Origin of the sequence: Catenovulum adriaticum, from assembly GCF_026725475.1 — a bacterium.
Lineage (GTDB): Bacteria > Pseudomonadota > Gammaproteobacteria > Enterobacterales > Alteromonadaceae > Catenovulum > Catenovulum adriaticum.
In genome coordinates this window covers 346,029-402,873 of the sequence record NZ_CP109965.1, presented here as the reverse complement: position 1 = coordinate 402,873, position 56,845 = coordinate 346,029, and the positions used below count along the sequence as shown (strand labels likewise).

At 38.6% G+C, this 56,845-nt stretch carries 62 protein-coding genes (2 of these 62 only partly in view); 31 read left to right on the top strand and 31 right to left on the bottom strand.

The features are described from left to right. Positions 1 to 1,544 carry the 3' portion of a fused response regulator/phosphatase gene (locus OLW01_RS01740; RefSeq protein ID WP_268074917.1) on the top strand. Its footprint begins 112 nt before the window's first position, so the window shows 1,544 of its 1,656 coding nt (coding positions 113-1,656); its start codon lies beyond the left edge, outside the window; the stop codon is at positions 1,542 to 1,544. Between the two features lie 270 nt (positions 1,545 to 1,814). On the opposite strand, the gene galU is transcribed toward OLW01_RS01740, so the two are convergent. Continuing rightward, positions 1,815 to 2,648 (bottom strand): UTP--glucose-1-phosphate uridylyltransferase GalU, encoded by an 834-nt coding sequence (gene galU, locus OLW01_RS01735; RefSeq protein ID WP_268074916.1) that lies wholly within the window; start codon positions 2,646 to 2,648, stop codon positions 1,815 to 1,817. A 323-nt stretch (positions 2,649 to 2,971) separates the two neighbouring features. On the opposite strand from galU, the gene OLW01_RS01730 reads away from it, so the two are divergent. From OLW01_RS01730 to OLW01_RS01695, 8 genes are all read left to right on the top strand, one after another. After that, positions 2,972 to 3,511, top strand: coding sequence for a cytochrome b (locus tag OLW01_RS01730; protein ID WP_268074915.1), 540 nt, complete (start codon positions 2,972 to 2,974; stop codon positions 3,509 to 3,511). 9 nt (positions 3,512 to 3,520) lie between these two features. After that, complete coding sequence (locus OLW01_RS01725; protein WP_268074914.1) at positions 3,521 to 4,108, top strand: YceI family protein; 588 nt, start codon at positions 3,521 to 3,523, stop codon at positions 4,106 to 4,108. An 805-nt stretch (positions 4,109 to 4,913) separates the two neighbouring features. Beyond that, entirely contained in the window at positions 4,914 to 5,366 is a 453-nt protein-coding gene (dksA, locus tag OLW01_RS01720) for an RNA polymerase-binding protein DksA (protein ID WP_268074913.1), read from the top strand. A gap of 113 nt (positions 5,367 to 5,479) precedes the next feature. Further along, positions 5,480 to 6,334: a tRNA glutamyl-Q(34) synthetase GluQRS gene (gene gluQRS / locus OLW01_RS01715; RefSeq protein ID WP_268074912.1), complete on the top strand. Its 855-nt coding sequence runs from the start codon at positions 5,480 to 5,482 to the stop codon at positions 6,332 to 6,334. Positions 6,335 to 6,480: 146 nt separating this feature from the next. After that, positions 6,481 to 7,803: a polynucleotide adenylyltransferase PcnB gene (pcnB, locus tag OLW01_RS01710; RefSeq protein WP_268074911.1), complete on the top strand. Its 1,323-nt coding sequence runs from the start codon at positions 6,481 to 6,483 to the stop codon at positions 7,801 to 7,803. Next, positions 7,800 to 8,321, top strand: a complete 522-nt coding sequence (gene folK, locus OLW01_RS01705) for a 2-amino-4-hydroxy-6-hydroxymethyldihydropteridine diphosphokinase (RefSeq protein WP_268074910.1) — start codon at positions 7,800 to 7,802, stop codon at positions 8,319 to 8,321. Before pcnB ends, folK begins: the two co-directional genes overlap by 4 nt. Positions 8,322 to 8,346: 25 nt before the next feature. Continuing rightward, complete coding sequence (panC, locus tag OLW01_RS01700; protein ID WP_268074909.1) at positions 8,347 to 9,198, top strand: pantoate--beta-alanine ligase; 852 nt, start codon at positions 8,347 to 8,349, stop codon at positions 9,196 to 9,198. Positions 9,199 to 9,249: 51 nt separating this feature from the next. Beyond that, positions 9,250 to 9,612 carry a VOC family protein gene (locus tag OLW01_RS01695; RefSeq protein ID WP_268074908.1) on the top strand — a complete coding sequence of 121 codons (363 nt, stop codon included), beginning with the start codon at positions 9,250 to 9,252 and terminating at the stop codon, positions 9,610 to 9,612. Positions 9,613 to 9,644: 32 nt separating this feature from the next. Here the strand turns inward: OLW01_RS01695 and OLW01_RS01690 are convergent, their stop codons facing one another. After that, positions 9,645 to 10,868, bottom strand: coding sequence for a glycosyltransferase (locus OLW01_RS01690; protein WP_268074907.1), 1,224 nt, complete (start codon positions 10,866 to 10,868; stop codon positions 9,645 to 9,647). A gap of 91 nt (positions 10,869 to 10,959) precedes the next feature. Here OLW01_RS01690 and tusA point away from each other — a divergent pair, with 91 nt between their 5' ends. Then, positions 10,960 to 11,205, top strand: a complete 246-nt coding sequence (gene tusA / locus OLW01_RS01685) for a sulfurtransferase TusA (protein ID WP_268074906.1) — start codon at positions 10,960 to 10,962, stop codon at positions 11,203 to 11,205. A 25-nt stretch (positions 11,206 to 11,230) separates the two neighbouring features. Here the strand turns inward: tusA and OLW01_RS01680 are convergent, their stop codons facing one another. The 6 genes from OLW01_RS01680 to gorA all read right to left on the bottom strand — a co-directional run bounded on the left by OLW01_RS01680 (position 11,231) and on the right by gorA (position 19,864). Beyond that, positions 11,231 to 11,614, bottom strand: a complete 384-nt coding sequence (locus tag OLW01_RS01680) for a DUF2750 domain-containing protein (RefSeq protein WP_268074905.1) — start codon at positions 11,612 to 11,614, stop codon at positions 11,231 to 11,233. 209 nt (positions 11,615 to 11,823) lie between these two features. Next, on the bottom strand, positions 11,824 to 12,123 hold the full coding sequence (locus OLW01_RS01675) for a capsular polysaccharide export protein, LipB/KpsS family (RefSeq protein WP_268074904.1): 300 nt from the start codon (positions 12,121 to 12,123) through the stop codon (positions 11,824 to 11,826). A gap of 56 nt (positions 12,124 to 12,179) precedes the next feature. Further along, a complete protein-coding gene (locus OLW01_RS01670) occupies positions 12,180 to 13,664 on the bottom strand; it encodes a tryptophan halogenase family protein (protein WP_268074903.1) in 1,485 nt (494 codons plus the stop codon). Between the two features lie 6 nt (positions 13,665 to 13,670). Beyond that, positions 13,671 to 15,155 (bottom strand): tryptophan halogenase family protein, encoded by a 1,485-nt coding sequence (locus OLW01_RS01665; protein WP_268074902.1) that lies wholly within the window; start codon positions 15,153 to 15,155, stop codon positions 13,671 to 13,673. A gap of 90 nt (positions 15,156 to 15,245) precedes the next feature. Further along, positions 15,246 to 18,077, bottom strand: coding sequence for a TonB-dependent receptor (locus OLW01_RS01660; RefSeq protein WP_268074901.1), 2,832 nt, complete (start codon positions 18,075 to 18,077; stop codon positions 15,246 to 15,248). A gap of 437 nt (positions 18,078 to 18,514) precedes the next feature. Continuing rightward, a complete protein-coding gene (gene gorA / locus OLW01_RS01655) occupies positions 18,515 to 19,864 on the bottom strand; it encodes a glutathione-disulfide reductase (RefSeq protein ID WP_268074900.1) in 1,350 nt (449 codons plus the stop codon). Between the two features lie 146 nt (positions 19,865 to 20,010). On the opposite strand from gorA, the gene OLW01_RS01650 reads away from it, so the two are divergent. Next, on the top strand, positions 20,011 to 20,376 hold the full coding sequence (locus tag OLW01_RS01650) for a histidine triad nucleotide-binding protein (protein WP_268074899.1): 366 nt from the start codon (positions 20,011 to 20,013) through the stop codon (positions 20,374 to 20,376). A gap of 58 nt (positions 20,377 to 20,434) precedes the next feature. Here OLW01_RS01650 and OLW01_RS01645 read toward each other — a convergent pair whose 3' ends face one another. From OLW01_RS01645 to zapE, 9 genes are all read right to left on the bottom strand, one after another. Further along, the gene (locus OLW01_RS01645) at positions 20,435 to 20,881 is read right to left on the bottom strand and encodes a ClpXP protease specificity-enhancing factor (protein WP_268076132.1); all 447 of its coding nucleotides are present in this window, start codon (positions 20,879 to 20,881) and stop codon (positions 20,435 to 20,437) included. A 21-nt stretch (positions 20,882 to 20,902) separates the two neighbouring features. Further along, entirely contained in the window at positions 20,903 to 21,535 is a 633-nt protein-coding gene (gene sspA / locus OLW01_RS01640; RefSeq protein WP_268074898.1) for a stringent starvation protein SspA, read from the bottom strand. Between the two features lie 161 nt (positions 21,536 to 21,696). Further along, on the bottom strand, positions 21,697 to 22,437 hold the full coding sequence (locus tag OLW01_RS01635; protein WP_268074897.1) for a cytochrome c1: 741 nt from the start codon (positions 22,435 to 22,437) through the stop codon (positions 21,697 to 21,699). Next, entirely contained in the window at positions 22,434 to 23,702 is a 1,269-nt protein-coding gene (locus OLW01_RS01630; RefSeq protein WP_268074896.1) for a cytochrome b, read from the bottom strand. The genes OLW01_RS01635 and OLW01_RS01630 overlap by 4 nt, the downstream gene beginning before the upstream one ends. A 2-nt stretch (positions 23,703 to 23,704) precedes the next feature. Further along, positions 23,705 to 24,295 carry a ubiquinol-cytochrome c reductase iron-sulfur subunit gene (gene petA / locus OLW01_RS01625; RefSeq protein ID WP_268074895.1) on the bottom strand — a complete coding sequence of 197 codons (591 nt, stop codon included), beginning with the start codon at positions 24,293 to 24,295 and terminating at the stop codon, positions 23,705 to 23,707. A gap of 381 nt (positions 24,296 to 24,676) precedes the next feature. Further along, entirely contained in the window at positions 24,677 to 25,069 is a 393-nt protein-coding gene (gene rpsI, locus OLW01_RS01620) for a 30S ribosomal protein S9 (RefSeq protein WP_268074894.1), read from the bottom strand. 15 nt (positions 25,070 to 25,084) lie between these two features. After that, positions 25,085 to 25,513, bottom strand: a complete 429-nt coding sequence (gene rplM / locus OLW01_RS01615) for a 50S ribosomal protein L13 (RefSeq protein ID WP_268074893.1) — start codon at positions 25,511 to 25,513, stop codon at positions 25,085 to 25,087. A gap of 295 nt (positions 25,514 to 25,808) precedes the next feature. Continuing rightward, the gene (locus tag OLW01_RS01610; protein WP_268074892.1) at positions 25,809 to 26,366 is read right to left on the bottom strand and encodes a BON domain-containing protein; all 558 of its coding nucleotides are present in this window, start codon (positions 26,364 to 26,366) and stop codon (positions 25,809 to 25,811) included. Positions 26,367 to 26,547: 181 nt separating this feature from the next. Then, positions 26,548 to 27,648: a cell division protein ZapE gene (gene zapE / locus OLW01_RS01605; protein WP_268074891.1), complete on the bottom strand. Its 1,101-nt coding sequence runs from the start codon at positions 27,646 to 27,648 to the stop codon at positions 26,548 to 26,550. 77 nt (positions 27,649 to 27,725) lie between these two features. Here zapE and OLW01_RS01600 point away from each other — a divergent pair, with 77 nt between their 5' ends. The 3 genes from OLW01_RS01600 (at position 27,726) to OLW01_RS01590 (ending at position 30,787) form a co-directional block, all read left to right on the top strand. After that, complete coding sequence (locus OLW01_RS01600; RefSeq protein WP_268074890.1) at positions 27,726 to 28,160, top strand: ZapG family protein; 435 nt, start codon at positions 27,726 to 27,728, stop codon at positions 28,158 to 28,160. A 118-nt stretch (positions 28,161 to 28,278) separates the two neighbouring features. Then, a complete protein-coding gene (locus OLW01_RS01595; RefSeq protein WP_268076131.1) occupies positions 28,279 to 29,607 on the top strand; it encodes a DegQ family serine endoprotease in 1,329 nt (442 codons plus the stop codon). A gap of 73 nt (positions 29,608 to 29,680) precedes the next feature. After that, a complete protein-coding gene (locus tag OLW01_RS01590; protein WP_268074889.1) occupies positions 29,681 to 30,787 on the top strand; it encodes a trypsin-like peptidase domain-containing protein in 1,107 nt (368 codons plus the stop codon). On the opposite strand, the gene murA is transcribed toward OLW01_RS01590, so the two are convergent. The 7 genes from murA to mlaF are packed head-to-tail and all read right to left on the bottom strand — an operon-like array spanning position 30,755 to position 35,328. Then, positions 30,755 to 32,017 (bottom strand): UDP-N-acetylglucosamine 1-carboxyvinyltransferase, encoded by a 1,263-nt coding sequence (gene murA, locus OLW01_RS01585; protein WP_268074888.1) that lies wholly within the window; start codon positions 32,015 to 32,017, stop codon positions 30,755 to 30,757. The genes OLW01_RS01590 and murA overlap by 33 nt on opposite strands. 21 nt (positions 32,018 to 32,038) lie before the next feature. Then, entirely contained in the window at positions 32,039 to 32,305 is a 267-nt protein-coding gene (locus tag OLW01_RS01580; RefSeq protein ID WP_268074887.1) for a BolA family protein, read from the bottom strand. Between the two features lies 1 nt (position 32,306). Further along, on the bottom strand, positions 32,307 to 32,600 hold the full coding sequence (locus OLW01_RS01575) for an STAS domain-containing protein (RefSeq protein WP_268074886.1): 294 nt from the start codon (positions 32,598 to 32,600) through the stop codon (positions 32,307 to 32,309). Then, entirely contained in the window at positions 32,593 to 33,258 is a 666-nt protein-coding gene (locus OLW01_RS01570; protein WP_268074885.1) for an MlaC/ttg2D family ABC transporter substrate-binding protein, read from the bottom strand. Before OLW01_RS01570 ends, OLW01_RS01575 begins: the two co-directional genes overlap by 8 nt. A gap of 12 nt (positions 33,259 to 33,270) precedes the next feature. Beyond that, entirely contained in the window at positions 33,271 to 33,738 is a 468-nt protein-coding gene (mlaD, locus tag OLW01_RS01565; RefSeq protein WP_268074884.1) for an outer membrane lipid asymmetry maintenance protein MlaD, read from the bottom strand. A gap of 4 nt (positions 33,739 to 33,742) precedes the next feature. Beyond that, positions 33,743 to 34,522: a lipid asymmetry maintenance ABC transporter permease subunit MlaE gene (gene mlaE, locus OLW01_RS01560; RefSeq protein ID WP_268076129.1), complete on the bottom strand. Its 780-nt coding sequence runs from the start codon at positions 34,520 to 34,522 to the stop codon at positions 33,743 to 33,745. Then, positions 34,522 to 35,328, bottom strand: coding sequence for a phospholipid ABC transporter ATP-binding protein MlaF (gene mlaF, locus OLW01_RS01555; protein ID WP_268074883.1), 807 nt, complete (start codon positions 35,326 to 35,328; stop codon positions 34,522 to 34,524). Before mlaF ends, mlaE begins: the two co-directional genes overlap by 1 nt. A gap of 308 nt (positions 35,329 to 35,636) precedes the next feature. On the opposite strand from mlaF, the gene OLW01_RS01550 reads away from it, so the two are divergent. The 12 genes from OLW01_RS01550 (at position 35,637) to mgtE (ending at position 44,861) form a co-directional block, all read left to right on the top strand. Beyond that, positions 35,637 to 36,611: a calcium/sodium antiporter gene (locus OLW01_RS01550; RefSeq protein WP_268074882.1), complete on the top strand. Its 975-nt coding sequence runs from the start codon at positions 35,637 to 35,639 to the stop codon at positions 36,609 to 36,611. Then, a complete protein-coding gene (locus OLW01_RS01545) occupies positions 36,611 to 37,594 on the top strand; it encodes a KpsF/GutQ family sugar-phosphate isomerase (protein WP_268074881.1) in 984 nt (327 codons plus the stop codon). The genes OLW01_RS01550 and OLW01_RS01545 overlap by 1 nt, the downstream gene beginning before the upstream one ends. A 29-nt stretch (positions 37,595 to 37,623) precedes the next feature. After that, the gene (gene kdsC / locus OLW01_RS01540; RefSeq protein ID WP_268074880.1) at positions 37,624 to 38,175 is read left to right on the top strand and encodes a 3-deoxy-manno-octulosonate-8-phosphatase KdsC; all 552 of its coding nucleotides are present in this window, start codon (positions 37,624 to 37,626) and stop codon (positions 38,173 to 38,175) included. Further along, positions 38,172 to 38,723 carry an LPS export ABC transporter periplasmic protein LptC gene (lptC, locus tag OLW01_RS01535; RefSeq protein ID WP_268074879.1) on the top strand — a complete coding sequence of 184 codons (552 nt, stop codon included), beginning with the start codon at positions 38,172 to 38,174 and terminating at the stop codon, positions 38,721 to 38,723. The genes kdsC and lptC overlap by 4 nt, the downstream gene beginning before the upstream one ends. Beyond that, a complete protein-coding gene (gene lptA / locus OLW01_RS01530) occupies positions 38,713 to 39,210 on the top strand; it encodes a lipopolysaccharide transport periplasmic protein LptA (RefSeq protein ID WP_268074878.1) in 498 nt (165 codons plus the stop codon). Before lptC ends, lptA begins: the two co-directional genes overlap by 11 nt. Next, the gene (lptB, locus tag OLW01_RS01525) at positions 39,210 to 39,935 is read left to right on the top strand and encodes an LPS export ABC transporter ATP-binding protein (protein WP_268074877.1); all 726 of its coding nucleotides are present in this window, start codon (positions 39,210 to 39,212) and stop codon (positions 39,933 to 39,935) included. Before lptA ends, lptB begins: the two co-directional genes overlap by 1 nt. Further along, complete coding sequence (locus tag OLW01_RS01520) at positions 39,935 to 41,443, top strand: RNA polymerase factor sigma-54 (RefSeq protein ID WP_268074876.1); 1,509 nt, start codon at positions 39,935 to 39,937, stop codon at positions 41,441 to 41,443. The genes lptB and OLW01_RS01520 overlap by 1 nt, the downstream gene beginning before the upstream one ends. Positions 41,444 to 41,467: 24 nt before the next feature. Then, the gene (hpf, locus tag OLW01_RS01515; protein ID WP_268074875.1) at positions 41,468 to 41,755 is read left to right on the top strand and encodes a ribosome hibernation promoting factor; all 288 of its coding nucleotides are present in this window, start codon (positions 41,468 to 41,470) and stop codon (positions 41,753 to 41,755) included. Beyond that, on the top strand, positions 41,755 to 42,201 hold the full coding sequence (gene ptsN, locus OLW01_RS01510; RefSeq protein ID WP_268074874.1) for a PTS IIA-like nitrogen regulatory protein PtsN: 447 nt from the start codon (positions 41,755 to 41,757) through the stop codon (positions 42,199 to 42,201). The genes hpf and ptsN overlap by 1 nt, the downstream gene beginning before the upstream one ends. Positions 42,202 to 42,206: 5 nt before the next feature. Then, positions 42,207 to 43,064: an RNase adapter RapZ gene (gene rapZ / locus OLW01_RS01505; protein WP_268074873.1), complete on the top strand. Its 858-nt coding sequence runs from the start codon at positions 42,207 to 42,209 to the stop codon at positions 43,062 to 43,064. A gap of 14 nt (positions 43,065 to 43,078) precedes the next feature. After that, positions 43,079 to 43,354: an HPr family phosphocarrier protein gene (locus tag OLW01_RS01500; RefSeq protein WP_268074872.1), complete on the top strand. Its 276-nt coding sequence runs from the start codon at positions 43,079 to 43,081 to the stop codon at positions 43,352 to 43,354. 148 nt (positions 43,355 to 43,502) lie between these two features. Next, complete coding sequence (gene mgtE, locus OLW01_RS01495; RefSeq protein WP_268074871.1) at positions 43,503 to 44,861, top strand: magnesium transporter; 1,359 nt, start codon at positions 43,503 to 43,505, stop codon at positions 44,859 to 44,861. Between the two features lie 57 nt (positions 44,862 to 44,918). On the opposite strand, the gene OLW01_RS01490 is transcribed toward mgtE, so the two are convergent. Together OLW01_RS01490 and pmbA are read right to left on the bottom strand one after the other, a co-directional pair. Continuing rightward, positions 44,919 to 45,311, bottom strand: a complete 393-nt coding sequence (locus tag OLW01_RS01490; protein ID WP_268074870.1) for a response regulator — start codon at positions 45,309 to 45,311, stop codon at positions 44,919 to 44,921. Between the two features lie 35 nt (positions 45,312 to 45,346). Then, positions 45,347 to 46,672: a metalloprotease PmbA gene (gene pmbA, locus OLW01_RS01485; RefSeq protein ID WP_268076127.1), complete on the bottom strand. Its 1,326-nt coding sequence runs from the start codon at positions 46,670 to 46,672 to the stop codon at positions 45,347 to 45,349. A gap of 412 nt (positions 46,673 to 47,084) precedes the next feature. On the opposite strand from pmbA, the gene yjgA reads away from it, so the two are divergent. After that, positions 47,085 to 47,618 (top strand): ribosome biogenesis factor YjgA, encoded by a 534-nt coding sequence (yjgA, locus tag OLW01_RS01480; RefSeq protein WP_268074869.1) that lies wholly within the window; start codon positions 47,085 to 47,087, stop codon positions 47,616 to 47,618. Positions 47,619 to 47,676: 58 nt separating this feature from the next. Here yjgA and OLW01_RS01475 read toward each other — a convergent pair whose 3' ends face one another. The 3 genes from OLW01_RS01475 to gpmM all read right to left on the bottom strand — a co-directional run bounded on the left by OLW01_RS01475 (position 47,677) and on the right by gpmM (position 52,931). Beyond that, a complete protein-coding gene (locus OLW01_RS01475; RefSeq protein ID WP_268074868.1) occupies positions 47,677 to 50,016 on the bottom strand; it encodes a Tex family protein in 2,340 nt (779 codons plus the stop codon). Between the two features lie 154 nt (positions 50,017 to 50,170). Continuing rightward, positions 50,171 to 51,286 (bottom strand): murein hydrolase activator EnvC family protein, encoded by a 1,116-nt coding sequence (locus tag OLW01_RS01470; RefSeq protein ID WP_268074867.1) that lies wholly within the window; start codon positions 51,284 to 51,286, stop codon positions 50,171 to 50,173. A gap of 97 nt (positions 51,287 to 51,383) precedes the next feature. Beyond that, positions 51,384 to 52,931 carry a 2,3-bisphosphoglycerate-independent phosphoglycerate mutase gene (gpmM, locus tag OLW01_RS01465; RefSeq protein WP_268074866.1) on the bottom strand — a complete coding sequence of 516 codons (1,548 nt, stop codon included), beginning with the start codon at positions 52,929 to 52,931 and terminating at the stop codon, positions 51,384 to 51,386. Positions 52,932 to 53,160: 229 nt separating this feature from the next. Between gpmM and OLW01_RS01460 the strand changes: the two genes are divergently transcribed. Genes OLW01_RS01460 through gpsA form a run of 4 tightly spaced genes read left to right on the top strand, consistent with a single transcriptional unit; the run spans position 53,161 to position 55,382 of the window. Then, positions 53,161 to 53,589, top strand: a complete 429-nt coding sequence (locus OLW01_RS01460; protein ID WP_268074865.1) for a rhodanese-like domain-containing protein — start codon at positions 53,161 to 53,163, stop codon at positions 53,587 to 53,589. Positions 53,590 to 53,596: 7 nt separating this feature from the next. Next, entirely contained in the window at positions 53,597 to 53,851 is a 255-nt protein-coding gene (gene grxC, locus OLW01_RS01455; protein WP_268074864.1) for a glutaredoxin 3, read from the top strand. 19 nt (positions 53,852 to 53,870) lie between these two features. Further along, positions 53,871 to 54,371, top strand: a complete 501-nt coding sequence (gene secB, locus OLW01_RS01450; protein ID WP_268074863.1) for a protein-export chaperone SecB — start codon at positions 53,871 to 53,873, stop codon at positions 54,369 to 54,371. Between the two features lie 3 nt (positions 54,372 to 54,374). Next, positions 54,375 to 55,382, top strand: a complete 1,008-nt coding sequence (gene gpsA / locus OLW01_RS01445) for an NAD(P)H-dependent glycerol-3-phosphate dehydrogenase (protein WP_268074862.1) — start codon at positions 54,375 to 54,377, stop codon at positions 55,380 to 55,382. Positions 55,383 to 55,505: 123 nt separating this feature from the next. On the opposite strand, the gene OLW01_RS01440 is transcribed toward gpsA, so the two are convergent. Both OLW01_RS01440 and OLW01_RS01435 read right to left on the bottom strand, forming a co-directional pair. After that, positions 55,506 to 56,747 carry a diguanylate cyclase gene (locus tag OLW01_RS01440; RefSeq protein WP_268074861.1) on the bottom strand — a complete coding sequence of 414 codons (1,242 nt, stop codon included), beginning with the start codon at positions 56,745 to 56,747 and terminating at the stop codon, positions 55,506 to 55,508. A gap of 81 nt (positions 56,748 to 56,828) precedes the next feature. After that, positions 56,829 to 56,845 carry the end of a GGDEF domain-containing response regulator gene (locus OLW01_RS01435; RefSeq protein ID WP_268074860.1) on the bottom strand. It continues 1,246 nt past the right edge of the window, so only the last 17 of its 1,263 coding nucleotides appear in the window; its start codon lies off the right edge, out of view — the gene reads right to left on this strand; the stop codon is at positions 56,829 to 56,831.

Genomic DNA, 56,845 nt, shown 5'->3' with positions numbered 1-56,845 from the left:
AAACCTTTGAGCAAACTCAGCCTGACATCATTTTACTGGATGTCATCATGCCAGTAATGGACGGTTTTGAAACCGCCCCTATATTAAAAACCCTCTCGGGTGATTTGCATTTACCTATTATTTTTATTACTTCGTTAGATGACCAAGATTCAATGCTGCAATGTCTTGAAGTAGGTGGTGACGATTTTTTAACTAAACCCTTTGATAAAGTTTTGTTATCGGCCAAAATTAAAGCTCACGCACGCACCCGTGAGCTATCTCAGCGATTACTGGAACAAAGAAACACACTTAAATATCATCAAAACCAAACCGAACGTGAACACGCTATTGTTGAGCATATTTTTTCTAATGCCTTTTCTAACAATCAATATCTAGACGAAATTGTTAGCCACTATTTGTCGCCCGCTTCAATGTTTAACGGCGATCTATTTTTAACAAACCGAAGTCCACTAGGCGGCACGTATGTATTTTTAGGTGATTTTACGGGCCATGGTTTGGCAGCAGCCGTGGGTGCCTTGCCAACTGCGCAAACGTTTTTTTCGATGACAAACGAAGGTCAAATCGTAGGCGATATTGCTAAAACCATAAATACCCAACTACTCAATTTATTACCTGATGATATGTTTTGTGCTGCCACCATCATTGAGCTTTCAAACAGTGGAAAGGCCGTTTCTATTTGGTCAGGAGGCATGCCAGAAATTTTTGTGATTGATGATACCCAAGGGCTAAAGCAAAAAATAATGCCTCAGCATATGGCACTTGGTATTTTGGAGGGGAGTGAGTTTGAATCTACCATGGTTAATTGTGATGTCACACCACATGACCGTCTGTTGGTTTTTACTGATGGGGTGACAGAAACAATGAACCACAATGATGAAATGTTTGGTGAGCAACGGCTTGAAACATTCTATCAGCATAATCCAAAAGCTGAATTAAAAGATTTAATTGCTCATTTAGATCATTTTCGAGGCACAACGGAACAAGCTGACGATTTATCCATCGCACAATTAAAGTGTCTAGCTGCGGAGGATGATTTACCACAAGATGAAAATGAAATTTCACAATTACCCTGGGGTATTCAATTAAAATTATTGCCGGATGATATTCGAACACAAGATCCTATAGCACAAGTAATTGATATGATCTCTGCTTTTAGTGGCATGGAAAAACACCGTTCGACGCTCTTTTTGCTATTAGCAGAAATGTACAATAACTCGGTTGATCACGGCTTATTAGAATTAGACTCCAATTTAAAAGATGCAGAAGATGGTTTTTTTGAATTTTATAGTCAGCGTCAAAATGCATTAGAAAATTTACAAGATGGCTTTTTAAAGCTAGAAGTCACTTATTTACCAACTGAAAAAACCGTTCGGCTAGCCATTACGGATAGTGGTAGAGGCTTTGATACCTGCTTGCTTAATAAAATGTTAAACCAAAAAGATCAACATGGTCGCGGGTTAACCCTTATCGCAGAACTGGGCGACAAACTTGATTATAAGAACGGGGGAAGAACAATTGAGGTCGACTATTTATTAAGTGAATAGTCCAAACACATTTAATTGCGTTTGGACTATTTATATCAGCTCAAAGTAGACTTTATACACCTTAACCTCAACTCGGGTTAAGGTGTATCCTGACTAATTGAATGATTTAACCTTATAGCTCTGCATGGTTTCTAACGAGAATTTTTTGTGTGGACAAGGCAAATCCACGCATCAATAGCTAGCCTATTGCAAGCGAATTTAACGCAGTCCCCGCAAAAAAATGCCGTTTGAAACCTATTCATTAAACCGAGTCATTAAACCGAGTTAAGATTACTTAGAGTAAATGTTTTCAAATACATAGTTAGTGGCTTCAACAAAACCTTCAACACTACCACAGTCAAAACGTGTGCCTTTAAATTTATAGCCAATAACTTTACCTTGTTTAGCTTGCGCTAAAAGAGCATCTGTTAATTGAATTTCACCATTTTTGCCAGGTGGTGTACTGCGAATAATATCAAAAATATCAGGTGTTAGTATGTAACGGCCAATAATAGCTAAGTTAGATGGCGCATCTTCTTTTGCTGGTTTTTCAACCATATTACTGACTTGGTATCGACCGCCGCCAATGTCTTCTCCTGCAATGACACCATATTTTGAAATGTTTTCTTCAGGTACTTCCATTAATGCAACCACTGAACAGCCAGTTTCTTCATGAATTTTAGCCATTTGTGACATAACACCTTCGCCACCTATGGTTTCAGGTAAGCATAAATCATCCGCTAAAATTACCCCAAACGGATTGTTACCAATTAATGTCTCACCACACAAAATAGCATGGCCTAAGCCCTTCATTTCTGGTTGACGGGTATAAGAGAAAATACCATGATTAATAACGTAACGAATAGATTCTAAATAACACTCTTTACTACTACCTGAAATTTCATTCTCTAATTCATATGAAATATCAAAGTGATCTGCAATCGCACGCTTCGTTCTGCCTGTTACGAAACCTACTTGCTGCATTCCAGCTTCTAATGCTTCTTCTACGCCATATTGAATCAAAGGCTTATTTACAATTGGCAGCATCTCTTTTGCTTGAGCTTTTGTTGCCGGTAAAAATCGAGTTCCGTAGCCAGCTACTGGAAATAAACACTTTTGTACCATAGTCATGTTCCCTATTGTTATAAATTAAATTTCGCCTTAGAAGATAATGCTATGCCGCGATTTATATCTCAAGCCTAAATTAGCTTTTTCTCTAATTTTTAATAAAAAAAAAGAAATTGCTCCCAAAATCTAAAATTGCCAATGAAAATATAACAATTATAATAAAAAAATATAACTCAAATAAACCGCAACTAATGCTAATGTAAGCAATACTAACTAATTACTAAATTAAGTAAACTGAACTCTCAACTTGTTCGAGAGTCAATCTTAACTTAGCAAACTATTCAACCGCTATATGCACCTAAATATTTACAGGAAACCAAATGAGTAAACCTCAATCTCATTCCACTATTATTCAAATCATCCACTGGCTATCAGCACCTTTAATAATAGGCTTATTTATCTTAGGTATTTGGATGGTGGAATTAAGTTATTACCACACATGGTACCAACGCGCACCAGATATACATAAAAGCCTAGGAATACTGTTATTTATAATTCTATTCGTCAGAATTATAGCCCGGTGCGTTCAAACACAGCCGGAACCCGTCAGTAATATCCCAAAATGGCAACATAAAGCAGCTGAATTTACTCATATATTAATGTATGTTTGTATTTTTATTATACTAGTCAGCGGCTATTTAATGTCTACCGCCAGTGGCAAACCCGTCCTTGTATTTGATTGGTTTTCGGTACCAGCCTTAATAAGCTATGGAGATATTCAGGCAGACAATGCAGGCTTAGTCCATCAATATACGGCTTACTTGCTCATCTGCACGGTAATACTGCACATATTAGCTTTTGTGCAACATCAGTTTTTTTATAAAGATCACATTATTAAACGTATCACCCCCCTAAAATAAGGAAGAGTTATGAGTAAAATACGAACCAGTTTGTTATCGGCTGCATTACTTGGCATGACCTTATCTCATTCTGCAATTGCCGCAGACTATGTTATAGATGACGACCAGAAAGGTGCTCACGCCTCAATTAATTTTAAAGTAAAACACCTTGGTTACAGTTGGCTACAAGGTCGTTTCAACCAGTTTGAAGGCAAATTTAGCTATGAACCAGATAACCTTGAACAGGCTAAAGTATCAGTCAGCATAGATACCAGTAGTGTTGATACCAACCACGCTAGACGAGATAAACATTTGCGCGGTGAAGATTTTTTAGATACCAGCAAACATTCAACTGCTAAATTTGTAAGCACATCTATTACGCCCGCAAAAGATGGAAAGTTTGAAATTAAAGGAAAATTTACGCTAAATGGTGTTACCAATGACTTAAGCATTATGGCGAGCAAGATAGGTGAAGGTAAAGACCCTTGGGGTGGTTATCGCGCTGGTTTTAGTGGTACTACTGAGTTTGCATTAAAAGATTATGGTATTGATTTTAATTTAGGCCCAGCCTCTACTCATGTTTATTTAGATTTACATGTCGAAGGCATACGCCAATAACATCCACAAATTTGATGATGAGCTAATAATACGCTCATCATCTTTTCTCCCTAAAATATCCCTTATCTCTAAAATAATTCACAGTGCAGTACATACAAGAATTAGTCATTCGCTGTGCAAGCTGTAAGAGATATCTTCACTCAGTGAAAGCCTTTACGGTTAAAACACGTGGAAATAGTCCTAGTTCACACTTTAACTAATTGTTTAGTAAGTATATTAGTTTACAACGTGAATTTATGCTAAATATATATCTTGTATAGGTGCTGGAACAAATAGCCAATTCGTCTAGTATTTATATCGCAGGACGCAAACAAAGGAAGTAGGGAAAATAAGGACTAGGCAAGATGCCAGACATTCAGGATGAAAGTAAAAGGAAAAGGACACGCTGGATGCGAGTTTTAGTCGGAGACTAAATCCATGGAAATCAGCAGGACGCACCACAGGAAGCAGCTAACCGTTCAAAAAAACGCCTCTTAAGAGGCGTTTTTTCATTTTACCTATTTAAAAATAAAAGTTAATCCCAATATAAGGCTCACATCGCAGAATTCATTTAACTTAAACTTTAGATAATGGGTAAATCAACATACCAAGTAACAAAAGTGTTTTAGTTTACCTATTTGTCTAGAATTTACGTTTATTGACCAAGTTGTTTAAAATTTCTGCTATTAATGAATGGTTTGAGTGCATTATCAACGATTTGAAGCTATAAATTAATAATCGTTAATTTTTTAGATTGCTTACTCAGATTCTTTTTGATATAGATAGCCGTCTAGCAATAAGCTGGCGATTGATTAGGAGAAGTGAGATGCCCGCTGGCACAAAAAATAAAGCAACTGGCATAATAGCTCAGGCAGGTCTACAACCTTACCAACCATTGGCTGGTGAGGAGTATATGAATGAACAGCAATTAGAGCATTTCAAAAAAATACTGACCACATGGCGAAGCCAATTACGTGCAGAGGTTGATAAAACCATGCACCATATGCAAGATGAAGCTGCTAATTTTCCGGATCCGGTTGACCGTGCGTCGCAGGAAGAGGAATTTAGTTTAGAATTAAGAACTCGTGACCGTGAGCGTAAATTGATCAAAAAGATCGAAAAAACGCTACAGTTAATTGAAAATGACGATTTTGGTTTTTGCGAAGAGTGCGGTGTTGAAATAGGCATACGTCGCTTAGAAGCGAGACCAACTGCAGATTTATGTATTGACTGTAAAACACTCTCTGAAATTAAAGAGAAACAAAACGCAGGATTATAATGCTGCGTTTATTAATAAATGACCTTGGGCCAAATCAAGGTCATTTTTTGTTTAGTTATCTTTTAAATTGAACCGCTTATGGCGTTCAATTTCACTTGTCTTAATCATTCTACATGAAACCATATATAGGCCGTTTTGCGCCCTCACCTTCTGGTCCTCTACATTTAGGTTCGCTAATAGCTGCCGTTGCAAGTTATTTAGACGCCAAAGCGAATCAAGGCACTTGGCTTATCCGTATGGAAAACCTAGATCCACCCAGAGAAATGCCCGGCGCTGATGAACTTATAATTGAACAGTTAAGTGATTTTAATTTAGTTTCTGATCAACCAGTCTTATTTCAAAGCGACCGTTTAGATGATTACCAAAAGCAACTTGAACGCTGGTTAACTAGGCAGCAAGCTTATGCGTGTCGCTGCCCACGAAAACACATTAGAGCCTCAGGTGGTATATATAATGGCCACTGTCGCCACCTAAACATTCCAACAAAAGACAGTGCAATCCGCTTTGTTAATAACAATCCATTTAACGAATTTCACGACTTAATTCACAACCAGGTTGTTATAGATTCTGCAAGATCTGCAGAGGACTTTATTATTCGACGCAGAGACGGATTGTTTGCTTACCAACTAGCTGTTGTACTGGACGATATTTTTCAAGGCATCACTCATATTGTTCGAGGCCAGGATTTAATAGACACCACAGTTTGGCAACTGGCTTTATATCAAGCACTTAAAATAAGTCCGCCTTATTATGCACATATTCCGCTTATTTTAGGTCAAGATGGTCGTAAGCTAAGCAAACAAACCGGCGCACCTGCATTAGATAGCAAAAACTCTGCGAGTTTATTAGTCGAAGTGCTTTCACGTTTAGGCCAAAATCCACCGAAAGAGCTCAAATTAGAGTCAAATCAAGAAATTTTAAATTGGGGTATCCACCATTGGCAATTGAACAAAGTCCCCAAAAATTAACGAATATTGATTAAATCTTCGCTTATAGACTAAATTCATGCTTAAAAAATTCTCATTTTTGTCTGTCTGGTATATCATTGCGCCAGTTTTAACAGTTAAAGGGCAAAGCTATTATCAGTCGCGTAATCGGTTTGTGTAAAAAAATAATGGGCAAAAATCAATCGGCTAATTATAAAAGCCAGTTAAGAGTCATCCCACGATCTGAACACAATATATCTCGCAAGCATATCAGTAAGAATGCACTAAAAGTATTATACCGTTTAAAAGATGGCGGATATGACGCCTATTTAGTTGGCGGTGGTGTGCGTGATATATTATTAGGTTTGCAACCAAAAGACTTTGATATTGCAACTAATGCAACACCTGAGCAAATCAAAGGGCTGTTTAATAACTGTCGTTTAATTGGCCGACGGTTTAGATTAGCGCATATCGTATTTGGCCGAGATGTCATTGAAGTGGCAACTTTACGTGGACACCACGATGACGATGCAAAAACCGGCAAACAATCAGAACATGGGCAACTACTGCGAGATAACGTTTACGGCAGCATAAATGAAGATGCTGAGCGACGAGATTTTTCAGCTAACGCACTTTATTACAATATCGCCGACTTTAGCATTCATGATTATTGGGGTGGCGTTGACGCCATTCAAAATAAACAATTAGATTTAATTGGTGATCCTGAAACTCGTTACCGTGAGGATCCGGTGCGTATGCTCAGAGCTATCCGTTTTGCCGTTAAACTGAATATGCAAATAACCGAACCCACTCGCGATCCTATTAAATCGCTTGCTCCGTTATTACAAAATATTCCTAAAGCGCGTCTATTTGAAGAATGCTTAAAACTATTATTATCTGGCCAAGGTTTAGATACCTTTAAATTACTAGTTGAATACCAGTTATTTCAGCAAATATTCCCAAATTTAGCCCAAGCTGTTGAACACTCTGAAAGCAAAACTTACCAGCTTATTTGTCAAGCATTAACCAATACAGATGCTCGAATTAATAAAGGCTTAAGAATCACCCCTGCCTTTTTATTTGCAGCACTACTCTGGTATGAAGTAGAAGCAGGCAAACAACATTATTTAGACGAAGACGTACCTGAACACGATGCTATCTCTTTAGCGATTAGCGCGGTACTTGATAGCGGCCAATACAATGTCGTCATACCAAAACGTTTTTCAAGTACGATAAGAGAAATTTGGTTTATGCAAGCGCGCTTAGAAAAACGAGCTGGCAAACGTTGTTTAAAACTATTAGAAAACCCCAAATTTAGAGCTGCTTACGACTTTTTATTACTCAGATCTCAGGTTGAACAAGGTGAACTGGTTAATATTGGTCAATGGTGGACAGAAATCCAACAAAGTGATGAAGCTCAACAAAAAATATTATTGAGCCAGATTGGTGTAAACGAGCAAAAACGTTCTCGTAAGCGTAAACCAAGACGATCTAAAAAGACAGAATCATGACTCTTTGTTATATAGGTTTAGGTAGTAATTTAGCAAACCCATTAGCTCAAATAAAACAAGCTACTTTAGCGTTGCAAGCACTACCTAGTGCGGCAGATATTTCGGTCTCGTCGTTATACGGTAGTAAACCTATGGGTCCACAAGATCAACCAGACTATGTAAACGCCGTAGTACAATTAAATTGGTCTGCTAGCGCACTTGAATTGCTAGATGCATTACAGCAAATAGAGCAAGATCACGGCCGCGAACGTAAAGCTGAACGCTGGGGCGCCAGAACCCTTGACTTAGATATTATTTTATTTGGCCAACAGCAAATTCAAAATGAGCGATTAACCGTACCACATTACGGCATGAAAACCCGTGAATTTGTATTGTATCCGCTTGCTGAGTTAGCGCCTGAATTAACACTTCCTTGCGGTATGGAGTTAAGCCAATTGTTAAACCAAGTCCCAAAAAATGGTTTAACTTTGCTCACTGCCACTGCCAAATATAATCAACCCATACTTAGCCATCAGTAACTTACTTTTATGTAAACTATTAACTATGCAAACTATTAACCAAATTACTGCACTTAGAGCACAAATTTCAGATTGGAAAAAACAAGGTTTAACCATTGGATTTGTGCCAACCATGGGCAATTTACATCAAGGTCATTTGAGCTTAGTAGAAGCCGCTAAAGCACAAGCCGATAAAATTGTGGTGAGTATTTTTGTAAATCCAATGCAATTTGGCCAAAACGAAGATTTAGATGCCTACCCCAGGACCTTAACTGACGATAGCCAAGCTTTACAAGCGCTTGACGTAGATTTATTGTTTACCCCAACACCAGATATCATTTATCCAAAAGGGCTGGCTAAGCAAACCTGGGTTGAAGTACCAGAGCTATCTAATTTATATTGTGGAGATTCTCGCCCCGGACATTTCCAAGGGGTGACAACTATTGTTAATAAGCTTTTTAATTTAGTGCAGCCAGATGTTGCCTGTTTTGGTGAAAAAGACTTTCAACAACTCGCGCTGATTAAAATCATGGTTGAAGACTTATCTATTCCCGTAACAGTGATAGGTGTACCAACCGTTAGAGAAAAGTCAGGGCTAGCTAAAAGTAGTCGAAATGGCTATTTATCAGCTAAAGAAAAACAACAAGCTGCTGTGATATATCAAACCTTGACTCAGTTGAAAACCGAGCTTGAACAAGGTAATAAAAACTTTGAGCAACTCAGTGAACAGGCTCAACAAAAAGTAAAAGCGGCTGGATTAATGCCTGATTATTTACGGGTGCTAAACCGAGATACCTTACAAGCTGCCACTCAGCATACCAGAGCCTTCGTTATCATCGCTGCAGCCTACTTGGGGAAAACTCGGTTAATTGATAATATTCAAGTTGAGCTTAATTAACCTGAATTTAAATTAATTAACTAAAAAGCACTCACTGTACACGGAGACAAAATGAACGGGCCAGCCAAGCATGGCATTTTAATATACTCAAATAATATAAAATCTCTTGCTAGTTTTTATATTGAACTCTTTTCAATGAAAATTATATTAGAAACCAAAGACTTAATTAGTTTAGGGCAAGGTAGTTTAAATATTGTCATTCATGTACCACCGTTTACCATACCCGAAAATAACCTTAATTCGGTTAAGTTATTTCTAACTGAGGATAATCTCGAAGAGATTCAGAGAAAAGCTGAAGCCTTGGGTGGTCAATCATTGGAAGGGGTTTGGTCAAATCCTTTGTTTTCAGTTGCAAATATTTGCGATTCAGATGGCAATCAAATTCAGCTAAGAGCTTTTTTAAAAGACGCTTAAGCATTCATTAGTTGCATCAAACTAAAATTAAGTTATTTATTTTTTGCTTCAATCCACTGAGCCATATATTGTGTACTTTTCATTGAATGGTGCATTAGCATATTCCCAATAAAGTTATTAGCTCTGTGTTGCGTTAACTGTTCAGCTAAGTGCTCTAATTTAGCTTCAAACTGACTAAAGTAAGCTTGGCTTAAGTACTCAGTCGCTAAAATGTCTAACCCTTGTGCTTGGCACGCTCGAAATTGAGTTTCGTCTTGATATAATTGGACCGCAGCATTTGCAAACTTGTCAACATCATCATAAATTGCGCCTGGCCAAGGCAACTCAGCTGACATAGCTTCAGCCCCTATTGAGGTTGTTACACTAGGCGTACCAGCTAACATTGCCTCAAAGAGTTTACCTTTTAAACCGGCACCAAACCTAAGTGGCGCTAAACAAATTTTGGCTTGTTGCATAACTTTCATCGCATCTTCTGCCCAGCCTTTTACCAAAAAACCCTGTTTTTCATTATGTAATTGGGTTGCTTTTTTAGGTGGATAAGCACCATAGATATGTAACTGAGCCGTTTTTAATTGGGCACGAATTTTAGGCCAGATATGCTCTTTTAGATATAACACCGCATCCCAATTTGGCTCATGCCGAAAATTACCAATACAAATAAAATCTTGCTTTTGCTCAAAAGAGACTAACGCAGATAAGGCTGGCACTTTCTCCAAGGTAAAAGGTAAATAAAACAGTTTTTGCTCAGGCAGGTTGAACTCATTAATCAGCAGTGACATTTCGTAACGTGAAATAACAAAAGCTAAGTCAACACGCCATATGGCCGCGATTTCGCGCAAACCTATGTCAGATTGAAAATCACTAAAATCTGCTTCTCGTTGCTGTTTAAGCGCGGTTTTACGGGCTTTTCTAAGAGACTGTAAATCTTCCAGGTCGAGCATTCGGATAGCTTTAGGGCAATGCTTAGCCACTCGCCAGCCAAACTGCTCTTCCATCATAAAGCGATCAAATAACACCACATCCGGTTTAAGCTTTGTAATAAAATCATCAAAGCAACTTGAGTTAAGTTTTATCTCCGCTTTATCAATGCCCAACTGCTCAAAGGGGTATCTGTGATCACTTTCTGCTGCGGGACTCGCAAAAATAATTTTATAATCTAATTTAATAAAAAAATGGAGTAAATTTAGCATGTAGCGACCAGCTGCTGATGAATTAGGTTCAGGCCATACATAACCTATTACTAATAATTTTTTCATTAAAACCTCAATTTAAGCGCATTTGACTTGGATATCACGGCAAGGGTGATTAAACTAAGCAACTCATTTTAGAAATCCAGAAATAAGCGTAATGAACCCATTTGAACAAGCCGATCACCAGTTAAATGCGCTAGGCTTATTATGCCCTGAACCCGTGATGATGCTAAGACAAGCAGTACGGAAAATGCCCACTGGTGAAACGTTATTAATTAAAGCAGATGATCCATCAACCACACGAGATATACCCAGTTTTTGTCGGTTTATGGATCACACGTTAGTGGCGATGCAAACCAACGAAAAGCCCTACTTATTTCTCATTAAAAAAGGGACTGTTTAAGTTGACTTGCACATGTATTAAAAGTTTATTTTCGTTTAATAGGCTGAGATTTTAAACACTGAACCACACCTTGCAGAAGCAGTTCAACTTCACTAACACAGTTTTCAGCTTCTGCCTGTTGCCAATTTAACCCTACCATTAAATCATCTTTTGCAATGCCAGGAATCCATTTTTCACTAAAAGTTTCCCAGTCTACTTCAAATACTTTAAACCCATTAAAGCCAGAGCTTTGCTCAATAAAATTAAGTGCATTTTGTTGGTTAGACCAAAAAGGCATCACCAACTCGCCTTCACTATTTGTGGGTGTTGGAATACCTTTATCATCAATAATGGTATAAAGCATTTTATTTTCCGCAACTTCACGGTAAAACGCAAATTCGATTTGTTGACTGGTTAGTTGTTCAGACATAGTTTATGTGGCCTAAAATATAAGAGTTAGAGCGATAGAATTAGGCTAACTTTTTTATGTTAATAATAAGAAGCGATGCAGCCTTAACTAACATATTGATTAATAGCGCCTGTTCGAGCTAAGAATAAGCATTGTAACCATTCAATCGATAAAATACAGCTTAAAACAAGCTGCTTTTTTAAGTTAATTTAACGGGCCGTTAAATTAACTTAATTAACAGCTCTTAATGGGGCTTGTTCAATGACAGCTGGCTTTTCTATAACGTCAACTTGAGTTGGAGCTTGATACACATTTTCAACTTTAACCTGATTTAATTGTAAATATTCGATTACTTGGGTACAAGTTAAATCTATATTGCGATAAAAACTGCCATTAATTTGCGTGTGCGCTTTTAACGCCTCTTTATAAACTTCAAAAAATTCAGAGTCGACCACACAAGGTTTTTGCCAAAATAGTTCAAGCGGTTGAATACTGGTTAAACCAGGAATATCATAATTGGCTCGTCCCAATACCGAATCAATCCTGTTTTGCCTCCGGTCAAACTGAATTGATTCATTCTCACTATTTAAAAATTTAATGCACAACGGTCTAAAAAAGACTTTATATTTTCTTCCAGATATAAATCCCCTTTACCTAAGGCGGGTTGTTTTTTGGCAAGCGGAGGGTAAGCGCCATAACCACTTAACAAACAATGCCAAGATTGTGCATTAAAGTGAGTTTGCAATTGTTGCCGTTCAATTTCTTTTTCAATATCGCCACGCCTAAACCAAACATCTAAAATGTGTCGCAACGACTCTGACAAAACCATATTAGCTTGATTGGCTCGCCAATACTCACTATCTATTCGAGTATTTAATTTATAATGAGCAACAATATAATCTCTGACACGCTCAAATCGGTCTTTAATTTTTGTATTATAGTTTTGCTGATGTTGAGTAGACTCGCTTTCTTTGTAGTGCTGAATAAACAACTCAATAGAAACCTGAACTAAATGAAGCGCGGTGGCTTCTAATGGCTCAATAAACCCTTGAGATAACCCCAGTGCAATACAGTTATTTTTCCAATGCGCCTCCAGTTGACCCACTCGCATTTTTAAATGTTTAATTTTGTCTTGGTTGGCTGATTCGCCAACTAAATTTAACAATTCAGCTTGCGCTTGTTCTGCTGATATAAAATCAGAGCTATAAACGTACCCATTGCCGTAGCGGTTTGTTAGTGGGATTTTCCAGGCCCAACCATTTGAAAGTGCGATAGATTGAGTTTCTACCAAGGCCTTATCATCCATGGTACTGGGTACAACAACAGCCGAGTCGTTAAATAAATTATCTTTAAAAGATTTAAACCCGACATTGAGTGTTTTTTGCATCAGGAGACTAGCAAACCCGGTACAATCAACAAAAAAGCCCCCTATAATTTTACTACCCTGTTCGGGTAATAACGCTGCGATATCACCACTTACTGTTTGCTCAACATCAATCACTTTTTGCTGTAAATGAGTCACTCCCAGTTTAATCGCATGTTCTTTTAAAAATTGTCCCAGCAAATAAGAATCAAAATGATAACCATATTCTATTTTGAATGGAAAGTGCTCTGGCGAAACTGGTTGTTTATTTTGCTTCGCCAAAACCCCATTTAAGAAAAAATCTTCAGGCTTAGTATTCACATTCAAGCCTAATCGGCGGGTTAAACAATTTACTTGAAATGCTTTTTTAGTAAAAACGTCAACCTGGGTCGTGAAAGGATGGCTGTAATTACTGACGCCAGATTGCGGACTCCAGCCAGTAAAACGGATATTTGTTTTATAAGTTGCATTACACTTTGCCATCCACTCAAATTCAGCGATGTTCAGCATCTCAAAAAACCGTTTTAGTGTTGGCGTTGACCCCTCACCAACACCAACAATTCCAATCTCGGGCGACTCAACGACATAAATATCAAAAAATTCTGACAACTCTTTTGCAAATAGGTTGGCAGCCATCCAACCTGCGGTACCGCCCCCCAGTATGACTAAGCGTTTTTTTATTGCAGTTGGTGAAATTTTATTATCCATTGCTGATTACACCATGCTTTTCAAAAATTCATCATGGGTTGATATTGATTCAACCGGATTTGCTTTAGCATTTCTCATATTGACCAATAGCTGAATTAATTGCTCATCTGAATACGCATTGACTAATGGATGATAATCGTTCGGTTCAATCCCTTGCCCTAGCATCACTTGAATCCAGGATGAATCTAAAAAGATATCTAATTGATCTTGAAATACGCTACCATTTTGTTTGAAAAGTGCCATTTTTTGTTTAAGACGTCTGGGCACATCCATCCGTTGCATGTCTAACCAAAATTGGCTATCTGTGCGTTCATTTTGATGATAATGCAGGATAATAAAATCACGAATTAATTCATATTCAAGCTTTGATTGCCGATTATACTCACCAACCAATTCATCATTAATGCCTTGATGCGGAAACAGCTTTAACAAACGCACAATTGCCGATTGAATCAAATAAATACTGGTAGATTCTAGAGGCTCTAAAAAACCACTAGACAACCCAATCGCAACCACGTTTCGGTTCCACTGTTTGAGTGTTCTCCCAGTTCTAAACTGAATAAACTTAGGGGCGGCTAGGGGTTTAGATTCTAAATTATTAAGCAATAAATTTTCCGCTTCATCATCCGTATAATATTGACTGGAGTAAACCAGCCCATTGCCGTTTCGATGTTGTAAAGGAATCCGCCATTGCCAGCCCGCTTTATGGGCTATCGAACGGGTATAAGGTAAGGTTTGCACAAAACGTTCAGACGGTACCGCAACAGCTTTGTCACAAGGCAGCCAGTGACTCCAGTCTTCATAACCTGTGTTGAATGTTTTATGTGTTAATAGCCCTCTTGCGCCTGAACAATCAACAAACAAATCGCCACTAATTAACTCACCATTTTCAAGCTGAAGCGTTTCCACATACCCTGTAGCTGAGTTCGTATTAACTTTTTTAATAATGCCCTCAGTGCGCTTAACCTTTAAATTTTCACTAAATTGACGCAAATATTGGCCATACAAGGTGGCATCAAAATGATAAGCATAAGGCAAATCATAAACAGGGTCTTGAGCATTTAGCTTGGCAAACTTATTGTGCTTTGCACACCAGTAGTTAAAATCATATTGCCATATGTCATCTTGAATACCCAATGCTTTTCCCTTTAACCAGAAGTGATGAAAAGGACAAAAAGCCAAACTTTTGCCTGGGGCACCAAATGTATGATAATAAGATTCGCCATTGACACGCCAATTATCAAATTTAATGGCGAGTTTGATCGTCGCTTGAGTTGCTTTTAAAAACTCAGCTTCATTCAAACCTAATACTTGGTTAAAGATCTGAATAGGCGGAATGGTCGCTTCGCCAACTCCGACTATGCCAATCGTTTCTGATTCGACAAGCTCAATCTCAATTGTATTACCCAATATTTTTTTCAGCATGGCGGCTGTCATCCAACCTGCGGTCCCACCACCAACAATCACTACTTTTTGAATTGTTTTATCCATTATTTTATCCAAAAAAAAACCCTACTAAAAAGGCTAGCAGGGTTTTTAATATAAGTTAAATAAAGACTTAGGCTAAATTAAAACTTGTCATTAAAACTTGTAATTAAGACCTAATAAGTAGTTCGCTCCAAAACTTTGGTATTGGGTAATTTGACGCGGATCACCATTTGCAAATTGAACCGTATCTTCATCCGTTAAATTCTGGCCTTGAAGTGAGATAGATAAACCTTCTAAACTTTCAATACCTGCTTTACCAAAGTCATAACTGATTTGCGCATCCCAGAGTTCTGAACCTGCATCTTCAGTTGGTGTAAGAGCCAAACTGCCACCATAAGTTTCCGTTGTAAAGTCACTACGTTTACGGCCAGATACTCTAAATTCAAAACCACCAACTTCATAATAAGCTGTTAATTGATAGCTTTCTTCAGACAAGCCTGGGATTGCAGAGCCATCACTTAAACCGCCTTGTGTAAATGCAGCACTCGCTACAATACCAAACCCATCTAAAGTATCTGACACTAAGCTCATGGGCACTGTTGCTTGCAACTCATAGCCTCTAACATAACCAGTTAAACCATCAGCTCGAGTTGATGAGATGCCGTCAAATAGTGTTGGCTTAACTTGTTCTCCATCTTCGATTACAAAGTGATAATCTTCAATGTAAAACTCAGAGAAATCTTCTACCACTTCGACATTTTTATGCCAATTAGTGATGTCCTTAAAGAAGAAAGCCGCAGATAAGAAACCGTCATCCGCAAAATACCAGTCATAAGCTAAATCAAATTGATTTGCTTCAATTGGACGCAAAGTTGGGTTACCCGTTTTTGACTCCCAAGGACCATTTTTAGCATTGGTCGTTTCTTTTACATTATCTGCATTAAATTTGAACTTTTTACCACTACCTGGACGAAGGTCATCCATACGAGGACGACTTAAAGTTTTTGAGATGGCTGTACGAACAATTTGATCATCTGTCAGTTCAAAGTTTAGCGTTAAGCTAGGCAATACTTTTGTATACTCAGCGCCGTCACTGACATCTTCCAATTTAACAAAACCTGGGTTTGCAGGGTCAATAAACGAAGTTCTACCAGAGCTTGATTGATCCGTATTTACAACTTGGACACCTAGATTACCTTTCACATAAATATCACCTACCTCAGCTTCTAAGTCTAATTTTGTAAACAAAGTAATTAAGGTTTCATCTATTGTATAGCTATCACCTTCACGATCAGGCTCTGTTTCAGCTGCATCGTATTTTGTATAAAAGCCGTCTTGGTACATACCAATGCTATCATAAGCAACCACCGAAACGTCACCGATAAAATCTAAATTTGCAGTACCGACTCGGTACTCATCAGGAATGGCTGCTGCGGTTGGCCAATTTGGTGCTGTTAAAAAGTAACCGCCATTGTCTTTAGTTTTACTGCGATCTGAATAATGCGCACCAAAGCTAACTTGATTAAAAATCCCCCACTCAATGTAACCAATCGCATCTAAGCGAAGTGTTGTGAGTTCTTCATCAAAAACTGGCTCGTTTACAAAACCATCCTGACCATCAAAATAAGTATAAGTGTCATCTGCAAACGCTGTGTCTGCATATGGCGCTAGTGAGCCGCCCCACCCTTGAGGACCTGCTAACTTAATTAGATCAAAATCACCTAAATCAGGTGAGCCGGGTTGATCTGAGAAAGTCGCGCCAGTTGATGTTAATTGATATGAACGAATGGTTTTTGGTTTATCACCTGCACCTGAACGGCCTACACCTGAATAGCTTTCTATATCTGTTAATGTTTTATCCGTTTCTGAACGAGCCAAATCAAGCTTTAAATTCCAATCGGCATTTAACTGATAATCAAAGTTGGTCGCTAACGCTTTTAATTTTGCTTCTTTAACACGAGCATCATTACGTATAACAGAGTGGAAGCCGTCATTAAAAGTAACATCTGTTGCCACGTTACCTTCAATCGCATTAATCACATAATCATTACCTAAGAGTTCCTCGGCACCCCGTTTAACTTCTTCTTCAAGAAAGTCTATATAAAGTGCGTCAACCGAGATCGTTAAATCTTCTGTCGGTGCCCATTGTAAAACCCCTGCAAAAGTATCTCTTTCCAATACAGCAGAGCGAACATATGAATCTTGGCCATTAAAAAATTTAACGGTTGAGTCTTCTGCTACGTTTACATCGTCAGCAAAATTCGCAGGATCTGCATCATTATAGCCCCAAGCGCGAAATTGCTCTTCTTGGCTTGGTGAAGATGTCGAAGCGATAGATAAAGCTAACCCAACTGTATCATCCGCAAACTTGTCAGAGAAACTTAGGGCTAGTCTGTGCCCTTTGTCATCAAAATCTGAATTTGCAGATTTTTTGCCATTCATTTCATAATTTAAATTAACAGCCATATAAGCTTCTGATGTCAACGGACGGGCTGTTTGTAAATCGACGGTGCCGCCAACCCCTTGAGTTGTTAAGGTTGCGTTTGGTGATTTATAAACAGTAACGCCGCTCATAATTTCAGATGGGTACAAGTCATACTCCACACCACGGTTATCACCTATACCTAATACTTCTCGACCGTTTAATGTCGTTCCAACATAGTCTTCTTTAAAACCTCGTACAGATAAGCCACTGGTACGGCCATTTCGTCGTTCACCAGCTAAACCTGGTAAACGAGCTAATGACTCAGCAATAGATGAATCTGGCAATTTACCAATATCTTCTGCTGAAATAACTTCAACGACAGAGGTACTATCCATTTTCACCGCTTGTGCGCGCATTAAACTACCACGAATACCACGTACTTGAATGACTTCTGCAACTTCATTCTCAGCACCATCATTTTCTGCAGCATAACTGTTAGCTGAAATTAACCCTGAAGTCGCTAAAGCCAGCGTTAATAAACTCGGTTTAAATTGTTTCATGTGTTATCCCCTGCCGTATCGACAAATTGAATCTAAGTGTGTATGTGCTTGATGCTCAACCGCTTCAAACTTAACTTTATATTAGCCTTGGAGTAGGACTAACAACAAACAAATGCATACGTATTCATAAACACAAAAATTACAAGATTTACATTTTTAACACATAAAGCAAAAATAAAATAAACCATAAAACAATTAAAAAACAATAAGTTAAGATTGTGTCTTAATTTTTATTCACAAAAAAAACAGGTTATAAAAGCGTCAGTTTATGCATACGTATGCATAAATTTATGCAAAGAATCAACTAAGCAAACACAAAATATCAAAATAAAAATGAAATATTAGGCAGGAAGTGGGTAAGAATAATATACGTAAAAAAATAAAAAGCAGAAACCAACTTAAGTGAGTTTCTGCTTTTTTGTAACGACAATAAAGTACTACATGGTAACAAATTCTTCGGCACTTGTTGGGTGAATAGCAACCGTGTTATCAAAATCAGCTTTGGTTGCGCCCATTTTAAAGGCAACCGCAAAACCTTGAATTAGCTCGTCTGAGCCAAAACCAATGGAATGAATACCAACGATTTTTTCTTCTTCTCCCAAACAAATCAATTTCATTTTAGTTGGCTGTCGGTGAGAAGTCATTGCCTGATATAAAGCAGTAAATTGCGAGCGATAAACTTTAATATTATCTTTACCATATTTTTCAATTGCTTCTGGTTCAGTTAAACCAACAGTCGCGATTGGAGGGTGACTAAATACCACAGTTGCAATATCATTATAGTCTAGTTTACTCTCTGGTTTGTTATTAAATAAACGCTCACATAACCGCCTACCTGCTGCTACAGCTACTGGTGTTAAAGCGGCTCTGCCTGTATTGTCGCCTACCGCATAAATACCCGCCACATTAGTATTTTGATACTCATCTGTTTGAATAAAACCTTTTTGATCCAATTCAACACCAGTCACACTCAAATTAATTTGCTCAGTGGCGGGCTTTCGACCGACAGCCCAAATCACTGAATCAACTGGCGTTAATGATTCACCGTTATCAAACTCAACCACCAAGCTGCCATCACTTTGTTTTTGAATTGCTGTAGGGTTAGAGAAGTTATGAAGTTTTGGTCCTTCAGTTTCCATCACTTCAACTAAAGTATCAGCCAAAATAGGATCAAACTCCCTAAGCGGTTTTTCTTTACGAACGATAAGATGAGTTTCAGAGCCAAGCGCATGCATTACCCCAGCGAGCTCAACGCCAATGTAACCAGCGCCAATAACGGCTACTCGTTTAGGTTGTTCATGTAATTCGAAAAAACCATCAGAAGTAATACCATGCTCGGCGCCCGGAATCTCCGGAATAGCAGGATAACCGCCCGTTGCAATCACAATATGATCAGCGGTAATTTTTTCACCATTTACTTCTACTGTTTTGGCGTCAACAAATTTAGCAAAACCATTAATTAAAGTAACACCGTTAGATTCAAATCCACGACTGTAAGAAGCATGAATACGGTCAATGTAAGCTTGCCTATTTTCAATTAACTTTCCCCAATTAAGTGAAATATCAGATAATGAAAAACCATAATCAGGTGCGTATTTCATCGCGTCTGCAATCTGGCCAGCGTACCACATGGCTTTTTTAGGTACACAACCAACATTCACACAAGTGCCGCCTACATACTTAGCTTCAATAACTGCGGATTTTTTCCCTAATTTTGCAGCTCGGTTTGCACTTGCAATACCACCACTACCCCCACCAATAGCTAAAAAGTCAAAATGTTGCGTCATATTCTATTCCACTCTTTTGATTATGTTTTAAAAATATGTTCTAAGATATTTATTATAGTAAACTAATTAACGATATCTGCTAATCAAAATAATCGATTGAGTTAATCTGAACTCTTAATTTATTACGCTAACCGCAAGGAGCTACTATGTCCAGCGATACTATTTTTACTAAAATTATTAATAAAGAAATCTCTGCCGATATTATTTACGAAGATGAACTCACACTGGCTTTTAAAGATATTAACCCTCAAGCCCCTTTTCACTGTTTAATTATTCCCAAAAAGCCTATCGCTACCATTAATGATATACAGAATGAAGATAAAGCGTTAATCGGCCATTTATATGTGGTAGCGGCTCAACTGGCTAAAGAGAATGGGTTTTCTGATGAAGGCTACCGAGTAGTGATGAACTGCAATGAAAACGGCGGACAAACGGTTTACCATATTCATTTACATATGTTAGCAGGAAAAGCCATGGGGTGGCCTCCATATACTGAAAAGTCAAAAATTTAACCTATACCAAAAACAAAAAAGCCAGCATTTCAGCTGGCTTTTCACTTTATAATATAAATTATTTAATGACTTTAAGGTGACTCACTTTAGCTGGCTTGTCTCGGCCTTTATCTGAGGTATCTGCATTATTTGAACCAGCTTGACCATCTACAGAGGTTAAGCTAGGTTCATCTGCTTGCTCAGAAACTTCTGGTTTAGGCTCTGGCGGAAACGGCATACCTTCACCGTTTTCTTTTGCGTAGATAAAAAGCACAGCCGATAAAGGAACAATAAGATGTCTAGGTTCACCGCCAAAACGGGCATTAAACTCAATTTCCTCATCGCCTAACATCAAGCCACCTGTGGCCCCTGATGAAATATTTAAGACAATTTGGCCATCTTTAACAAATTCAAAAGGGACTTGAACCCCTGGAAATTCTGCATCCACTAATAAATACGGCGTGCATTTATTTTCCATTATCCAGTCGTAAATTGCACGAACTAGATAAGGTTTACATGAGGTCATTTTCATTATAAAACTCAGCGCTTATTGGTGTCTCATATCTCTTTCTTCGTCAGTTAATGACGCTTGGAAAGATTCTCTCTCAAATACACGTGCCATGTATTCTTTAACTTCTTTACTACCTTGACCAATTAACTCAATACCTAATTTAGGTAAACGCCATAATAACGGCGCTAAAACACAGTCAACTAAGCTAAATTCTTCGCTCATAAAGTAAGGTGTTTCATTAAAGATTGGCGCAATGGCTAAAATGCTTTCGCGTAACTCTGAACGAGCTGATGCTGCATCTTCACCGCTCCCATTTTCTATTCTTTCAATCAGCTTGTACCAATCATTTTCAAGACGATACATCATTAATCGACTGCTACCACGGGCAACCGGGTAAACGGGCATTAATGGTGGGTGAGGAAAACGCTCATCCAAATATTCCATGATAATATTTGATTGATATAATACGAGCTCTCTGTCAATTAACGTCGGAATTGAGCCATATGGGTTTAACTCCCATAACTCTTCCGGTTTGTTATTTGGATCAAGCAACTTAATCTCGACACTAATTCCTTTTTCAGCCAGAACAATACGAACTTGATGGCTATGTAATGACGTCGCATCTGCGTATAGGGTCATTACCGAACGTTTATTGGCAGCAACAGCCATGAAAATCCTCCAAAGTAACAAACAATAAGCTCACCATTTAGGTTTGCTTATGACATAGACATAGGATAACAGTTTTTGATTTAACCGTCAGTGCCTTTTGTATAAACACAAAATGGGGGCTATCGCCCCCAATTTAATTTTTGCTGCACACTAAGACCTACTTAGTGTACATCACGCCAATATTCTTTCTTCAATAAATAAATGAAGACAAAAAATACAGCTAAAAATACGAGTACCCAAGTACCTATTCGGTGGCTATCTAACTTAGAAGGTTCACCAACATACTCCAAATAATTAACTAAGTCGTTAACGGCCTGATCATATTCTTCAGGTGTTAATGAACCAGGTTCTTTTTGGGTCAGTTTAATGCCAACCAAAGTTTCTTTACCATGTACGGTATCGTAGACCATTTCTGCTTCTTGTGTTCCTTGTAGATCTTGAAGCACATGAGGCATACCTACATCTTTAAATACTGCGTTATTTACATTGAATGTTTTATTAGTATCAACGTAAAAAGTTTTTAAGTAGGTATAGATCCAGTCAGGGCTGCGAACACGAGCAACCAAAGTTAAATCTGGTGGCTGTTTACCAAACCATGCAGCTGAACCTTCTTTTGGCATTGAATTTGTCATTTTTTGACCAATTTTTTGGTCGCTGAAAATTAAATTATCTTTTGCCAAATCTAGTGGAATACCCAAATCTTCAGCCGTACGTTGATATCTTTGGTATTGAGTTTGATGACAGCCCAAACAATAGTTGATAAATAACGCAGCACCACGTTGTAACGATGCTTTGTCTTCTAAATCAATTCGAGCTTCCTCTAACGGATAACTAAAGCCTCCACCTGCTGCGATAGCTAAACTAGGCAATAAGGCAATCAATGCTACTAATAGTTTCTTCATTTGGAAATTCTCGCTGGTAACGGCTTAGTTTTCTCATTTTTACTATACAACCACAATAGACCGAAGAAGCCAAAGTAAGTAAATGAGAAGAATTGAGACATTAACGTATAAGTAGGTGTTGCAGGTTTAATCCCTAACCAACCTAAAATAACGAAGCTGATCACAAAAACAGCTAAATTAATTTTATGTAAACCACAACGGTATTTTACTGAGCGCACTTTACAACGGTCTAACCAAGGTAATAACGCAAGCATAACAATTGCAGCAAACATTAAAAGCACGCCCAATAGCTTATCTGGAACCGCACGTAAAATGGCGTAAAAAGGCGTAAAGTACCATACTGGGGCTATATGCTCAGGAGTTTTTAACGAGTTTGCTGGCTCAAAGTTTGGTGGCTCAAGGAAAAAACCGCCCATCTCTGGATTAAAAAACATGACATATGCAAAACCTGCACAGAAAATAGTAAACGCAACCAAATCTTTTAATACAATATGAGGGAAGAAAGGCACTACATCATCAATAATATCGTACTTAGACGTATAGTATTCGTGGATTTTATGCTTAGTTTTTTCTTCTTCTTTTAGTGACCCTTTAGGGTGTTTGATATTAATCCCTTGAGGGTTATTTGACCCCACCTCGTGTAATGCGACAATGTGCAAGAAGACTAAAACAACAATAACTAATGGCAGTGCAATTACATGCAAAGCAAAGAAACGGTTTAACGTGGCCCCTGAAATAACATAATCACCTCGAATCCATAACGTTAAATCATCACCGATAACAGGAATTGCCCCAAATAAAGAAATAATAACCTGAGCGCCCCAATAAGACATTTGCCCCCAAGGTAGCAAGTACCCCATGAAAGCTTCAGCCATTAGAGCCAAATAGATGAACATACCAAATAACCATAGTAATTCACGTGGTTTTTGGTAAGAGCCGTACATCATACCGCGGAACATATGCAGGTAAACAACGACGAAGAAAGCAGATGCCCCTGTAGAGTGCATGTAACGCAACACCCAGCCATAATCAACATCACGCATGATATATTCAACAGATGCAAATGCACCTTCTGCACTTGGGTTGTAGTTCATAGTTAACCAAATACCTGTAACGATTTGATTGACTAAAACAACTGTCGCGATAAAACCAAAAACATACCAAAAATTCATGTTTTTAGGTGCAGGATATTGAAGCGCATGCATATTAGCAACGCGCATCATTGGAATTCGATATTCGATCCAATCAAGTAAATTTTTCCACATAATTATGCTGCTCCCGAGTCATCACCAACAAGAACTGTGTTCTCGTCTAAATATTTATGCGGTGGAATCACCAAGTTAGTTGGCGCAGGTACACTTTGAAATACACGGCCTGCCATATCAAATTTAGAGCCATGACAAGGACACATAAAACCAGAAGCAACCCCTACAACTTGCTCAGCAAATGCTTCTGGCAAATATTGTGGAGAACAACCTAAATGAGTACAAATACCCACGGCAACAAAAATTTCAGGCTTAATAGAACGGTTTCTATTTTGAGCATAACCAGGTTGCTGTTCAACTTCAGAGTTTGCATCACGAAGTTTATCTTCGTGTTCAGCCAAGCCCTTTAACATTTCTTCTGTGCGTTTAACAACCCAAACTGGCTTACCACGCCATTCAACACGTAGCATTTGGCCCGCTTCCAGTTTACTGATATTTACTTCAACTGGTGCACCGGCAGCTTTTGCTTTAGCACTTGGGTTCCAGGACGCGATGAAAGGTACAACTGCTCCGGCAGCACCCACCCCACCAACAACCGAAGTTGCGACGGTTAAGAAGCGACGGCGACCGTTATTAACAGGCGCATTACTCATTCAATCTTCTCCGAGACTAGATTCTAAAAACTAACGACCCGCTGACAGAATTTTTTGGTTGTCATGGGAATTTTTGAGAAAAAAATCCGTCATATCAACTAAAAAAGATCCGCCTAGTAGGCACGAGGTGAAAAATATACCGAATGATATAAAAAAAACCCGATAACTGACAAGGAAATCCCATAAAAACAGTAAAAAAAGCTATGTTTAGAATTGATCTAAATCATAAACGTCACTTTTTACTAACTAATATCGCTAACTTGGGTGCTTTTACATACAGCTTAGGTGGTCATTGATAAATAACAAACCTAATTGCCTAACGGTATTTGCAAAAAAAAACCCGGTAAAACCGGGTTTTTTTGAATAAGCATAAAAAACGTATTAACGTTTTGAGAATTGTGGACGCTTACGAGCTTTCTTAAGACCCACTTTCTTACGTTCAACACGACGTGCATCACGAGTAACATAACCCGCTTGACGTAATGAAGGACGTAAAGTCTCATCAAATTCCATTAATGCACGAGTAATACCGTGACGGATAGCACCAGCTTGACCTGTAGTACCGCCACCAGCAACTGTGATGTATAAATCGAATTTTTCAGACATTTCAAGCAACTCTAACGGTTGACGAACAACCATACGAGCAGTTTCACGACCGAAATAAGTTTCGATTGTACGTTTGTTAATTGTAATATTACCTGTACCTGGTCTTAAAAAGACGCGAGCTGTTGAGCTTTTACGACGACCAGTACCATAGTATTGAGTTTCTGCCATAGTAGTCTCTCCGGATTAGATGTCCAATGTTTGTGGTTGTTGTGCCTGATGGTTATGCTCAGCACCCGCGTAAACTTTAAGTTTACGGAACATTGCACGACCCAATGGACCCTTCGGAAGCATACCTTTAACAGCGCTCTCGATGATCATTTCTGGTTTTTTCTCAATTAACTTATCAAAAGTAATTGATTTGATTCCACCTGGGAAACCAGAATGCGAATAATACGTTTTATCGCTACGCTTAGCACCTGTTACAGCTACTTTCTCAGCATTAACAACGACGATATAATCGCCTGTGTCTACGTGAGGAGTATACTCTGGCTTATGTTTACCGCGTAAGCGAGTTGCGATTTCAGTTGCTAAACGACCTAAAGTCTTACCGTCAGCGTCAACTACATACCAGTCGCGCTTAACAGATTCAGGCTTTGCAGAAAAAGTTGTCATTTCGAATTTAACCTAAATACTTAAAAATTCCACAGTTGGAGACCAAAATGTCTCCCCTAGTTTATGTCAAAAACCCCTTCGAGAATTTGTCAAAGGCCAATTATTAGCCTGTCAACCGGGTGGGAGGCGCGCATTATATAGGAGGCATATTAAAAGATCACGTAAAATTGAAGTTTTTTTGGACTAATTTTATTCAATTACACAGAACGCATAAAAATAGAGCACTAAAAAACCAGCCGAGCAACAAGTTCTCGGCTGGCAAAGTAAGTAAGATTTATAAAATAAAACCTAGTAATTAATTAATAATCTCAATATTATCAATAACTTCTTTTACATCGTTGGTATTTTTTGCAATAGCAATAGCCAAATCTTGCTCCGCTTTAGTGTCAACTTCGCCTTGTAAAATAACCACGCCGTTTTTTGAGTCAACATCTATGTCGGTACCACTCACTTCACTTTCCATTAATAAACGGGTTTTAACAACACTGGCTACTTTAGAATCTTTTAACGATGATAACATTTCATTCGGTTCATCTTTAACGTCACTTTCACTTTGAACCGTAATTTCATTGTCAATATCTTCAACACCTTCTAAATTTTCAACCAGTTCTTCAGCAAGTGCTTTGTCGATTTCACTATCAACCCTACCCGTTAAAGTGACCCTACCATCTTTTACATCTGTATTAATGTCAAATGAGTTTAGATTAGTATTTAATAATAACGTTGATTCAGCCTTTCCATCTATCCAAGCGTCTTTTGCTTCATTTTCCCAGTTATTATTAGCTGATACCGACATTGCAGAAACACTTAATAATGCCGCCGTAATAACAGATTGAGTTTGGGTAAGTTTCATAACAGCCTCCTTCGTTAAGCTTTACTCAGTAAAATTAAATATTGATTTAATACACTTTTGAAGAAGCTAAAAGCATGCCAATTACTTACTCAATTGTTTTTTATATGGAAAAATAAAATGAGTCACTAATCATAACGTTCATACTCAATTTTTTACGTGCCAGAGTGTAATTTTTTCAAAATTAACACAAATGCGCTAATGCCAAATATTCATGCGATTGCATTTCTTGCAACCGGCTAATACAGCGCTTAAATTCAAAATTAAGTCGACCTTGAGTATAAAGTTGGGTTAACTCAACTTCTGCCGAAATAATAAGTTTCACATGACGCTCGTAAAACTCATCTACCATAGCAATAAAACGTCGGGCAATATCATCATTCTGTTCACTCATTTGCCTAACGCCACTTAATAGTACTGTGTTAAAACACTTACTAATTTCAATATAGTCATTTTGGCTGCGAGGACCATCGCAAAGCTGATAAAAATCAAACCACACCATACCTTGTGATAAAAAACGGGTTTGTATTGCTCTGTGCTCTATATCAATTGATTTATCTGCTTTAATGTCACCCACTGCAAGCTGTTTAAAATAGGTGTGTAAGTTTTGGTCTGCTTGTTCATCTAATGGTGAGTGGTAAATTTCAGCTTGAGTTAAAGCTCTCATTCTGTAATCAATTCCACTGTCTAAGTTCATCACTCGGCAGTGTTTTTTAATTAGTTCAATAGCGGGCATAAAACGTGCGCGTTGCAGGCCATTTTTGTATAACTGATCGGGCGGAATATTTGAGGTTGCGACAAAAACCACATTACGCTCAAACAAGGCTTCCATTAAACCCGCTAATAACATAGCATCAGTAATATCAGAAACAAAAAATTCATCAAAACAAATTATTTGATAAGATTGCGCTAATTCACTTGCAATCACTTCAAGCGGATTTTTTTGACCCTTTAAAACATTCAGGCGCTGGTGAATGTGATGCATAAACCGATGAAAATGCACGCGGTATTTCTGCTCAAATGGTAAGCTATGATAAAACAAATCCATTAAATAGGTTTTACCGCGACCAACGCCTCCCCAAAAATAAAGCCCGTCTAAAGCTTGATTTTTTGCAGAGGAAAATAAATATTTAATCTTAGTAATCCAATTATTTGGTACGTTAATAGAATCACTTAATTGTTGATGCAAATTATTTAATAGCTCTACAGCTTCTGCCTGTGCCGGATCAGCAACAAGTTTACCTGTTGCTAAATCTTGCTGGTATTGCTTCATTGGAGTTGTCATAATTAGTTAAATCGACAGTTCGTTATATTTTATAAATAGATTGTGTAATGCTAATCTTTTTTTTGAGGTAATTCATCATGACATGGTTAACAGGCGTAGTTATTTTTTTAGTTGGCGGTTTAGCAGGTTTTGCAGCCGGACGTATCATTCCAGCATTAACAGGTAAGCAACAAGAGTTAGAAGCTGAACTAGACAAGCATATGAAGTCGCAAGAAAGCTTCAAAAATGAAGTAAACAACTATTTAACGTCAGTGAATGATGCGATGCAAAATATTGCGCAACAAGCACAAACGGCCGCTAGTGATTCACAAAAACAGCTTACAGCGCTAACCGAAAAGCAAGACAATAAAGAATACATTCCGTTTTTTAGCCCTGAGATTAGTGAATTACTAAACCAAACTGCATCAAAAAAATCATCAGAAAAAGCAGACTTAGAGTCGCCAACTAAAGCGATTCCACTTGATTATTCTGAAAATAAAATGGGTTGGTTTGAAGCTGAAAATAAGCAATAAGGATTGAACTTTTTTTTAATTGTTTATGTCTTTAAATGAGTAACAACCCTTTCAATTTCATTTTTTATCAGGAGAATTCACATTGAAAGCAAACTGTTTAACTTTTTTTAAAGCCACTATGTTAGCCGCAGCACTCGCCGTTACGCCAATAGCAAATGCGGCTATTCCTTGGTTTGATAATAACAAACAAGAAACGCCTTCGCTGGCACCAATGCTAGAAAAAGCCACTCCAGCAGTGGTTAATATTTCAGCCACAGGGATGAAACAAAATAAACAACAAATACCAGAAGTTTTCAGGCGTTTTTTTGGACAAAATGCTCAACCCCGAATGCAAGAGCAACCTTTCCAAACCGCTGGTTCTGGGGTTATTATTGATGCAAAAAAAGGTTACATTGTTACCAACCATCATGTCATTGCTGATACGGATGAAATTTTAATTACTTTAAAAAATGGTAAACAATACGAGGCAAAAAAATTAGGCTCAGATTCAGAAACAGATGTGGCTTTATTGCAAATTGAAGCTGAGGATTTAACTGATATTCCACTGGCTGACTCAGATAAGCTTCGTGTCGGTGATTTTGCCATCGCCATCGGCAACCCGTTCGCAATTGGTCAAACCGTCACTTCTGGTATTGTTAGCGCACTGGGCAGAAGCGGTCTTGGAATTGAAGGCTATGAAAACTTTATTCAAACGGATGCTGCTATAAACAGCGGTAATTCAGGCGGTGCTTTAGTCAGCCTAGACGGAAAGTTAATTGGTATTAACACCGCTATTTTAGGCCCTCATGGCGGTAATGTGGGTATTGGTTTCGCGATTCCTTCAAATATGATGAACAATTTGGTTAAACAAATTGTTGAGTTTGGCGAAGTTAAACGCGGTGTACTTGGTATCTCTGGCGATAATATTGATGCGGGTATTGCTAAAGCCTTTGATTTATCAACCTCACAAGGCGCTATTGTTCGTCAGGTATTTGAAGATACTGCCGCACAAGAAGCGGGCTTAAAACCCGGTGATGCCATCATTAGCATTAACGGTAAAGCAGTGAATTCATTCTTTGAGCTCAGAGCAAAAATTGGCACCATGGGCGCAGGTGCAACAGTTAAATTAGGCGTTATTCGTGACGGTGATAAAATAACCATTCCGGTCACTTTACGCGAATCCAAAGGCGATAACATTAAAGCGTCTGTGATCCACCCTGCACTTGAAGGCTCTGAACTTACAAATGGAAAAACTCAAGACGGCCAAGCAGGAGTTGAAGTTAAAGCATTAGATAAACGTAGTGCAGCTGCCGCTATTGGTTTACAGCAAGATGATGTTATTATTGGGGTAAACCGACAGCGTGTAGAAAACTTAGCTGATTTAAGAGATAAGCTAGAAGATCAAAACGGTATTATTGCACTTAATGTAGTGCGCGGCCGCAGTCAGCTTTATCTGGTAATCCGTTAATTAAAACAACGCTACATTCAAGTTTACCTTGTATGACCCGGCTTTGCCGGGTCTTTTATTTAAGGCTTTTGTAATGCCCCTAAAAGTATCACGCACACTACAATTTATTTTAAACACCTTAGCCATAGCTGTAATTTTAACGATTGTATTGTTTGCTGCACTACCCGAGGTTCGTCAAAATAATATTTTATGGCAGTCTCTGTTTAGTGAAAAGTCGGCTCCAAGAAAACCGATATCATTTGCAAAAGCGGTAGCTCGTGCGGCGCCTGCAGTAGTTAATATTTACACTCAAGGCTTCGAAATTGATGAGCGTTTTTATAACAGCAAAAGAGCGATTAGAACTTTAGGATCTGGGGTAATTGTCTCGTCAAACGGTTTTATCTTAACTGCTGAACATGTGGTAAAAAATGCGGAACAAATTTTAGTTGCGTTACAAGATGGTAGGCAGTTTGAAGCTCAGTTAATAGGCAGCGACCCTTACACTGATTTAGCCGTTTTATATGTTCAAAGTGAAAACTTACCCGTTGCGCCAATTGATCCAAACTTAACCTCTCAAGCGGGCGATTTAGTATTAGCCATAGGCAATCCATATAATTTAGGCCAAACCATAACCCAAGGTATTGTTAGTGCCACAGGTCGAGCTGGTCTTAGCTCTAATTATGCAGACTTTATTCAGATGGATGCAGCCATAAATGATGGTAATTCAGGTGGCGCCTTAGTTGATAGTGATGGCTATTTAGTTGGTATTAACTCATTTAACTACGCGTCTGCCAGACGAAATAATCAAGCACAAGGGATATTTTTTGCAGTTCCAGCTAAATTAGCGCTAACTATTTTACGAAAAATAGCAACAGATGGGCGAGTCGTAAGAGGCTATTTAGGTTTATCTGGTAAAGAAACCTTTGTTCAAACCAGCGATGATTTAGTCACACCAGTTGGTATTATTGTCACTATGGTTGAACCAGATGGCCCAGCAGATAAAGCGGGGATATTGCCTAATGATATCATTATTGAAATCGATCATCAGGCAGTCACCGGGCGAACACAAACACTGGATCTCATTGCAGAAACTAAACCTGGAACCGAGCTACCTATAACGATATTACGTAAAGGTTCTCGGTTACAATTAAAGGTTACAATTTCAGAATTACCCAGCAACACGCCTAACGTCGGCGCCTAAAGCAGTTAATTTAACTTCAAGCTGCTCGTAGCCTCTATCTAAATGATAAATACGAGCAACTGTTGTTTCATCCGTTGTAAATAATCCAGCAATCACTAAGCAAGCAGACGCTCGTAAGTCTGTTGCCATCACTTCAGCTCCCGTTAATGAGTCAACCCCTTTAACAATTGCCGTATGGCTTTCTAATTCAATATTAGCGCCCATTCTATGCAATTCAGGAACATGCATAAACCGATTTTCAAAAATGGTTTCATGAATGCTGGCTGTGCCTTTAGCAACACAATTTAACACGGTAAACTGCGCCTGCATATCAGTCGGAAAGGCTGGGTGTGGCGCTGTTTTAATATTAACGGCTTTTAATTCACGCCCCGTCATATCTAAACTAATCGTATTATCAGTTGAGCTTACTTCGGCGCCCGCTTCTTTTAATTTAGCGAGAACAGATTCTAGTAATTTAGGGCTTGTATGGGTACAAGTAACCTTACCACCCGTAACGGCTGCAGCCACTAAAAAAGTACCAGTTTCAATGCGGTCAGGGAGTACAGAGTGCTGACAGCCTGTTAATGAGTTGACACCATTGATAACAATAGTGTCTGTACCTGCGCCTTGTATGTCGGCTCCCATCGCATTTAAGCAGTCGGCTAAATCAACGATTTCAGGCTCTCGTGCTGCATTTTCAAGTAGCGTTTGACCTTCGGCTAATACCGCCGCCATCATTAAATTTTCAGTCCCAGTTACAGTTACAGTATCAAAAAAGATCTGCGCACCTTGTAATTTTTTACCATGAGTAGTTGCTACTATGTAACCATGATCAACTATCACTTCAGCACCCATTTTTTGCAAACCATTGATGTGCAAATTAACAGGGCGAGCACCAATTGCACAACCACCAGGTAAAGACACTTTGGCTTCACCACAACGAGCGACTAATGGCCCTAGTGCTAAAATAGAGGCTCTCATTTTTCGAACCAAATCATATGGTGCAATAGTTGAATTTATTTCACTAGCATCAAATACGATAGAATCTTCTTCTGCTTTATATTGAACCCCTAACTCGTTCAATAATTGCAAAGTCGTTTTAATGTCTTTTAGTAACGGAACATTTGATAAGGTGACAGGTTTATCACTTAAAATGGTCGAAAAAAGAATGGGTAAAGCCGCATTTTTTGCACCCGAAATTCTGACTTCGCCTTGCAAGGCTTTACCGCCAGTTACAACAAATTTGTCCATGTTGGTATTTTGCCTCGTGAATTAAAAATTAAGCTTTTTATGTAAACGCCATTCTTCTGCTGTCATCGCTTTAATTTTTACGGCATGAATAGTGCCATCGGCAATTAGTTCATTCAAAGGTTGATACACCATTTGTTGACGCTTTACAGGACGTAAGCCATCAAATATTTCTGATACAATCGTAATGGTTAGAAAGTAGTTATCTTCATGACCAATAATTAATTCTTCATGCTCGATTGCATCTGCAATCATGGGCGTTATTCTTTCAATTACTTCATCTAAATTCATATTACTTCATTCCCAGGAGCTCTGATACTCCGTATAAATTAGCTAGTTTTTTTAAGTTATCACTTGCATCAAAATAACGAATATTAATGTTCTTTTCAGCAAGTTGGGCTTGTAGCTTTATTAAGTAAGCCAACCCTGCGGTGTCAACTTTGGAGACATCCGTTAAACAAACATCCACATCTTTTTGGTCAGGGCATGGCAAGTCAGGAAAATGAGATAAGTCAGCAAAACGCGTTAATTCTCCTGCCAACTGCCAAAAGTGGTGATTATTTTGTTTTTCAGCGAGCTTAATCATTGTTAGGCTCTTTTTGATTGATTTTTATTTTTTGCGCGGCTTTATCATTTAAATCGTCAATGATAGCTTTTATACCAACACGATCAATGGCTGCGCCAATCTCTTTTCGTTTAGTGTTAAGCATTGAAATGCCTTCAGCTTCCATATCGAATGCACCCCACTTATCATTACGATAAATAAGTTTAAATATAACACTAATATCTGGACGACCAGGCTCAACAATTCGGCTTTTCACCACAACTATTTTATCGCCGTTTAAACCTCTGGTCTGTTCAACAACTATTTTTTGCGTTTCTTTGTACTGCTTAAATAACTGTGCATAAACAGTAACAATATAATCTTTAAACGCATCAACAAAAGCTTGTCTGTCTTCAGATTTGATATCTCTCACATGTTTACCAAGCACTTTAAATGCGGCATATTCGTAATCGACGTATGGCAATAATTCTTCACGAATAATGGTTTTTAAACGCTCTGGATCATCTTGAACTTTAGGCCATTCAGTTTGAAATCGATCAAAGGCTTGCTGGGTTACATTTTCAAATAAAACGTAAGGATCTGCTTGCTGTGTTTGCGCGGCATTAACACTAAAGCTGCTAAGCACAGGAATGCTGGCTAAGCTACAGGCAATTAAACAAGCTTTAAATATTTTTTTCATCTTGAATCCCCATTAATCTTCATTACTTTGGCCAAATAAGAACTGACCAATTAATTCTTCAAGTACCAATGCTGATTTCGTATCTTGAATGTATTCATCGTTTTTAAGCATGCCTATATCCATATCTTCTAAGACAAAGCCTGGCTCTAACCCTAAATACTGTTCACCTAACAAACCGGCGGTTAAAATACTTAATGAGCTGGTTTCCGGAAACTCATAATCTTTAGAAATTTCCATAGTCACGACAGGAACCAGTTTTTCTAATTCAATATTAGCCACTCGGCCAACCACAACGCCACCCACTTTAACGGGTGAACGAACCTTTAAGCCACCTATGTTATCAAACTTAGCTTTCAAGATATAAGTTTCACCATTGCCAATTGAGCCAGAGTTCGCAACTTGTAAAGCTAAAAATAATAGCGCAATCAATCCGCCAGTAATAAATAGTCCAACCCCAATTTCTGATTTTCGGTTGTTCATCTTGTTAATCTCCAAACATTAAAGCGGTTAATACAAAATCAAGTCCTAAAACGGCAAGCGAAGCATGTACGACAGTTTGTGTTGTAGCTCGGCTAATACCTTCGGATGTCGGAATACAGTCATAGCCTCTAAAGATGGCAATCCAAGTAACGACAATAGCAAACGCAATACTTTTGATAAATCCATTTAAAATGTCTCGGTTAAAGTCAACCGATGCCTGCATTACGCTCCAAAAACTACCTTCATCAACACCTAACCATTGGACACCAACAAGGTAGCCCCCCCAGATGCCAACAGCACTAAATAAAAAAGCAAGCAATGGCATACTGTAAAAACCTGCCCAAAATCTGGGGGCAATTACACGCCGCAGTGGGTCAACAGCCATTAGCTCCATACTCGACAGTTGCTCTGTTGCTTTCATTAATCCTATTTCCGCAGTTAACGCAGAACCAGCCCGCCCAGCAAACAATAACGCAGTAACAACAGGCCCTAGCTCTCTTAATAATGACAAGGCCACCATAGGCCCTAAACTATTTTCAGCGCCATATCCCACTAAAATAGTATACCCTTGTAAGCCTAATACCATGCCAATAAAAAGTCCGCTTACGACGATAATTGCAAATGATTGAACCCCAACCACATAAAGCTGGCGTATTAATAACGGTCCATTTTGGCTGACATTAGGGGCTGCCCATAACGAATTAAATAACATTAACCCGGCTCGACCTACTGTCGATAAGGTATCTAAGCCTTTTCTGCCGATGTTAGCCACACAATCAAGAATCATTTAAATACCTCTGTTAACTGCTTATCGACAGGCTCACTTGGATAATGAAAAGGAACGGGGCCATCAGCTTCGCCACTCATAAATTGATGAACCAAGGCAGAATCATCTTTTGCGAGTTGGGCAGGTGTCCCCTGACCTATCACTTTTTGATTTGCCATAATATAGGCATAATCGGCAATACTCATAACTTCATTCACATCATGCGACACCACAATGGAGGTGAGCCCTAACGCGTCATTTAGTGCGCGAATTAGGCGAATTAACACGCCCATTGAAATCGGATCTTGTCCTGCAAATGGCTCATCATACATAATCAGTTCGGGATCAAGTGCTATCGCTCTGGCTAAGGCAGCGCGACGGGCCATACCGCCCGATAATTCACTTGGCATTAAATCGGCAGCGCCTCGTAAGCCAACCGAGTTAAGCTTCATTAAAACCATCGCGTTAATTAAATCTTCTGGTAATTTGCAGTGCTCTCTAATTGGAAAAGCTACATTTTCAAACACACTCATTTCACTAAACAGTGCACCACTTTGAAATAACATACTCATTTTTTTTCGAGCATCGTATAAAGCACTGCGTTTTAACGCTGGGATGTTTTCACCATCAACAATAATTTCACCCCTGTCTGGTTTGATTTGGCCTGCAATTAAACGCAACAAAGTGGTTTTACCTATACCACTAGGGCCCATTACAGCTATCACTTTACCTTTGGGAATGGTTAAACTAATATCGTCATATATCACCTTATCTCCACGCGAAAAGGTTACATTCTTCACCTCGACGTAGGCTTTTTCAGACATTGATTTTCCTTTGTATTAATGGCTTTGCCTTAAGCATCCCGCCATTCTATCAAAATTATGCAATAAAAAACGCTCTTTTATGCGTTGAATTGAACTGGTTCTCTTATCTTTTTTTCAATTTTCTTTTAATCAGAAAAGTTTCAAAACATAACTGTCAGACCTATTGATATTTAAAATAATTTCAATTGAAATGAATTATTTTTTCAATTCTCGGTTTGAAATAATAACAATAAGTATTTTCTGAAATTTATAGTGATTTAAGTATAATACAGCTAATCAATACAAATGCTGTTTTCATTAAGGTTAATATGTTAGAACAATCCCTTATTTTACTTGTCAGTTTAACGCTGCTGGTTTGGAGCGCAGATAAATTCGTTTACGGTGCTGCTGCTCTTGCTAGAAACTTAGGATTATCGCCACTGATTATTGGTTTAACCATAGTCGCCATGGGTTCCTCCGCTCCAGAAATGATGGTGGCAGGTTCAGCCTCCGTTGCTGGCAAAGTTGACACCGCAATTGGCAACGTAATCGGCTCTAACATTACTAATATCACCTTAGTCCTCGGCTTGACAGCCTTGTTTAAACCTTTACTTGTAGGCTCACAAACTATCCGCCGTGAACTACCCATTATTTTATTAACATCCGCTATCGCCGTTGCATTTCTAGCTGATTATACGCTGGCATTATGGGAAGGGATTACACTCGCTATACTTTTTTTTATTACCATAGGTTATTTAGCTTATTCATCTATCCATAAAACCCCTTTAAATCAAATAGATCGATTAGAAGATGATCTCAGTGATGATGTACCAGAGGGCGTTTCTACAGGTAAATCTATATTTTGGCTTATTGCAGGGCTTACACTGCTATTGATCAGCTCTAATTATTTAGTTGATTCTGCGGTTGTCATTGCTAAATATTTTGGAATCAGCGATTTAGTCATTGGTTTAACAATTATCGCGATTGGTACTTCTTTGCCAGAACTAGCCGCATCTATTACTGGGGTAATGAAAGGTGAAGACGATTTAGCACTAGGTAATATCGTTGGTTCAAACATTTTTAATGCGCTAGCCGTTTTGGCCATCCCTGGGATTCTAGCTCCTGGCGCAATTGACCCTGCAGCATTAACTCGTGATGGTCTGATTATGATAGGGGTCACTATAATGTTAATTGCAATGGCCATTGGCATTAAAGGACCGCGCAGTATTAATAGGGTTGAAGGCGGTATTTTATTTGCCTGTTTTATAGGCTATCAATACATGTTGTTTGGAGGCGCTAGCTAATGCCTTACAATACTCAACAAGCTGATATGCTAACAAGTGCCAGACAAGTTATAGATATTGAGTTAGATGCCGTTAAAAAACTTTATCAATCTTTGGATGAGCACTTTATAACAGCCTGTGAATTATTGTTAAGCTGCCAAGGTAAAATTGTAGTCATTGGTATTGGTAAATCAGGTCATGTTGCTCGTAAAATAGCAGCTACTTTAGCCAGTACAGGCTCGCCCGCTTTTTTTGTTCACCCGGCTGAAGCCTGTCATGGCGATTTAGGCATGATAAGCAAACAGGATATCGTGATCGCCTTATCAAATTCAGGTGAAAGCAATGAAATTATGACCATAGTGCCCGTGATAAAACGTATTGGCGCAAAAATGATTGCACTCACTAGCAATAAAAAATCGAGTTTAGCTGAGCTATCTAATGTTCATATTTTAGTAAAAGCTGATCAAGAAGCCTGCTCGCTTGGTCTCGCCCCGACCGCGAGTACAACTGCAGCGGTAGTGATGGGAGATGCAATAGCAATCACCCTGCTAGATGCTCGCAACTTTTCAGCTGAAGATTTTGCGTTTTCTCATCCATTAGGTTCTCTCGGACGAAAATTGCTCCTAAAAGTAAAAGATTTAATGCACGCCGACGAGCAATTACCCGTGGTCAATCAAACGGTTACTATTGCTGAAGCGTTACTTGAAATTTCACAAAAAAGTTTAGGCTTTGCGGCAGTAATAGACCAACAAAATAAACTCATTGGTATATTTACCGATGGTGATTTACGCCGAACTTTAGATAAAAAAATCAATATACACGACACCGCTATATCAAAAGTAATGACAACTGGTGGAGTAACGGTTACGCCAGATATGCTAGCGGCTGAAGCCCTTAAATTAATGGAAGATAAAAAGGTAAATGGCTTTATCGTGATAGATCAAAACGATCAACCAGTTGGGGCTATTAATATTCACGATTTATTAAAAGCTAAGGTTATTTAATTCAAAACTAACAATGAGAAATTTGATTAATGATATCTAACACCATTTATGGTCTTATTACACCTGACGTTGCCTATCAATTTCAACAAACAAAATTATTAATTTGTGATATTGATGGCGTATTTTCAGATGGCCGAATTTACCTTGGAAACCAAGGCGAAGAACTTAAAGCCTTTCATACGCGAGACGGATTTGGAATCAAAGCTATCATTAATGCAGGTATTCAAGTTGCCGTCATTACCGGCCGAAAATCCAATATTGTTGAAAAACGCATGACATCATTAGGGGTACAGCATATATATCAAGGCCAAGAAGATAAAACTAAAGCTTTTGACTTATTATGTCAGCAACTTGCATTAAGCGCCGATGAGGTAGCCTATATTGGAGATGATGTTCCCGATTTAACCGTTATGCAAAAAGTCGGATTAGCCATTGCCGTGGCCGATGCTCACCCACTTATTTTATCGTTAGCTCATTACACCACTAAAACTCGTGGTGGGTTTGGCGCTGTGCGGGAAGCTTGTGATATATTATTAGAAACTCGAGGTATATTAGCTCAAGCGCAAGGTATGAGTGTATGAAGCAATTGCTGTTATCTGTTTTAGTCATAGTCGCCGTTAGTCAGTATTTTTGGCGTCAATGGTCAACTGAAGACTTAACGCCCAATAAAGTGGAGCAAGTTACCCAGCCTGATTATCAAATAAAACAATTTACTCAGGTAACATATAACTCAACAGGTAACAAACAAACGCAACTAAAAGCTGAAAACCTCGAATATTACCAAGAACTTGAATTTACTTATTTTCAGCACCCTGAATATGTTTTATATTCAGATATGCAAGAATCAAATTGGGTACTCACAGCAAACGAAAGCGGTATTTACGATAACCGCCATTTGGAACTTGAAGGCAATGTATTAGTTAAATCGACTCAACCAACCGATTGGCTAAACGAAATTAATGTGTCGCGGCTTAATATGGATTTAACCCAACATACAATTACCAGCAAAGCACAAGTGAATGCCCAAGGTAATAAATTAAAGGTTTCTGGAAAAGGATTAAAAGGCAACCTAAACACTAAAGAATTTGAATTAACTCAACATGTTCAGGCGACTTATCTTGTTAAATAAACAGCTCGTACTAGGCCTAATTGCCCTACATTTTAATAGCTTTGCCCTTGAATCAGATTTTAAGGAAAATATTGTTATTGATGCGCAAAATCAACAATTAGATATAAAAACTAATACCTTAACCTTTAGTGGCAAAGTGGAAGTGTCACAAGGTTCTTTATTGATGCAATCATCCAAATTGCAAGTTTTGAAAGGCCTAAACCCTGAACAAGATCAAGATATATTGATTGCAACTGGTAGCCCTGCGCACTATCAACAAGAGCTTGAAAACGGCGCGGTACTAACAGCCAAAGCAAATCAAATTCATTACCGAGTAGACGATCGAATATTAACCTTAACGGGTAACGCACAAATTGCACAGCAAGGTAGCCAAGTGAGTGGTGATAAAATTGAATATAATTTAACACTCCAAAAATTAGTGGCTTCATCCGAACAAACTAGTGGTAACCGAGTCAGAACCGTACTAACTCCAAAAAGTGATGATTAATGGCACAGTTAATTGCAAATAATTTGGCAAAAGCGTATAAAAAAAAGCAAGTCGTAAAAAATGTTTCTTTGTCTGTCGATTCTGGCAGCATTGTTGGCTTACTAGGGCCAAATGGGGCCGGTAAAACAACCACATTTTATATGATTGTTGGCTTGGTCGAAAATGACCAAGGCGAAGTATTAATAGACGATACCAATATCACCTATTACCCAATGCATGAACGTGCACGCTCAGGCGTTGGTTACTTGCCACAAGAATCATCTATTTTTAAAAAATTAACGGTTACCCAAAATATTTTTTCCATATTAGAAATGCGAAAAGATATAAACCAGCAGCAAAAGAAAGATAAACTAGAAGAGTTACTAGAAGAGTTTCATATTACCCATATCCGAGATAGTGAAGGTATGTCTTTATCCGGTGGTGAAAGGCGTAGAGTTGAAATAGCCAGAGCATTAGCCGCAGATCCACAGTTTATTTTATTAGATGAACCTTTTGCAGGGGTTGATCCTATTTCTGTAATTGATATAAAACGCATAATTACTCATTTAAAAGAAAGAGGCTTAGGCGTTTTAATTACCGATCATAATGTGAGAGAAACTTTGGATGTCTGCGAAAAAGCGTATATAGTGAGTCAAGGGCAACTTATTGCATCGGGCAGCCCAGAACAAGTGCTAAGCAACCAGCAAGTCCGAGATGTATATTTAGGCGAGCAGTTTAAATTATAATGAAGCAATCAATTCAGTTAAAATTTGGTCAGCATTTAACCATGACTCCTCAATTGCAGCAGGCGATTCGTCTACTGCAACTGTCATCGTTAGACCTACAACAAGAAATTCAAGAAGCGCTTGATGGCAATCCGCTTTTAGAAACGGATGAACCACAGGACGACTTCGAATCGCTTGAAGAATATAACCAGACCAAAAAACAAAAAGAAGATCAAAACCGCAAAGAAAATAACAACCAAGAAAACGGCGAACAAGATGAATATTCGGTTCGTGATAGTCATGATGAAATGACTAATCAGGATATTCCCGATCAACTACCAACTGATAGCACATGGGACGACCATTTCACTCAAGGCAGTAGCAGTAATTCAAGTTCAAGCAACTACAGCTCAGATGAAGATACCGTTTACCAAGGCGAAACCATAGACTCGATCCGAGATCACCTTTTATGGCAAATGGATTTAACCCCCTTTTCTCCACTCGATCGTGGCATCGCCATAGCCATCATTGATGCAATTGATGATTCAGGCTACCTGACTGTCAGCGCAGAAGATATTTTAGAAAGCTTAGGCAATGAAGAAGTAGAGTTAGATGAGGTAGAGTGCGTACTTAAACGCATTCAAGTATTTGACCCGATAGGTGTCGCATCTCGAACCACACAAGAGTGCTTATTAATTCAATTAAACCAATTCGCTGACGACACACCATGGCTAAATGAAGCTAAGTTAGTCATCAAAAATTACATTGCCCTACTAGGCAACCGTGATTATCGAACGTTATTAAGAAAAGCCAAGCTAAAAGAAGATGACTTAAAACAAATCATGAAGCTGATACAATCGTTAAACCCAAGACCGGGTAATAGCGTTGTCGCAGAAGAGGCTCAATACATTGTGCCTGACGTCTCAGTTAAAAAGATAAAAAATAAATGGATTGTAGAGCTAAATCCAGAAAGTGTGCCTAAACTTAGGTTAAACGCAGAATATGCAGCTATGTCAAAAACAGCTCGTAATACGGCCGATAGCCAGTTTATTCGCTCACATATGCAAGAAGCCAAATGGTTTATAAAAAGTTTAGAAAGCCGAAATGAGACTTTACTTAAAGTTGCGCGTTGTATTGTAAAACAACAACAAGATTTTTTTGAACATGGCGAAGAAGCCATGAAACCTATGGTGCTGAATGATGTTGCCGAAGAAGTAGAAATGCACGAATCAACTATTTCACGAGTAACAACGCAAAAATACTTACATACTCCAGCCGGTATTTTTGAATTGAAGTATTTCTTCTCAAGCCATGTCAGCACTGAAAACGGTGGGGAGTGTTCATCGACCGCGATTAGGGCACTTATCAAAAAACTTGTTTCTGCTGAAAACCCAGCAAAGCCGTTAAGTGATAGCAAGATAGCTGAATTGCTAGCCGACCAAGGTATAAAAGTGGCTCGTAGAACCATTGCTAAATACCGAGAGTCGCTATCTATTCCGCCATCTAATCAACGAAAAAGCCTATTGTAGGCTGTAAACCAGAAGGAAAAGTCTATGCAAATCAATTTAACTGGTCATCATGTCGATATCACAACTGCATTACGTGATTATGTCGATACCAAGTTTGCCAAGCTAGAACGCCATTTTGATCATATCAACAATGTGCATGTTATCCTGAATGTTGAGAAGCTAAGCCAGACTGCTGAAGCAACCTTACACTTATCAGGCGGAGAAGTATTCGCCAATGCCGAGCATACCGATATGTATGCTGCAATTGATTCCCTTATCAATAAACTTGATAGACAAGTCATTAAACACAAAGAGAAAATGAAGCATCATTAATGGATATTCAATCTTTTTTAAGCTTGGACTGCACTGCTAGTGCAGTCCCTGTAACCAGTAAAAAACGAGTACTAGAACTCATCAGTCAAATTGCGGCTAAGCAACTCACCGCAGTTCCAGAACAAGAAATTTTAGATGCGCTTATGCAACGTGAACGGTTAGGCAGCACAGGTATAGGTAATGGCATTGCCCTACCCCATGGCCGATTAGCTCATTCAGATCAAACGGTTGCGGTATTAATAACAGCAGAAACTGCAATTAGCTACGATGCAATTGATAACCAACCAGTGAATGTATTTTTTGCCTTACTAGTACCTGAAGCAGAATGTAAAGCGCATTTAAAATCCCTTGCGGCTGTCGCAGAAAAACTTTCTGACAAAGCGATTTTAAAAAAAATCAGAACAGCACAAACCAACCAAGAGCTATATCAAGCTATTACGGAATAAGCATAATGCAACAGCTTGTCATATTATCCGGCCGTTCAGGCTCAGGAAAATCGACCGCGCTAGACCAACTAGAAGACGCTGGTTTTTATTGTATTGATAATATCCCAATACAATTATTGCCATTTTTACCTGAAGCATTAAAAGGTAAATATACACATGTTGCACTTAACCTAGATATCAGAAACTTATCAGACTGGCAGCATGATTTAGCTCAAATTATTGCTCAACTTAAAGCATCCAGTGATATTATTGTTGTTTACATGGATGCCAGCGACAGAACTTTGCTTAAACGCTATTCTGAAACTAGACGAATGCACCCTTTATCTATCACTCAAGCCAGTTTAAGTTTGGATGAAGCCATAAAAGAAGAAGGTGAGCTGTTAAGCCCAATTAGAGAAATAAGCGACCTTTTTATCGATAGTAGCGAACTTAGCATCCATGATTTAAATAAAATAATTACGAACAAAGTATTAAATAAAAAAGCAGGCCATTTAAAATTGGTTTTTCAATCTTTTGGCTTTAAATATGGTATTCCTACTGACGCTGATTATGTGTTTGACGCCCGCTTTTTACCTAATCCTCATTGGGATGAATCGCTCAGGCCCATGACCGGCTTAGATAAACCCGTCCAAGCATTTTTAAAAAATCATGATGAAGTCAAAGGCTTTATCAACAAAATCACTGACTGTATTGAATCTTGGCTACCTATGCTAGAACAAAATAATCGCAGCTATGTGACTGTAGCCATAGGCTGTACTGGCGGCAAGCATAGATCTGTCTATATTGCTGAAGAACTGGGCTGGTATTTTGCCGCATCACAATCAGACGTTTCTATTGTGCATCGTGAGCAATCTAAACACTAAATAAGAAAAACCATATGAACCAAGCCTCTAAAACGCTTTTTATTAAAAATAAATTAGGTTTACACGCTCGAGCTGCCACTCAGCTAGTGCAACTGGCTCAAACTTACCAAAGCAAAATTGAAATTACCTGCGAAGGTAAAACGGCTAGCGCCAACAGCGTGATGGGATTGTTATTATTATCTGGCGCAACAGGCTGTGAAATTCAAGTGCAATGTGAAGGCGAAGATGCAGCGGCAGCGCTTGATGCGGTCGAAAATTTAATAAACGCCAGATTTAATGAAGGCGAATAATAGACAACCTTAACCCGAGTTAAGGTTATCTAAGCATTTCTTATATAGCCATTTTTTAACACTTTAGGTAGACTATAGACAAAGCATTTGAAATCGCCATAGAACAAACATTCCTCTCTTAACCTGCACCGGGAGCATAACAAGAAAAATGCCAGAAGCCTACGAGCATAGCTTATCTAATCAAACATTACTTGAATTAACCGCGGCGTTAAATCGCGGAATGTTTGTTCATGTTCGTAATGCGCTGCATAATATGCCGGCGGTTGATGTTGCCTTTATTTTAGAGTCAACGCCTGTAAAAACCCGTTTTGCATTTTGGCAATTAATTGATTCAGAGTTTCACGGTGAAATACTAGAAGAACTCAGTGAAGATGTAAGAACCAGCATTGTTCGTCAAATGATGCCAGAAGCGGTTGCAGAAGCAACCGAAGGCATGGACACGGATGACCTAGCACAAGTACTCCGAAGCTTACCTGATGAACTCTACCAAGAAGTACTAAATTCACTTGATCATCAAGATAGACACAGAGCAGAAGCCGCCCTAGCCTACGAAGAATTTACTGCGGGCTCGGTAATGAATACAGATACGGTAACGATCAGACCAGACGTAACCGTAGAAGTTGTACTGCGTTATTTAAGAATGCGTGCGGAGTTGCCTAAAAATACCGACAGTTTATATGTGGTTGATCAAGATGATATTTTAATTGGTGAAGTTAGCTTAAACCAGCTTGTCACATCTAGACCTGATTTATTAATTGCCCAATTAATGAATACAGAAGTTAACCCAATTGCTGCCACTATGCCTGAAACTGAAGCTGCACAGCAATTTGAACGTTACAACTGGGTTTCAGCTGCAGTCGTCGATGAGCAAAATCATTTATTAGGCCGGATCACCATTGATGATATGGTCGATATTATTCGTGAAGATGCTGAGCACTCTATGATGAGCATGGCGGGTCTCGATGATGAAGAAGATACCTTCGCGCCCGTAGTGCAAAGTACTAAAAAGCGTTCAATTTGGTTAGGCGTTAATCTATTAACTGCGTTGTTGGCTGCCACTGTTTCTAATTTTTTCGAAGATATTTTAAGTCAACTTGCCGTATTAGCTATTTTAAATACCATAGTGCCAAGCATGGGTGGGGTAGCTGGTAATCAAACGTTAACACTAGTCATTAGAGCAATGGCCCTGGGCCAAGTATTACCAACAAATACCAGAAGTCTATTACTAAAAGAGCTTACCATCGGTTTTTTAAACGGGATCATTTGGGCTGTACTTATTGCTGGTATTGTTGGCGTTTGGAAACAAGATATCACGCTTGCGGCGGTTATCGCGTTTGCAATGCTAATGAACATGCTTGCCGCTGGTATTGCGGGCGTAACAATCCCGCTATTATTAAAGAAATTTAATATAGACCCTGCATTGGCTGGCAGTGTCATCTTAACCACAGTAACTGATATTATTGGTATTTTTGCCTTTTTAGGCAGTGCAGCTTTATTGCTTAGCTAGCTGGTAGGAGCGCTTTATTGACTATAACCCGCCATGCTTAGCTTAAATGGCGGTTAGTTAAACCAGACTCATATTTTTAACCGCTGAGACTAATTTTGTTGGGTTAAATGGCTTAACCAGAAAACCTTTTGCTCCCAACTGCATCGCCTGTTTTACATTATCTACAGTAGAATGGGCCGAAATAATTGTCACTTTAGCCTCTTTATCTTGATCAAGAATAGTTTTAAAAATATCTAAACCATTATCCTCACCCAATTCAATGTCTAAAAAAATAAAGTGAGGTTGGTCAACTTCGTATTTAAATAGTGCATCTCTAGCACTACTTGCTTCGATAAAGTGATTAAAGCCTAGCTCAACCAGCATATTTCTTAAAAAATCTCTCATAATCCGAGAGTCATCTACAATGAGTACTTTTTCAGGTCTAATTGAGCGTTTTTTATTTGAAATCATTTTACAATCGTTATTTGCATTAAAATAGCGGGCGATTAGTTGCCCGCAACCTGCATTTCTTCAACTAACACAGAGCCACATTGAATGCTACCTTTAGTATCAATATCATCACCGACTGCAACAATGTTTTTAAACATCTCAGTTAATTTTCCTGCAATCGTAATCTCACTAACTGGATATTGAATAATACCATTTTCAACCCAAAAGCCAGCTGCACCTCTTGAATAATCACCGGTAACAACATTAACCCCTTGCCCCATCATTTCGGTAACCAACAAACCCGTTCCTAGTTTTTTCAGCATGGCTGCAAAATCGCCACCGCCCGAACTAATTAACCAGTTATGAATACCGCCAGCATGGCCGGTAGCCGTTAAATTCATTTTACGAGCCGCGTATGATGTTAGTAACCACGTATTGAGCGTGCCGTTTTCAACAATATTGCGCTTATGTGTTGCGACGCCTTCTGAATCAAACGCTCGGCTTGATAAGCCTTGTTTGATAAAAGGGTCTTCAACAATATTAAGCCACTCTGGAAATACTTGGGTATCGAGCGCATCTAATAAAAAAGAAGCTTTACGATATAAATTACCGCCACTAATACCACTAATAAAGTGACCAAACAAACTACTGGCAATTTCGCTATTAAACAAAACAGGTACTTTTGCAGTTGCCGCTTTTCGAGGATTCAAACGTGCTAACACTTCTTTTGCTGCCGCTTTACCTACCTGCTCAGGTGAATCTAAGTGATCAAATACCCTAGACAATGTATACGCATAATCGCGCTGCATATCTTCACCATCTCGGCCAATCAAAGCACAACTTAAGTTATGCCGAGAGCTTGGATAAGCTGCCACTAAACCAGTACTGTTTCCATATACTTTAAAACCCTGATGAGATGAAAAAGACGCACCATCACTGTTTTCAATTCGCTTATCTTGATCTAACCCTGCTTTTTCACAAGCAAGTGCAATTTCAATGGCTTTGTCTGAATTAATATCAGCCGGATGATACAAATCTAAGTCGGGAATTTCGGTGACCATCAAGCTAGGATCTGCAATACCTGAACAAGGGTCTTCTGAAGTGTATTTAGCTATATTACAAGCGGCTTCAACTGTTTTTTTCAATGCTTGGCTAGATAAATCAGAGGTTGACGCGCTGCCTTTACGTTTACCAAACCAAACCGCAATCCCCAAAGCGCCGCCATAATCAAACTCAACGGTTTCAACTTCCTGTAACCGACAACCAACTGATAAACCTTGTTGTTTCGACATAGAGACTTCAGCATCGGTCGCACCGAGCTTTTTGGCCAAAGCGAGAGCATCTTCAACCGCTTGGCGAACCTGATTCATTTCTTCAAGCATATAATAATGGGCCATAATTGAACTGATATAATGATGTTTAGTGTAACATAAATGCTTGATTTATCAGTAGCTATACAACTAAAAAGAGCAAACAACTTGCAGCCAACTCAAGCCGCTAATCACAAGTTACCACATCAAATCGCCTCAACGCTGACTAATTAATCTAAACATTAGATAACAAATTACGTTTTAGTCGCTATTTTCCCTGCCAGCTCGCTGGCAACCTTACTGATAATGTAGTTAAATTTTATTTAAGCTCAATAAATTAAATATCTTAGTTAACTGATATTTAGTATTCTGATTGATTAACAGTGAATCTTGTTAATCTCATTTTGGGATAACAAAGACAAAACGATTCAGTTAATGGTAAAATACCTATCCAGAAACAACCATTATCAATAGAAGCAAAATTATGACAGACGATTGGCAAGAAAACCCAGCGCATGAAGATGAAGAAATTATTTATGTAAGTAAGTCTGAGCTAAAACGTGATGCCCAAGACATGCAAAAACTGGCGGAAACCATGCTTAACCTGTCGCCCGCTAACTTACAAAAACTGCCTCTTGACGGCGAGCTCGCCAGAGCTGTTGCCGAAGCAGATAAAATTCGCAATAAAAAAGGCGCGTTTAATCGCCAGTTAAATTACATTGGTAAGTTATTACGATTTGGCGATGCTGATTCGATAAAAATGGCTATCGCAAAAATAGAAAATCAACACTTATTAGCTAATCAGCATTTTCATCAACTGGAAAAAATGCGTGATGAAATCATCAATCAAGGTGACAGTAAAATAAATCAAGTAATTGAAAATAATCCTGTGTTAGAGCGTGCGAAATTGCGTCAACTGGTACGTCAGGCGAAAAAAGAAGCAAGTCAGGGCAAACCGCCTAAATCAGCACGGCAAATTTTTCAGTATTTAAAAGAAAATATCCCAGCCAAAGATTAATTTTTTTCCGCAAACGCGTAAACAAAAAAGGCGCTTCACCAGCGCCTTTTTTGTTTGTTTATTTTTGCTTAGCTTTAGCAAAGGCCTCAGCAAAGGCATTACCCATCATTCCATTTCCACCATGGCTTTTATGACCACCACTTTTAGCATGTGCAGGTCGTTGTCCTGGCTTTTTAGCTTGTGGCTTATTAGTAGCGGTTCTGTCTGGTTTAGAGGTATTATCAATTTTATCGCTGAGTCTCATTGTAAAACCAATCCGTTTACGCGGCGCGTCTACTTCAATCACCTTAACTTTAACAATATCACCTGCTTTAACAACTTTGCGAGGGTCATCAATAAAGTTTTCAGACATCGCCGAAATATGCACCAAACCATCCTGATGGACTCCCACATCAATAAAAGCACCAAAATTTGTTACATTAGTCACAACCCCTTCCAGTGTCATCCCCACGACTAAATCATTAATCGTATCAACGCCTTCTTTAAAGGTAGCAGTTTTAAATTCAGGTCTAGGATCTCGGCCAGGTTTATCAAGCTCAGCCACAATATCTTTAACGGTCGGCAAACCAAACTGCTGATCAGTATATTCATTAGGGTCTAAAGCTTTTAGCTTAGCGCTATTACCCATTAAGCTAGTCACTACTTCATCGTTGGCAGCTAATATCTTTTCAACCACAGGATAAGCTTCAGGATGAACTGAAGAGGCGTCTAGTGGATTATCCCCACCAATAATTCGCAAAAAGCCTGCACACTGCTCAAACGCTTTTGGCCCTAAGCGTGATACCTTTTTAAGTTCTGAACGTGACTGAAAACGCCCTTGAGCATCTCTAAAATCAACCACATTTTGAGCCATCGTTTTTGTTAAACCGGATACTCTAGTGAGTAAAGGAACTGAAGCTGTGTTTAAATCAACCCCAACGGCATTTACGCAATCTTCAATTACAGAGTTTAACGACTTAGACAACGCACTTTGGTTAACATCATGCTGGTACTGGCCAACACCTATAGATTTAGGCTCAATTTTTACCAATTCAGCTAATGGATCCTGCAAACGTCTTGCGATAGAAACAGCGCCACGTAATGAAACATCTAAATTTGGGAACTCAATCGCAGCCGTTTCAGATGCCGAATAAACAGACGCACCCGCTTCGCTGACCATAATTTTATTAATTTTAAGTTCAGGTTCTTGTTTAAGTAATTCAGTAACTAGTTTATCAGTTTCACGAGAACCCGTTCCATTACCAATACTAATGAGCTCAACTTTATGTTGCTTAACTAGGTTGGCAAGTGTTCGCTTACTTTTATCCCAAGCGTTCTGTGGTGGGTGTGGAAAAATAGTTGCCGTATCGAGTAACTTTCCCGTTTTATCAACAATCGCAATTTTTACCCCAGTTCGAATCCCAGGATCTAACCCCATAGTTACTTTATCACCAGCAGGTGCCGCCATTAACAAATCTTTCAGGTTAGTTGCGAATACAGAAATCGCTTCTGATTCTGCTTTTTCTCGAACGTCAGCAAATAATTCAGTTTCCATATGGGTTTGAATTTTAACTCGCCATGCCCAGCTAATTGCTTGTTTTAAAAAGGCTTCAGCTGCTCTGCCAGACCAGGTAAAGTTAAAGTATTCGGCAATCATAACTTCAACCACAGAGCCAACTTGTTGCTCTGGTTTATTTGGATCAGCATTTAAGCTCAACGCTAAGTAACCTTCGTTACGACCTCTAAAAATGGCCAAAGCTCTGTGCGAAGGGATTTGTTTTACCGCTTCACTAAATTCAAAATAGTCACTAAACTTAGCCGCTTCTTTTTCTTTTCCGCTAATCACTTTGGCATCTATCGTTGCATTTTGAGTTAAATATTGACGAATTTTTTTAAGTAACGGGGCTTCAACTGCAAAGCGCTCCATTAAAATAAAACGAGCGCCTTCTAGCACAGATTTTTCGTCATTAAAGCCCTGCTCGGCATTAATATATTGTTGAGCTGATGCCTCAGGGTTAGTATTTAAGTCTGCTAAAATTTCATCAACTAAAGGCTCAATACCAGCTTCAATCGCGATTTGACCTTTAGTACGTCTTTTAGGTTTGTAAGGTAAATATAGCTCTTCTAGATCGGTTTTACTTTGTGCTTGCTCTATCGATTTAGCAAGCGAATCAGTCAGTTTCCCTTGCTCATCGATGCTGCGTAAAATAACACTTCGGCGGTCCGCTAACTCTCGTAAGTAGCCTAATCTTGACTCTAATGTTCGCAGTTGAGTGTCATCTAATCCACCCGTTGCTTCTTTACGATAACGAGCAACAAAAGGAACCGTGGCTCCGCCATCTAATAGTTCTACAGCTGCATTTACTTGCTGTGTTTGAACCCCAATTTCTGCAGCGATCAGTTTTACAATATCTGTCATTTTTATTCCTGTTGTTGCCTCAATGCAACCCATCTAATTACATTACTACCATATATATACAGCAGCGTTTGCGCTTATATCGAATATTTCAATATTATCAAATGCCTGCTGGCAAGGCTATCTAGCCATCATAATTTGGCTGAAAAGTGTTAACTCAGTGACACCATTTTGTTGGATCAAGTGGCTTGCCTTGATAACGAATTTCAAAATACAAGTTAGGTGTTGCTTGTCCGCCTGATTGTCCTACTAGTGCGATAGGTTCACCGGCGTGAACCGTATCACCTACATCTTTTAAAAGGGCTTGGTTATGTCCATACAAGCTCATGTAACCATCACCGTGCTCAACCACTAATACTAAACCATACCCATTTAGCCAATCAGAAAAAATGACTTGCCCTGCATATATGTTATTAACAACTTGTCCAGCGGAAGCATTTATAACAACGCCTTTCCAACGTAACTCTCCTGACTTTCGCTTACCAAAATAATCCCGTACACGACCTTTAGTTGGCCATAACAGCCGCCCTTTGACTTGACCTAAACCACTAAAATTAGTTTGCTTGGGTAAAGCTTCAACTGCTTCTGCTAAAGCTTTTAGTGCTTGGCTCAATGCGCTTTCGTCTTGCTTTAATGCCGCTAGCTGTTGTTGGTCTGTTTTAATAATATTCGCAAGCTGAGCTAAATTTTGTTTTTGAGCTTGTTTTAATTTAACTAATTCTGTTTGCTTATTTTTTTGAGTGTCGAGTAACTTTGCAAACTCAAGCTGTGCTTCTGTCAGTACTTGTTTGTTTTTTTCAAGCGCTACAACGGTAAGTTTGAGTTTTTCAACTTCTTTAATTCGGGCTTTGTTTAGGTATTGATAATAGGTTAGAACCCGCTCTAGTTTAGCTGGCGAGTTTTGATTTAACATCATTTTTAAATAATCATGTTGGCCAATTTGATAAGCACTTTTAATTTGCCCCGTAAGCATTTTTAGCTGTTGCTGTTTTATTTGTTCCAATTCTTTTTGCTGTGCTTCAAGCGCTGTGATTCTTTGTTTTATGTCGGTTAATTTTTGTTCTGTCTGACGTAATCGTTTTGTCACTTGGCCGATTGCTTGGTCTGTATCTTTTAGTGATTTTTCTATTGCTTGATGATCGCTTGAGGTTTTTTTCAACTGAGTTTGAGTTGCTAAAATTTGTTGTTGAACTTGCTCTAGTTTTTGTCGAGTTTGCGCCGCTTTATCGGCATAAGCTGAAGGTATAAAAAAAGCCAATACAACAAAGAACAAACAGCCACTAAACAAGCTGGCTGTTTGTTCTTTGATATTTAGATAGGATTTATTATACAGCAAAATAAATTATCGATTGATTCATACAATCTTTAACTTATTTCAACTTCATTATGGTTTTGCCTGTCATTTCTTCAGGCTGTTCCATACCCATCAAGTGCAACATAGTGGGTGCAACATCACTTAATACACCTTTATCTGTTGTAATTTCAGCATCACGACCAAAATAAATAAACGGCACTGGTTCGCTGGTGTGAGCGGTGTGCGCTTGGCCGGTTTTTGGATCTGTCATTTGTTCTGCGTTACCGTGATCGGCTGTAATTAAACATTCACCGCCAACTTCAGCTAAAGCTTCAACCACTCGTCCTATTGCTGTATCTACAGCTTCGCACGCTTTAACGGCGGCATCAAAATCACCAGTATGACCAACCATATCACCATTTGGATAGTTACAAATAATCGCATCAAATTTTTGCGATTTAATCGCATCAACCAATTTATCGGTTAATAACACAGAGTTCATTTCTGGTTGAAGATCATAAGTTGCCACTTGTGGTGATGGCACTAAAATACGCTCTTCGCCTTTAAATTCATCTTCACGGCCACCGCTGAAAAAGAAAGTCACATGTGCATATTTTTCAGTTTCAGAAATTCTAAGCTGAGTTTTACCTTCCTTTTCTAACCATTCAGGAAACACATTGACCAGTGCTGTTGGTGGGTAAGCGATATTCGCTTTAATATCAGCGGCGTACTGAGTTAACATCACAAAATCGGCTAATTTTGGCGCTGCTTTTTTATCAAAGCCAGAAAAATCAGCTTCAACAAAAGCACGGGTTATTTCACGAGCACGGTCGGCTCTAAAGTTCATAAAGATAACTGCGTCGCCATCTTCAACTTTAGCTGCATTACCAGCTTCATCAACAATGGCTGTCGCTTTAACAAACTCATCGTTTTCGTCACGTTCATAAGCTGCAGCTAACCCTTCAACCGCCGTTTTAGCTGTGAATTCAGATTCACCCAAAGTAAGTAAGTCATAACAAGCTTGCACACGATCCCAACGCTGATCTCTATCCAACGCGAAATAACGACCAATTAAACTAGCAACTCTACCTTTACCTATCGCTTTAAATTGTTCTTCAAATTTTTCTAATGTTGCTTTTGCACTGCGTGGCGGGGTATCTCGGCCATCTAAAAAGGCATGCAAATAAATTTTCTCTGCTCCACGTTGAGCCGCAAGTGCAATCATAGCTTCAATGTGGTCTGAGTGGCTATGTACACCGCCTGGCGAGGCTAAGCCCATAATATGCACAGCTTTGTCATTGTTTACTGCTGCATCAACCGCATTCACTAATGCTGGGTTTTCAAAAAAAGTTTTCTCTTGAATATCTTTAGTCACTCGAGTGAAATCTTGGTAAACCACTCGGCCTGCACCTAAATTAACATGGCCAACTTCACTGTTACCCATTTGACCATCTGGTAAACCAACATCCATACCAGAGCCTGAAATTAAAGTGCTTGGAAACTCTTTAGTTAAACGATCAAGATTTGGCGTATTAGCCGCCATTACCGCGTTGTTATCTGGGTTTTCACTATAGCCCCAGCCATCCATAATAATAAGTACGAGCGGTTTTTTATTCATAGTCATCGTTGTGTCCTATTAGTTACTTTCGTATTAATTATCTTTATTTTACCGATTTTTATAAAACAAATCAGTTTGTTTAAGGATTTATTCAATAATTTTCTTTATTTTTGAGATAAATTTATTTTAGTTTAATCTTTGCCCTGTACATTTAACTTTGATTGACAACTGCTTCTGGTATCTTGAAGCCGTTTGGGTATAATTCATGCCAATTTATAAATAGTCAGGTTCAAACATGCAAGAGTACATTGAATTTTTTGCAAACCACCCTTTTTTAAGTGCGATTTGGTTTGTATTATTTTTTGCTGTGGTATACACAGTATTTCAGTCTAAATTTTCAAATTTTAATAAAGTAAATCCTCAACAATTAACTTTATTAGTCAATAAAGAAGACGCTGGTATTGTTGATATTAGAGGCCAAGCAGATTTTAACAAGGGTCACATAGCGGGCGCGCTTAATTTAACAGCAGACCAAGTGGAAGGCGGTAAAAACGCGAAGCTTGAAAAGTATAAAAAACGCCCCATTATTATTGTTTGTGCCGCTGGCATGAATGCCAGCAAGGTTGCAAACCAATTAGCTCAAGCTGAGTTTGAGAATATTAATATTCTTGACGGTGGTATGAATGCTTGGGTAAATGCTAACTTACCAGTTGCAAAAGGTTGATTTGATTATGGCTAAAGTCATTGTTTATAGTAAAACATGGTGTCCATTTTGTGTTAGAGCAAAAGCACTACTCACTCAAAAGTCAGTTGATTTTGAAGAAATTAACATTGGCGCTGAGCCAGAAAAAAGAGACGAAATGATTAAACTCAGTGGTCAGCATACTGTGCCACAAATTTTTATTAATGAGCATCATGTTGGTGGTTGTGATGAACTGCTAGCAGCTGAAGCTCAAGGCGAGCTTGATCGCCTTCTCAACACTTAAATATAACAAAGGTATTCTCATGGCAGAACAAACTCCAGAAGCAGGCGCTCCAGAATCTGCACAGTTTTCAATTCAACGTGTATTTGCAAAAAATATTTCATTTGAAACACCAAACTCACCAGAAATCTTCGCTGAAGCGTGGAAGCCTGAAGTGCAAATGGATATAGACACCAAATCTAGAAAGTTAGATGCCGACAACTACGAAGTGGTTTTATCAATTACCGTTACTGCAAAAGTAGGTGATAAAACTGCATTTTTAGTTGAAGTGGAACAAGCGGGTATTTTTGCCATTGCGAACTTACCACCACAACAAATGGCTCATACGATTGGCTCAATGTGTCCAGGTATCTTATTCCCGTATGCGCGTGAAGCGATCTCAAATTTAGTTAATCGTGGTACTTTTCCACCACTTAATTTAGCGCCAGTTAATTTTGATGCTTTATTTGCAAGCTATATGCAGCAAGTTGCAGAGCAACAAGCTGAAGCGGGTGAAGAAGAGTCTCAAAAGCTAGATTCATAATATATGACACAACAAAACTATGACGTTACTGTCATCGGTGCCGGTTCATACGGCACCGCATTAGCCATTTGCATTGCTCGTAACCAGCATAAAACCTTATTGTGGGCACGAGACCAAGATCAAGTTGAACAAATGCAAACAACCCGAGAAAACAGCCGTTATTTACCTGGCATAGTGTTTCCTGAATCACTTGAAATTGAGTCTGATTTAATTCAAGCGGTGAGTCAAAGCCAAAACATTTTGCTCGTGGTTCCTAGCCATGCATTTGCCGATATGCTCGCTAAAATAAAGCCTTACTTGCAAGATAATGCATCCGTTGCTTGGGCAACAAAAGGGCTTGAACCTGACACGGGTCGATTGTTACAAGATGTTGCAAGAGAACAATTAGGTACAGCTGCAACCTTGGCGGTTATCAGTGGACCTACATTTGCAAAAGAAATGGCAGCAGGCTTGCCTACCGCAGTTTCTGTATCCTCGACCAGTAGTGATTTTATTCAAACTTTATCAAATTTATTACACTGTGAACGCACGTTTCGAGTTTACAAAAACAATGATTTTACTGGGGTTCAGCTCGGTGGCGCGGTTAAAAACGTAATAGCTATTGGTGCAGGCATGGCTGACGGAATAGGTTTTGGTGCAAATGCAAGAACGGCATTAATTACTCGAGGTTTAGCTGAGTTGTGTCGTTTAGGCGCAGCATTAGGTGCAAAACAAGAAACTTTTATGGGGATGGCCGGATTAGGCGACTTAGTGTTAACTTGTACTGATAACCAGTCTCGTAATCGTCGTTTTGGTTTAGCTTTAGGGCAAGGTAAAAATGTTGAGCAGGCAATAACTGATATTGGTCAGGTGGTAGAAGGTTACCGTAATACCAAAGAAGTTTATATGTTAGCCCAGCGAATGCAGGTTGAAATGCCGATCGTTGATCAAATTTATCAGGTTTTATATCAAAATAAACCACCAAAAGAAGCGGCTATTGCACTTTTGAGCCGTGAACAAAAATTTGAATAGCAAGCATTGCTGTAAATTGCTAGCTATTAAAGAAAAAGCCTGCACTGAGCAACAAGTCAATGCAGGCTTTTTTAATGTCTAGATTAATATTTTTGAGGATAATAACTATAATTTAAATAACAGCTATCCTTTAAACTCAACAACCTGATTTCGACCATTATTTTTGGCTTGGTATAATGCAATGTCAGCCTGTTTAATTAATTTCTCAAGCTCGTTTGATTGACATACCGTAAATCCAACACTCGCTGTAATACTAATACTGTTATTAGGAATTTCCATTTCAAAGTGCTCTAAATGATGAATAAAAAATTCAAGCCTTCCAAGCGCTTCATCCGGCGACATCTGCTGCAATAAAATACAAAATTCTTCACCACCAAAGCGAGCAACTAAGTTGCCTCTAAAATGAGATTCTAACCGTTGGGCAGTTTGCCTTAAAACGCTGTCGCCGGCATCATGTCCATATTGATCATTTATTTGCTTAAAGTGGTCTAAGTCAATAATGGCTAATGCTGAATTAGAAATGTTATCATGCTGAGTGATCTCTCCTGCTCGCTCAAAAAAGTAGCGTCTATTAAAAAGACGAGTTAAATAATCATGATTGGCTGCAAATTGAACCTCTGCGACATGCTCAATATATTCTAAATTACAAAAAATTCGGGCATAAAACTCATCAGGATTAAAAGGTTTACTTAAGCAGTCATTCGCTCCATTTTTTAAAAAACGGGCCGCAATAATGCTTTTTGGTGTGGCAGAAATCGCAATAATAGCCAATTGCTCCAAACTATATTGCATTCTAATTTTTTGCACCAACTCAATGCCTGTCATGTTGGGCATCGTTTGATCTGTGACCACCATTTTAATATCTGGCTGGTTTTCTAGTAAAGCCAGAGCTTCTGCCCCATCAGAAGCTTCGCTAACTTTAAAGTTATGCCGTAATAACAATTTTTTAAGGTAATTTCTGGCTGATAAAGCATCGTCCACAATCAAAATACGAATATCTCGATTATGCTTTAACCTTAATAATAACTTAGCAATATAATCAAATGAATGAATGGTTTCTGCCGCTATATAATCAACCACAGCTTTACTTAATACAGCGTCACGAGTCGTATCAGCTAATTGATTGGTTAGTACAAAACTGGGAATATTTTGACTAATTAAAAAATCAATGGCTTCTCCGCTTTTTGCATCTGGTAATGAAAAATCGACACAAGCACAAAAAAAGTGAGTCTCAACAGAAAGTACTTTTTCAAGTTGGAAATAAGAAGCGACATGAATAGATTCAAAACCTAATTTATTTGCTATTGCTCTCACTCTAGCAGCTATTGCAGCATTATCATTTACAATTAATATCGTGTTGTTCATATAATAAAACCTTGCAGGGCTGCATTTATTACTTAAATTCAAGTTTGCTTTGTAAGAGGCTAATGGCTTAATTAAAGTCTTTTACCAACTAACTTTAT

Excerpts from the sequence above, each read along its gene's own strand:
- OLW01_RS01475 (WP_268074868.1), bottom strand. The coding sequence starts at position 50,016 with ATGACAGATATTGTAAAACTGATCGCTGCAGAAATTGGGGTTCAAACA.
- OLW01_RS01580 (WP_268074887.1), bottom strand. The coding sequence starts at position 32,305 with ATGAATTTAGATGAAGTAATTGAAAGAATAACGCCCATGATTGCAGAT.
- pcnB (WP_268074911.1), top strand. The coding sequence starts at position 6,481 with ATGGGCAAAAATCAATCGGCTAATTATAAAAGCCAGTTAAGAGTCATC.
- ptsN (WP_268074874.1), top strand. The coding sequence starts at position 41,755 with ATGGATATTCAATCTTTTTTAAGCTTGGACTGCACTGCTAGTGCAGTC.
- rplM (WP_268074893.1), bottom strand. The coding sequence starts at position 25,513 with ATGACAACTTTTTCTGCAAAGCCTGAATCTGTTAAGCGCGACTGGTAT.
- OLW01_RS01545 (WP_268074881.1), top strand. The coding sequence starts at position 36,611 with ATGCCTTACAATACTCAACAAGCTGATATGCTAACAAGTGCCAGACAA.
- OLW01_RS01635 (WP_268074897.1), bottom strand. The coding sequence starts at position 22,437 with ATGAAGAAACTATTAGTAGCATTGATTGCCTTATTGCCTAGTTTAGCT.
- grxC (WP_268074864.1), top strand. The coding sequence starts at position 53,597 with ATGGCTAAAGTCATTGTTTATAGTAAAACATGGTGTCCATTTTGTGTT.
- OLW01_RS01550 (WP_268074882.1), top strand. The coding sequence starts at position 35,637 with ATGTTAGAACAATCCCTTATTTTACTTGTCAGTTTAACGCTGCTGGTT.
- OLW01_RS01650 (WP_268074899.1), top strand. The coding sequence starts at position 20,011 with ATGTCCAGCGATACTATTTTTACTAAAATTATTAATAAAGAAATCTCT.
- secB (WP_268074863.1), top strand. The coding sequence starts at position 53,871 with ATGGCAGAACAAACTCCAGAAGCAGGCGCTCCAGAATCTGCACAGTTT.
- gpmM (WP_268074866.1), bottom strand. The coding sequence starts at position 52,931 with ATGACTATGAATAAAAAACCGCTCGTACTTATTATTATGGATGGCTGG.
- OLW01_RS01670 (WP_268074903.1), bottom strand. The coding sequence starts at position 13,664 with ATGGATAATAAAATTTCACCAACTGCAATAAAAAAACGCTTAGTCATA.
- kdsC (WP_268074880.1), top strand. The coding sequence starts at position 37,624 with ATGATATCTAACACCATTTATGGTCTTATTACACCTGACGTTGCCTAT.
- OLW01_RS01570 (WP_268074885.1), bottom strand. The coding sequence starts at position 33,258 with ATGAAAAAAATATTTAAAGCTTGTTTAATTGCCTGTAGCTTAGCCAGC.
- hpf (WP_268074875.1), top strand. The coding sequence starts at position 41,468 with ATGCAAATCAATTTAACTGGTCATCATGTCGATATCACAACTGCATTA.
- zapE (WP_268074891.1), bottom strand. The coding sequence starts at position 27,648 with ATGACAACTCCAATGAAGCAATACCAGCAAGATTTAGCAACAGGTAAA.
- gorA (WP_268074900.1), bottom strand. The coding sequence starts at position 19,864 with ATGACGCAACATTTTGACTTTTTAGCTATTGGTGGGGGTAGTGGTGGT.
- OLW01_RS01645 (WP_268076132.1), bottom strand. The coding sequence starts at position 20,881 with ATGACCTCATGTAAACCTTATCTAGTTCGTGCAATTTACGACTGGATA.
- murA (WP_268074888.1), bottom strand. The coding sequence starts at position 32,017 with ATGGACAAATTTGTTGTAACTGGCGGTAAAGCCTTGCAAGGCGAAGTC.
- lptC (WP_268074879.1), top strand. The coding sequence starts at position 38,172 with ATGAAGCAATTGCTGTTATCTGTTTTAGTCATAGTCGCCGTTAGTCAG.
- OLW01_RS01490 (WP_268074870.1), bottom strand. The coding sequence starts at position 45,311 with ATGATTTCAAATAAAAAACGCTCAATTAGACCTGAAAAAGTACTCATT.
- galU (WP_268074916.1), bottom strand. The coding sequence starts at position 2,648 with ATGGTACAAAAGTGTTTATTTCCAGTAGCTGGCTACGGAACTCGATTT.
- sspA (WP_268074898.1), bottom strand. The coding sequence starts at position 21,535 with ATGGCTGTTGCTGCCAATAAACGTTCGGTAATGACCCTATACGCAGAT.
- OLW01_RS01440 (WP_268074861.1), bottom strand. The coding sequence starts at position 56,747 with ATGAACAACACGATATTAATTGTAAATGATAATGCTGCAATAGCTGCT.
- gpsA (WP_268074862.1), top strand. The coding sequence starts at position 54,375 with ATGACACAACAAAACTATGACGTTACTGTCATCGGTGCCGGTTCATAC.
- OLW01_RS01600 (WP_268074890.1), top strand. The coding sequence starts at position 27,726 with ATGACATGGTTAACAGGCGTAGTTATTTTTTTAGTTGGCGGTTTAGCA.
- mlaD (WP_268074884.1), bottom strand. The coding sequence starts at position 33,738 with ATGAACAACCGAAAATCAGAAATTGGGGTTGGACTATTTATTACTGGC.
- OLW01_RS01575 (WP_268074886.1), bottom strand. The coding sequence starts at position 32,600 with ATGATTAAGCTCGCTGAAAAACAAAATAATCACCACTTTTGGCAGTTG.
- lptB (WP_268074877.1), top strand. The coding sequence starts at position 39,210 with ATGGCACAGTTAATTGCAAATAATTTGGCAAAAGCGTATAAAAAAAAG.
- petA (WP_268074895.1), bottom strand. The coding sequence starts at position 24,295 with ATGAGTAATGCGCCTGTTAATAACGGTCGCCGTCGCTTCTTAACCGTC.
- OLW01_RS01460 (WP_268074865.1), top strand. The coding sequence starts at position 53,161 with ATGCAAGAGTACATTGAATTTTTTGCAAACCACCCTTTTTTAAGTGCG.
- dksA (WP_268074913.1), top strand. The coding sequence starts at position 4,914 with ATGCCCGCTGGCACAAAAAATAAAGCAACTGGCATAATAGCTCAGGCA.
- rapZ (WP_268074873.1), top strand. The coding sequence starts at position 42,207 with ATGCAACAGCTTGTCATATTATCCGGCCGTTCAGGCTCAGGAAAATCG.
- folK (WP_268074910.1), top strand. The coding sequence starts at position 7,800 with ATGACTCTTTGTTATATAGGTTTAGGTAGTAATTTAGCAAACCCATTA.
- tusA (WP_268074906.1), top strand. The coding sequence starts at position 10,960 with ATGAACCCATTTGAACAAGCCGATCACCAGTTAAATGCGCTAGGCTTA.
- OLW01_RS01695 (WP_268074908.1), top strand. The coding sequence starts at position 9,250 with ATGAACGGGCCAGCCAAGCATGGCATTTTAATATACTCAAATAATATA.
- OLW01_RS01500 (WP_268074872.1), top strand. The coding sequence starts at position 43,079 with ATGAACCAAGCCTCTAAAACGCTTTTTATTAAAAATAAATTAGGTTTA.
- OLW01_RS01730 (WP_268074915.1), top strand. The coding sequence starts at position 2,972 with ATGAGTAAACCTCAATCTCATTCCACTATTATTCAAATCATCCACTGG.
- OLW01_RS01610 (WP_268074892.1), bottom strand. The coding sequence starts at position 26,366 with ATGAAACTTACCCAAACTCAATCTGTTATTACGGCGGCATTATTAAGT.
- panC (WP_268074909.1), top strand. The coding sequence starts at position 8,347 with ATGCAAACTATTAACCAAATTACTGCACTTAGAGCACAAATTTCAGAT.
- OLW01_RS01520 (WP_268074876.1), top strand. The coding sequence starts at position 39,935 with ATGAAGCAATCAATTCAGTTAAAATTTGGTCAGCATTTAACCATGACT.
- OLW01_RS01690 (WP_268074907.1), bottom strand. The coding sequence starts at position 10,868 with ATGAAAAAATTATTAGTAATAGGTTATGTATGGCCTGAACCTAATTCA.
- rpsI (WP_268074894.1), bottom strand. The coding sequence starts at position 25,069 with ATGGCAGAAACTCAATACTATGGTACTGGTCGTCGTAAAAGCTCAACA.
- OLW01_RS01660 (WP_268074901.1), bottom strand. The coding sequence starts at position 18,077 with ATGAAACAATTTAAACCGAGTTTATTAACGCTGGCTTTAGCGACTTCA.
- yjgA (WP_268074869.1), top strand. The coding sequence starts at position 47,085 with ATGACAGACGATTGGCAAGAAAACCCAGCGCATGAAGATGAAGAAATT.
- OLW01_RS01595 (WP_268076131.1), top strand. The coding sequence starts at position 28,279 with ATGTTAGCCGCAGCACTCGCCGTTACGCCAATAGCAAATGCGGCTATT.
- pmbA (WP_268076127.1), bottom strand. The coding sequence starts at position 46,672 with ATGCTTGAAGAAATGAATCAGGTTCGCCAAGCGGTTGAAGATGCTCTC.
- mgtE (WP_268074871.1), top strand. The coding sequence starts at position 43,503 with ATGCCAGAAGCCTACGAGCATAGCTTATCTAATCAAACATTACTTGAA.
- OLW01_RS01630 (WP_268074896.1), bottom strand. The coding sequence starts at position 23,702 with ATGTGGAAAAATTTACTTGATTGGATCGAATATCGAATTCCAATGATG.
- OLW01_RS01725 (WP_268074914.1), top strand. The coding sequence starts at position 3,521 with ATGAGTAAAATACGAACCAGTTTGTTATCGGCTGCATTACTTGGCATG.
- OLW01_RS01665 (WP_268074902.1), bottom strand. The coding sequence starts at position 15,155 with ATGGATAAAACAATTCAAAAAGTAGTGATTGTTGGTGGTGGGACCGCA.
- OLW01_RS01680 (WP_268074905.1), bottom strand. The coding sequence starts at position 11,614 with ATGTCTGAACAACTAACCAGTCAACAAATCGAATTTGCGTTTTACCGT.
- OLW01_RS01590 (WP_268074889.1), top strand. The coding sequence starts at position 29,681 with ATGCCCCTAAAAGTATCACGCACACTACAATTTATTTTAAACACCTTA.
- mlaF (WP_268074883.1), bottom strand. The coding sequence starts at position 35,328 with ATGTCTGAAAAAGCCTACGTCGAGGTGAAGAATGTAACCTTTTCGCGT.
- gluQRS (WP_268074912.1), top strand. The coding sequence starts at position 5,480 with ATGAAACCATATATAGGCCGTTTTGCGCCCTCACCTTCTGGTCCTCTA.